A 57,671-nucleotide genomic window follows, 5' to 3' on the forward strand; every position below is an offset into this window, starting at 1 on the left:
AAGTTTTACTGCCTGATATGGCTGCTGGCTGTTCTTTATCATCATCAGTAACTGGTAAAGATGTAAGGTTATTAAAGGAAAAATATCCCGGTGTGCCTGTTGTATCTTATGTTAATACTTCTGCTGAGGTAAAAGCTGAAACAGATATTTGTTGTACCTCTGCTAACGCAGTTAAAATTGTAGAATCTCTTGGAGTTAAAAAAGTTATTTTTTTACCTGACGACTACCTGGCAAAATATGTTGCTTCTCAAACCAATGTTGAAATTATTGCTTGGAAGGGGATATGCATGGTACATGACCAATTTAATGAAAGAGAAATACATGATATCAGAGCAAAAAATCCTGGTATTAAGATAATAGCTCATCCAGAGTGTCCACCTGATGTAATTAAAGCTAGTGACTTTGCTGGATCGACTGGTGGAATGATTAAGTATGTAGAGGATAATCAACCTAAAAAAGTTATGATGGTTACTGAATGTTCAATGAGTGACAACATTCAAGTAGAAAACCCAAATGTAGAATTTATTAGACCGTGCAACCTCTGCCCTCATATGAAAAGAATTACATTGCCAAAAATTTTAGAATGCCTAGAAAATGAAACTGGTGAAATTATAATGGACAAAGAAACAATAAAAAAAGCAAGAATCCCAGTTGAGAGAATGATTACAATCGGCAGATAATAAAAGTGTCTCAAATAAAATTAAACAATTATTATATCAAAAATATTGTAAAGCGTGCTTTGAATGAAGATCTATATCCTTCTGGAGATATTACCTCAAACTTAATTAAAAATAATAAAATAATAAAAGTCAAATTAATTTCTAACCAACAAGCTGTAGTTGCTGGATTAGAGTTTGCAAAACAAACATTTAAATTAATAGATAATAAAATTAAATTTAATATTAAAAAAAAAGAAGGTTCATTAGTAAAAAAAAATGATCTTATTGCAACAATAAAGGGTAAAGCTGAAAATATTTTGATTGGTGAAAGGGTTGCTTTAAATTTTATGAGTCATATCTCTGGAATTGCTACTAAAACTAATCAATTTGTTAATTTAGTTAATAAAAGATGTAAGATTTGCTGTACTAGAAAAACAATTCCAACTTTAAGAGTAATACAAAAATATGCTGTTAAGTTAGGTGGGGGTACTAACCATAGATTTAACTTAAGTGATGAGTTTTTAATTAAAGACAATCACATAGCAAGTTCAGATATTAAAACTTTAGTATCTCTTGCAATTAAAACTAAAAAGGGAAGAAAAATTACAGTAGAGATAGATAATTTAAATCAACTAAGAGAAATAATGGGTTTAAAGTTTGATAGTGTCCTATTTGATAATATGAACAACAAAATACTTAAAACTGGTGTAAAAATGGCTAAAAAATATTATGAAACAGAAGCTTCTGGAAATGTAAACTTAAAATCAGTTAAAAAAATTGCAGCAACAGGTGTTGATAGAATTTCAATAGGTAGCATTACACATAGTGCTTCTGCAGTTGATTTTAAATTAGAAATTTAGTTTCTCTTGGAAAGCTCAGCTTGAGCAGCAGCTAGTCTTGCAACTGGGACTCTATAAGGTGAACAAGAAACATAATCCAAACCTACATTTGCACAAAAATGAATACTTTTTGGATCACCACCATGTTCTCCACAAATTCCAAGTTTAATTTTTTTGTTTTGCTTTCTTCCTTTTTCTACAGCAATTTCAACTAAATCACCTACTCCATCATCAATTGATATAAATGGATCGATAGAAAATATCTTATTTTCAATATAATCATTTAAAAACTTACCACTATCATCCCTGCTTAAACCAAATGTCGTTTGTGTTAGATCATTTGTACCAAAACTAAAGAATTCTGCATGTTTTGCTATATCATTTGCTTTAATAGCTGCTCTTGGTAATTCAATCATAGTCCCAACTAAAAAATCAAGTTTTACTTTTTTATCTTTTTGAACTTCTTTTGCAACTCTTACTACTAAATCCTTCATTATTCTGATCTCAGCCTCTGTTGAAACTAATGGAATCATAATTTCAGGAAATGCTGATTTAATCTTTTTTATTTTAAGTTCTGATAAAGCTTCAAAGATTGCTCTACATTGCATTTCATAAATTTCTGGAAATGAAATCCCCAATCTACATCCTCTGTGTCCCAGCATTGGGTTTTGCTCATGTAATTCATTAATTCTAGATTCAATTTCTTTTAAAGGAAGACCTACAACAGTCGCCACATCATTAATTTCTTTTTCAGTTTTAGGAAGAAACTCATGCAATGGTGGGTCTAATAATCTTACAGTAACGGGCAGACCATTCATAATTTTAAATATTTCAACAAAATCTTTTCTTTGATGTGGCAAAAGTTTTGCTAGAGCTTTATTTCTATCCTCCACAGTTTTTGATAAAATCATTTCTCTTACCGATAAAATTCTTTCTTCATCAAAAAACATATGTTCTGTTCTACAAAGACCAATACCTTCTGCTCCAAAGTCTCGTGCTGTTTTGGTATCCAGTGGTGTTTCTGAATTAGTTCTAACTTTTAATTTTCTAAAACTATCTGCCCAACTCATTAATTTTGAAAAGTCTCCAGAAATTTCAGGTTTGACTGTTGGTACTTCACCTAAAATAATTCTACCCGTTGAGCCATCAATTGTAATAATGTCACCTTCTTTGACTTCAGTAAAAGATGTTTTAAAAAGCTTTGCCTCATAATTAATATCAATTTCACTAGAGCCAGATACACAAGGTCTGCCCATTCCTCTAGCAACTACTGCTGCGTGACTTGTCATTCCACCTCTTGCAGTTAAAATTCCTTTTGCTGCATGCATTCCATGAATATCTTCTGGTGATGTTTCAACTCTTACTAAGATGGTGTCTTGCATCATATCATTTAATCTCTCAGCTTCTTCTGATGAAAAAACAACCTTACCACTAGCAGCTCCAGGTGAAGCAGGTAAACCACTTGCAATAATATTTACTGAACTCTTTTCATCCAACGTTGGGTGTAATAAAGTATCTAGAGAAGCTGGGTCTATTCTCATTACTGCTTCCTTTTTAGAAATCAGTTTTTCTTTAACCATATCAACAGCAATCCTAACTGCTGATTTTGAAGTTCTTTTGCCAGACCTTGTTTGTAACATCCATAATTTTTTACTCTCAACAGTAAATTCAACATCTTGCATATCTTTATAATGTTTTTCTAAAACTTTTAAAATTTTATCTAATTGTTTGAAAACTTTTGGCATAGACTCCTCCATTGAAGCTTCTTTTGCCTTTGCATCTTTTCTTGCTTTTTTTGTTATATACTGAGGAGTTCTTGTTCCTGCTACAACATCTTCTCCTTGAGCATTAATTAAATATTCTCCATACACCTCATTAACACCGTCTGATGGATTTCTTGTAAAGACAACACCGGTTGCACAATCATCACCCATATTACCAAATACCATAGACTGAACATTGACTGCGGTTCCCCATTCTGAAGGAATCTGGTTTAATTTTCTATAAACTTTTGCTCTGTTACTTTCCCAAGATAAAAATACAGCGCTAATTGCACCAAGTAATTGGTCATATACATTTTGAGGAAAATCTTTTTTAGCTTTATCTTTAACAACTTTTTTGAAATCATTAATTAAACCCTCCCAATCATTTTCATCTAAATCTGTATCTAAAAGGACTCCTTTGGTTAATTTGTAGTTTTCAATTAATTCTTCAAAAAGATAACCTTCAACTCCCATCACAACATTTCCATACATTTGAATAAATCTTCTGTAGCTATCTTTTGCAAATCTCTTATTAGAAGTTTTATTTGCAAGTGCAATTACTGTATTGTCATTCAAGCCTAAATTTAAAATTGTGTCCATCATACCAGGCATAGAAACTCTAGCACCAGATCTAACAGATAATAATAGTGGGTTTTTTAAATCACCAAATTTTTTTCCAACTTCTTTTTCAATAACTTTTAATTCTTTTTTTATAGTATTAATAATTTGTGAATTTAATTTTTTTTTATCTTTATAAAATAATTCACAAACTTTAGTGGATATTGTAAATCCAGGAGGAACAGGTAGCCCAATTCTTCCCATCTCTGAAAGATTGGCTCCCTTTCCACCCAAAAAATTTTTTGGATTTTTTATTTTTTTTGAATCTTTAGATTTAAAATTTAAAATTAGTTTATTCACTATTTTGTTTCTATATTTGAAAAATTTATATAATAATCGAAAGTTCTACATAACATTTGCAAAAGTTCCAATCTATTTTTTTTAATATTCTTATCTTCGTCGTTAACTTTTACATTGTCAAAAAACTCAAAAATTACTTTTTTGGCACCAGCTAAATTTGTAAGGGACTCTGTATAATTTTCATCTTTATTATTATTTTTAAAATATTTTCTTAATTCATTAATTTTTTTTAGTAAATTTTTCTCATAGTCATTTTTGAAAATACCAGGGTCAGTTGTATTTGATAGTTCAATATCATTATTTTTTAATTCACTTTCTAATATGCTAAATGCTCTTTTATAGCTTTCGATTATGTCCTCACCAACTTCATTCTTAATATGATCATTAAGAGTTAAGGCTTTTTTATATATTTTATTCATATGATCTATTCCATATGAACTAATGCTTGCTTCAATAATGTCATTTCTAATTTTTTTTTCCTTCATGTAATATTTTAATCTATCTATTAAAAATTCTGCTACCTCTTTTTGTGATAAATCATTTGATATTTCAAAACCCTGGTTTTTGTGCAAAGAAGTCGAATAACTAATTAGATCATTAATCTTAAACTCTTTGTTATTATCAATTAATAATTTAATAATACCTAATGCGGACCTTCTTAATGCAAAAGGATCTTTTGAGCTTGTTGGTTTTTTATTGATTCCAAAAAACCCTACTAACGTATCAATTTTATCAGTTAAAGCTAAGGCAATACTAAATGGTTTTTTTGGTGTTTTGCTATCAAGACCCATCGGTAGGTAATGTTCACTTACTGCTAAAGCTATTTCTTTATCAAAACCTTGCTCCATAGCAAAATATCCACCCATAATTCCTTGAAGCTCTGGAAATTCACCAACTAAGTCTGAAATCAAATCAACTTTACAAATTGATGCTGATAGTTCGACTTGATCTTTGCTAATTAATAACTCATCAGAGATCATTGCTCCAAGTTTTCTCATTCTTTGAATCTTATCAAAATAAGACCCTAAACCTTTAAAATAATTAATGGTTTTGAGTTTTGATACTTGTTTGACTAAATTTTGAGATTTATTTTTTTCCCAAAAAAATTGAGCATCACTTAACCTTGCTTCTACTACTCTTTCATTTCCTGCTTTTATAAAGCCTTCTCTATCTTTATTATTTGCTACTACCAAAAATTCATTCGTAATTTTTCCCTTTTTGTCAAAAGTTGGGAAATATTTTTGATGAAATTGCATTGTAATTATTAAAATTTCTTTTGGAATACTTAAAAATTTTTCATCAAAATTACATATTAAGATATTAGGTTGCTCAACTATATCTGAAACTTCATCTAGAAGTTTATTATTAGACTCAATAGTTAGGCTTTTATTATTAGATATTTTTTCAAATGCCTTAACAATAAATTCTTTTCTTAAATTATGATCTATAATTATACCTGATTGTTTGAAAAAAATTTTATAACTTTTAAAATTTTTAAATATTTTTTGCTTATCTTCAAATTCTTTATCAGTAAATGTTGTATTTGAGGATGTTAAATGATGAAATTTAAAGTTCAAACTTTTACCATCAAAAACTGCAAGAATGGACTTCAAAGGTCTCGCCCAATTAAGGCTATAACCTCCCCATTTCATTGATTTTTTCCATTGAAGTTTATCAAGAACTAAAGGTGCATGTTCTTTCAGTAAATTAATTGTACTAATCTTTTTGGAAGGCTTCTTGAAGAAATAAAACTCTCCTTTTTCGTTTTTTTTTTTTAGTAAGTTTTTTTTATCTATTTGGTTTGATCTTAAAAAACCTTCTAAAGCTTTTTCTGGAGCATTAACATTTGGCCCTTTTATTTCTTCAGCTTTTTGGGTTATTTCTTTAGACATCCCCTCGAAGAGAACTATTAAACGATTTGGCGTTGAAAAAGATGAACTTTTTTTAACCAAAATTTGTTTTTCTTCAAATAATTTCTGAAAGCTTTCAAGCAAAGCATTACGTGAATTACGTTGTAAACCAGCTGGTATCTCTTCACTGAATAGTTCTAAAAAAAATTCTGACATTAATCTATTTGACTACTCAACCAACTTTCAGCAACTGCTTTTGTAATATCCCTAATTCGTCCAATATATCCAGCTCTCTGAGCAACACTTATAACTCCTCTTGCATCTAAAATATTAAATACGTGACTTGCTTTTAGACATTGATCATACGCTGGTAGAGAAATTTTTTTATCTACTAATGATTTTGCTTCAAGTTCAAGCATATCAAATATTTTAAATAAGTTATCTGTATTAGCATGCTCGAAATTATATGCAGAAAATTCTTTTTCTGCTTGAAGGAATACATCTCCATATTTTACATCTTCATTATTCCATAACAAATCATAAACATTTTTTTTTTGCTGAGTGAACATGCAAATTCTTTCAAGACCATAAGTAATTTCAACTGAAACAGGCTTACATTCAATTCCTGCCATTTGCTGGAAGTATGTAAATTGAGTAATTTCCATTCCATCGCACCAAACTTCCCAGCCTAATCCTGCGGCTCCTAAAGTTGGACTTTCCCAATCATCTTCAATAAATCTAATATCATGCTCTTTATGATTGATACCAATTATAGATAAACTATTTAAATAAAGTTTTTTTATATTGTCAGGCGACGGTTTAATTAAAACTTGAAATTGATAATAATGTTGTAATCTATTAGGGTTATCTCCATACCTACCATCTGTAGGCCTTCTTGAAGGTTGTACATAAGCTGCTTTCCAAGGCCTAGATCCTAAAGATCTTAAAGTTGTGGCTGGATGAAAGGTTCCAGCACCCACTTCAATATCGTATGGTTGAAGAATAATACAGCCTTGTTTCCCCCAATACTTTTGAAGATTCAAAATAGTATCTTGAAATGATTGAAATTTATGTTTTTTAGTTTTTTCTTTAGAAGCCATATCTTTGCCAGATAGATCTTTCTTCTAAAATGTTTGTTAGTTGATCAATTTGATTATTAGAAGAAGAAAGTTTTTTACTTAACCAACCTTTAGATTTTTCAAATTTCTTTATAACAACATCTTCACCAAATTTTTGTTTTAATATTTCGTTTGCATTTCCCAACCCATCTACTAATCCTAGATTTTTTGCTTTACTTCCTGCCCAAAATTCACCTGAAAATAATTCGACTTCGTCTTTATTAAGCTTAGAACCTCTACTTTCTTCTACTACCTTAATAAAATCTTTATGCAGATCTAATTGAATGTTTTTTAGTCTTTCGATATCTTCTGTTTTTTCTTCCTGAAATGGATCAAGAGAACTTTTATTTTTTCCAGCTGTATGAACTCTTCTCTCAATACCAATTTTTTTTATTATTTCTGTGAATCCAAAAGATGAGTAGATAACACCTATGGAACCAATAATTGAACTTGAATTTGCATATATTTCATCACCTGCACAAGCTATTAAATATCCACCAGAAGCAGCAACATCTTCAGCAAATACTATAACTTTCATTTTATTTTTTTTTGCTTGAGCTCTAATGAATTGATAAATTAAGTGTGATTGAACTGGTGATCCACCTGGTGAATTTATAGTAATTGCTACTGCTTTTGCTTTTTTTAAAGAAAAAGCCTTCTCGATGGTCTCTTCTTGTCCTGCAAAATCTATGCCTTGTTTAAATTTTCCAGCGTTACCAATGATTCCATTCAATTTGATATGGGCTATTATTTTTTTCTTTTTAAAAAAGGAAATCATTGCTAATTCTTATAGAGTTTTTGATTTAATATAAAGCCTACTTATAGTTGAAGATTTAGGTGCGTCAATTGATAAGTAATAAATATAACTTAATTATACTAACTTATTTTTATGGGAACAGTTGTTCAGCTTAAAAACCAAATAAATAATTCTTATTTTCAACTAAAAGATTCGGTTGATGAAAAATTAGTTTTAGTTGAAGAAAAAATTAAATCTAAGCTTTTAAGTGAAGTTGATTTGGTTCAAATAATGACAGATTACCACATAGAAACGGGTGGTAAAAGATTACGAGCACTATTAACTCTTGGGTCCGCTAAGTTATGTGGATACAACAAGGGTGGTAGAGATATTAATTTAGCTGCATGTGTGGAAATGATACATGGTGCAACCTTAATGCATGATGATGTTATTGATCTTGGAAACATCAGAAGAGGCAAAAAAACATTAAATTCAATTTGGGGAAATCATTCTTCTGTATTAATTGGAGATTATCTTTTAAGCAGATGTTTTGAGATGATGGTAGAAGATGGTAACTTAGAAGTTCTAAAACTTTTATCATCTACTTCTGCAAAAATTGCTCAGGGAGAAGTATTACAACTTCAACACAAAGGTGAAGTTGATATGCTAGAAGAAACTTATTTCAAAATTATCACAGCTAAAACAGCTGAACTTTTTTCTGCTGCAACTAAGGTTGGTGCAGTTTTATCTAATAAAGAAACTAAAGAAAAAGAAGCGCTAGAGTTTTATGGAAAAAATTTAGGTTTAACATTTCAAATTGCTGACGACACTTTAGATTATAACTCTGATTTAAAATTTTTTGGTAAAAAAATTGGTAAAGATTTTCTCGAAGGTAAGATTACTTTACCTATAATTTTATTGTTTCAAAGTGTAACTTCTGTTGAAAAAGAAAAGTTAAGAAATATTTTTAAACAAGAAGTAAGATCAGATGATGATTTAAAATTTACCTTAGATCTTATTAAGAAATACAATATAATTAATAAATGTTATAAAAAAGCTGAACATTTTATAAATCTTGCATCAAATTCCTTAACAGTATTCAAAGATAGTGATGAAAAAAAAATTTTAGAAAATCTCACTTCTTTTAGCTTAGAAAGAACTTTCTAGGGACTCAATAAAGACTTGCTCCAGTTACCATCATCATCTTTAGTATACTTAAGCCTTTCATGAATTCTGCTATCACCATCTAGCCAAAATTCTATACTTGTGGGAATTAAGTTCCAGCCTGACCAATGATCTGGTCTTGGTACTTCATTTTTATTATTATATTTTTTTCTATATATCTCTATTGAATTTAAAAGTTCATCTCTATTAAATAATATAGAACTTTGCTTTGAGGCCCATGCACCAATTCTACTTTCATAGCCTCTGGTGTTGTAATATTCGTCTGCCACTTTATCAGAAACTTTTTGTACAACTCCATTAATCCTTATTTGTCTTAAAAGACTTTTCCAATGAAAACACATTGCAGCTTTTGGATTTTTTTTAAGATCATTTCCTTTTTGACTATTTAAATTTGTATAAAAAACAAATCCATCTTTATTAAAGTCTTTTAACAAAACCATCCTAATTGATGGTGAATTATTATGATCAGACGTTCCTAATGCTACTGCATTTGGATCATTTGGTTCTGTTTTTTTTGCTTCATTCATCCAAACTTCAAATAAGTCTATTGGATCATTTTTATCTAAAAAGCAGTTATTAAGGCCTAATAAGTTTTTTTGATTCATAATTATAACAAAATAATCTATATAATATAGATAATGTCATTTAATACTTTTGGAAAGCAATTTCGTTTCACAACTTGGGGAGAATCTCATGGTCCTGCATTAGGTTGTATTGTTGATGGCTGTCCACCCAATATAAAGTTGAAAGAACAAGATATTCAAGTCGAGTTAGACAAAAGAAAGCCTGGACAGTCAAAATTTACAACTCAAAGAAAAGAGGATGATAAAGTCCAAATTTTGTCAGGAGTTTTTGAAGGTAAAACAACTGGAACCCCCATTTCTCTAATTATTTACAATCAAGACATGAGGTCGAAAGATTACGGAAATATAAAAGATAAATTTCGACCTGGACATGCTGATTTTACATATTTTAAAAAATACGGAATAAGAGATTATAGGGGTGGTGGAAGATCTTCTGCAAGAGAAACGGCTGCAAGAGTTGCTGCAGGAGCAATTGCTAAAAAAGTTTTAGAAAATAAATTAGGTAAAAAATTTAAAGTTGTAGGTGCAGTTACTCAATTAGGAATATTAGGATGTGATACTGCTAAATGGAATGATCAAGTAATTAAAAAAAATCCATTTTTTTGCCCAGATAAAAGTATATTAAAACTATGGAAAAAATACCTGTTAGATGTAAGAAAATCTGGATCTTCTTGTGGTGCAGTTATAGAAGTAAGAGCCAGAGGAATTCCTATTGGGTTGGGTGCTCCAATTTATTCTAAATTAGATATGGATATTGCTTCCGCGATGATGAGTATCAATGCTGTTAAAGGAGTTAATATTGGCTCGGGTATGAACTCTGCACAATTAAGTGGAGAACAAAACTCAGATGAAATTTCGCAAAAAGGTAAAAAATTGAAATTTAATTCTAACAATGCTGGTGGAATACTTGGCGGAATTTCTTCAGGACAAGAAATTGTTGTTTCGTTTGCAGTTAAGCCAACATCATCCATATTAACTACTAGAAAAACTATAGATAAGTTTGGAAAAAATACCACAATCTCTGTTAAAGGTAGACATGATCCATGTGTTGGTATTCGTGCGGTCCCTGTAGGTGAAGCAATGATGAATTGTGTTTTATTAGATCATTACTTAATGAACAAAGCTCAGTGTAGCTAATATTTTAAATTTAATTTTTAACTGCTTTAATCGACTCTTTTGTAAATAAAATATCTAATATTTTTTTTGAAATTTGAGACGCATTAAGGCCAGCAATATCATACATTTTTTTTGGATTATCTTGTTCGATAAAAGTATCAGGCAATGTCATAGATCTAAATTTTAAACCTTTATCAAATATACCTTTTTCTGATAATAAATTTTCTACATGAGAACCAAAACCACCTATAGAGCCCTCTTCTACAGTAATCATTACCTCATGTTCTCTTGCACATTTTAAAATAAGTTCTTGGTCCAAAGGTTTAGCAAACCTTGCATCGACTATTGTTGATTGAATTCCTTTATTTTTTAATTCTTCAGATGCAATTTTACATTCTTCTAACCTTGTTCCTATACTTAAAATGCAAACTTGTTTTCCTTCTTGAATAATCCTTCCTTTTCCTATTTCTACTTTTTCATCTATGGATGGCAATTCCAATCCAATTCCACTGCCTCTTGGATATCTAATGGCACTTGGTTTATTATTAATATTCATCGAAGTGTTTATCATTTTAACTAATTCCGACTCATCACTTGGAGCCATTACTATAAAATTAGGAAGTGTAGAAAGATAAGTAATATCAAATGAACCTGCATGAGTTGATCCATCAGCACCAACCAAACCTGCTCTATCAATTATGAACCTCACGGGTAAGCTTTGAATAGCCACATCATGAACCACTTGATCATAAGCTCTTTGTAGAAAAGTCGAATAAATTGCAACATAGGGTTTATATCCTTCTGTTGCTATTCCTGCAGCAAAAGTAACTCCATGTTGTTCCGCTATCCCAACATCAAACATTCTTTTTGGAAACTTTTTAGCAAAAATATCCATGCCTGTTCCACCTGGCATTGCAGCTGTAACTCCTACAATTTTACTATCTCTTTCTGCATGTTTAACTAAAGTATTTGCAAAAACTTTTGTATAGGCTGGTAGATTAGTTCCACTTTTTAGCTGCTCTCCAGTTACAACGTCAAATTTTGAAACACCGTGATAATGATCAGTTGCTTTTTCAGCATACGAATAACCTTTTCCTTTTTGTGTTTTGATATGAATCATAATCGGACCTTGATGTTTAGAGTCTCTTGCATTTTTTAAAATTGGCAAAAGGGTTGTCAGATCATGTCCATCAATTGGACCCACATAATAAAATCCTAAAGAATTAAAAAGAGTACCACCGGTTACTGCTGAACGTAAAAAATCTTCAGCTTTTCCTGCTTTTGCACTAAATCTTTTAGAAAAAGCTGACATAATTAATTTAAATGTTTCTCTTAAATTAAAATAAACTTTTCCTGTTAAAAGTTTTGCTAAATAAGTTCTCATAGCACCTACAGGTTTAGCAATTGACATGTCATTATCATTTAAAATGACAATCATTTTAGTTTTTGAAGCACCTGCATTATTCATTGCCTCATAGGCCATCCCAGCGCTAATTGCACCATCTCCAATAACAGCTATTACATTATTTGATTTATTTGAAAGCTTGTTTGCTTCGGCTATTCCTAAGGCAGAAGATATAGATGTTGAACTATGCGCTGCACCGAATGGATCATATTCACTTTCAGATCTTTTGGTAAATCCAGACAAACCATTGCCCTGTCTTAAGGTTTTAATTTTTGATTTCCTGCCTGTTAAAATTTTGTGAGGATATGTTTGATGGCCCACATCCCAAATTAACTTATCATTAGGAGTATCAAATATGTAATGTAAGGCGACAGTCAGCTCAACAACACCTAAACCTGCACCTAGGTGTCCACCAGTTTCAGACACAGCATTAATCATTTCTGCTCTGACTTCATTAGACAACTCTTGAAGATTATTTTCAGATAACTTTCTTAGGTCAGAAGGAAAATTAATATCTTTTAAAAATTTATAATCTTGAATCATTTATTTCTTGTTAAGATATATTCTAAAGTTTCATTCAAATTATCAGATCTTAATTTACGCTTTTTTAAATCTTTAATTATTTTGAATCTAATTTTATCACCATATTTAATAGCATTTTGATGCCCCAGTAAACTGATTAAAGTTGCTTTACCTTTTTTCTTATCTTTCCCTGTTATTTTTCCAGCAGTTTTAGAAGAACCTTTAAAATCAATAAGGTCATCAGCTATTTGAAATAAAAGACCAATACTTGCACCAATATTTTCAAAAAACCTTATATCTTTTTTATTTTTCTTTTTAATAATGACTGGTGCTGTACAACAAAAACTAAATAGCTTTCCTGTTTTTTTTTTTTCCATATCTATAATTCTATTTTTAGATATTTTCTTCTTTTCAAAACTTAAATCTAAATATTGGCCTCCTGCAATCCCCAAGTGTCCAGAAGTTTCAGATAAATTTTGAACTAAATCTACTTTTGTTTTTTCACTAATCTTTAAGTTTGAACTGGTTAGAATTTCAAACGCCATTGTTAAAAGAGAGTTTCCAGCAAGGACAGCTGTAGACTCTCCAAATTTAATATGAGTAGAAAGTTTTCCTCTTCTTATCCTGTCATTATCCATGCAAGGTAAATCATCATGTATAAGAGAATATGCATGAATGCATTCTACTGCAGCACCTATAACAATTAAAGTTTTATATTCAATTTTAAACATAGTCCCTATGTCTAATAAAATTTTTGATCTAATCTTTTTTCCTCCTGGAAACAAACCATACTTCATAGCTGTTACTAACTCTGTTTTTTTTTGTTGATTAATAAATTTTTTTAAAAATAAATTTGTATCTTTTGCTACTTTAATAAGTTTATTTTTCATTTTTTTTGATTATATTTTTTATTTTACTTTTTGTTTCTTCATTAATTGTTTTTGAAGTTTTATAAAATTTTTTTTCAATAACACTATTTAATTTTAGTAATTCCTGATAAGATTCAATTGAATTCTGAAGGTCTTTTTCTGCTTCTAAAGACTCAATAATATTATTTGCTTCTTTTGTTAATTCTTCTAAAGATAGTGTATCATTATCAGGTGGTAAATTTTTATCATTCATATAATAATAATTATTAATATATGAAATTTAATCAATCAAATATTAAAAAAGCAAAAAAATACCTTGATAAAAATTGCTGTATAGGTGTTCCAACTGAAACTGTCTATGGTTTGGCTGCAAATGCGTACTCAAATGTAGCTGTTAAAAAAATATTTAAACTTAAAAATAGACCAAAAACTAACCCTTTAATTGTCCATTATTTAGATATCAATTCATTAAAAAAAGATTGCTTAATAAATGATAATTTTATTAAATTATATAAGAAGTTTTCCCCTGGGCCAATAACATATATTTTAAAGTTAAAAAAAGATTCTAAAATTTCAAGAAACATAACTAATCACTCAAAAAATTTAGCTGTGAGGTTTCCTAACCATAAAATGTTAAAAAATCTATTGAAGTTATTAGATTATCCTTTAGCTGCACCCAGTGCTAACATCTCTAATAGAGTAAGTGCAGTTAAAGCTACCGATGTTAGAGAAGAGTTTGGAAAAAATATCAAATATATTTTAGATGGTGGAAAATCTACTATAGGATTAGAATCAACAATAATTAATCTCACAGACAAACCTACTGTATTAAGGTTAGGTGGTCTGAATATTGAAAAAATTCAAAAAGTTTTAGGAAGTAAAATGAATATTAATATAACACCAAAAAAAATAATTACCTCTGGGCAAATGCGTATTCATTATTCACCAGGAATACCATTACAAATGAATATTGTTGAACCCAAAAAAGATCAAGCTTTTATTCTAATTAAAAAAAGAAAAATTAAATCAAATGATTATTTTTATATTAGTAAAAAAAATAATTTAAATGAGGCTGCAAAAAATCTATACTCTTGCTTGAGAAAAATTAAAAATGCAGGTTATAAATCTATTGCTGTTGAAAGAATTTCAAATAAAGGATTAGGAAAAGCAATAAATGACCGACTAAATAGAGCGTCAAATTTTTGAACCCTTAATTCAAATATTTAAATGTTTTTTATTTATTTACTGATATATCTTTATTTTGTTACCTATTTTTAAAAAAATTAGTTATTAATTAAAAAATAAAACTAAACTATGGCTAGTTCTCACGAAATTAACAGTTCTATATTAAAAAAAATTATAAAAAAAATTTTTTCTTTTTTTGGATTTGAAATTTTAAGAAAAAATAATTTTAATGACAGGTATGGTGAATATATTATTGAATGTAACGATGAGGATATGTCAAATATTAATAAAGCATTAAATTATGCACTTTGTAAAAAGCCAAATATCTGGTCATTAATACAATCTATTAGATATATATCCAACAACAAAATTCAAGGTGATTTCGTAGAATGTGGAGTTTTTAAAGGTGGAAGTTTAGGAATCATGGCTCAATACGCTGAAAAATATTTAATTGATTTAAAAATTTATGGATATGACACATTTGAAGATGGTTTTTTTGATGCGCCATTACATAATAAAGATGTTTCTATTAAAAATAAAAAAGTCACACCAGAAAAAAAAATAAACAACTTTTATCCAAATAAGAGTGAAGTAGAGAATATTTTAAAGACATTTATTACGAATGAAAAGTACCTACCTATTTTAATCAAAGGTGATGTTTTAAAAACTCTGAAAGACAAAAAAAATCTTCCTAGTAAAATATCCTTGTTAAGGATGGATACAGACCTGTATTTAACAACAAAATTACAACTCGAAATTTTATACCCCAAACTAGTTAAAGGTGGAATTTTACATATCGATGATTATGGATTTTGCCCAGGTGTAAAAGCTGCCGTAGATGAATATTTTGTAAATCAAAAAATATGGCTTCATAGAGTTGATTTTACCTGTCGGCTAATTATCAAAGACTAGTGTGGTGCGCCTGCTAGGAGTCGAACCTAGAACCTCCTGATTCGAAGTCAGGCACTCTATCCAGTTGAGCTACAAGCGCATATAGTATTAATATTACATTTTATGGAAAAAAACATTAATTTAATAGTTGAAGAAAATGAAAATAATCTAAGGCTTGATGTTTTTGTTAATAAAAGAGAAAAGTTACTTAGCAGAACTAGAATCAAAAATTTAATTCTAAAAGAAAAATTAAAATTAAATGATACAATTATTAATAATCCCTCAAAAAAAATCTATTTCGGAGACAAAATTAGCCTTGAAATTCCAGAGCCAAAAGAAGCTTCATTAAAACCCTATGATTTTAAATTAGAAATTATTTATGAGGATGAAGACTTGTTGGTAATAAATAAACCAGCTGGAATTATTATGCATCCTGGTGCTGGTAATTATGATGAAACGATTGTAAATGCTTTAATACATTACGACAAAGATTCACTATCTACTATTGGGGACGAATTAAGACCAGGCATCGTTCACAGAATAGATAAGGATACTTCTGGGTTAATAGTTGTTGCTAAAAATAATGTAGCTCATGAGAATTTATCCCATCAATTTAGTGAACATACAATTACAAGAACTTATCAACTTTTAATTTGGGGAAAACTTAGACCATCATCTGGAAAAATTGATACCTTCATAACAAGAAGTTCAAAAAATAGACAAATGATGGAAGTTAGTAGTTCTAAAGGCAAAAAAGCAATAACTAATTATAAAACTATAGAAGTTTTTGAAAATGATAAAACTCCTACACTAAGCTTAGTTGAATGTAGACTGGAAACAGGAAGAACTCATCAAATAAGAGTCCATATGACTCATATGGGTAATAGTATTATGGGTGATGGTAAGTATAAAAAAAAATACAAAAAACTAAAAAATATAGATACAAATTTAGAAAACTTAATTTATAAACTGAATAGACAATTTCTTCACGCACAAACGTTAGGTTTTATTCACCCTAAAACTAACAAAGAAATGGTTTTTACCTCAATTTTGCCACAAGAACTTGAAAATATTTTATTATTGCTTAGAAATACTAGCAAATAAATGCTTGAAATATTATTAAAGTTAATTAAATAAATACAACTTATGAGTACTACAATAAACAGTAATCTTCCTACACTTTCAAATGAGGGTGGCCTATCTGTTTACCTTGAACAAATTAAAAAGTTTCCAATGTTGGCAGCAGAAGAGGAATATATGCTAGCAAAAAATTGGAAAACAACAGGAAATGTTAAAGCCGCTGAAAAACTTGTTACGAGTCATCTTAGACTTGTTGCTAAAATTGCGATGGGTTATAGAGGGTATGGGCTTCCTGTTAATGAAATGATTTCAGAGGGAAATGTAGGTTTGATGCAAGCAGTTAAAAAATTTGAACCAGAAAAAGGTTTTAGATTAGCAACCTATGCAATGTGGTGGATTAGAGCTTCAATTCAAGAATATATATTAAGATCTTGGAGTTTAGTTAAAATAGGAACTACGACTGCGCAAAAAAAATTATTTTTTAATTTAAAAAAAATTAAAAATCAAATTGCACCTCAATCTGAAGGTGATTTAAGACCTGAACATGTAAATGAAATAGCTAATAAATTAGACGTTAGTGAACATGAAGTTGTTTCAATGAATAGAAGGCTTTCTGGTAAAGAGTTTTCTTTGAATGCTCAAGTTGGAGAAGATGGTGATGAATGGCAAGACTGGTTGGTGGATAAAGAACTAGATCATGATCTAAAATTTGCACACCAAGAAGAAATGGGACAAAGACAAAGTTTACTTAAAAATTCTATAAAGACTCTTAATGAAAGAGAGAGAGAAATTCTTTATTCTAGAAGATTAAATGACGAGCCTACAACGTTAGAAGATTTAAGCAAAAAATACAAAATTAGTAGAGAAAGAATTAGACAGATAGAAAATAAAGCGTTTGAAAAACTTCAAAAACATATGCTATTATCTGCTAAATCAAAAAATTTACTTCCAGTAAACTAAACGTCAAAAGGATTTACTAAAAGAATTGTATCTTCACGTTCCGGGCTTGTTGAAATACTAGAAATCTTCGTTCCTATAAAATCTTCTAAAGCATAAACATAATTTTTTGCATTGTCTGGCAAAGACTCAATATTTTTAATCCCTTGAGTAGAACTTTTCCAGCCAGGAAATGTTTTGTAAACTGGTTTTATCTTAAGTTGATCTTCAACTGCAGCTGGAAGATAATCCATTTTTTTTCCATCCAATTGATATTCGATACACACCTTAATTTCATCAAGTTCATCTAGGACGTCTAATTTAGTTAATGCAATTCCGTCTATTCCAGAAATTTTTATTGTTTGTCTCACTAGAACTCCATCAAACCAACCGCATCTTCTTTTTCTACTTGTTACTGTTCCAAATTCTTTTCCTCTTGAACCCAGCAATTCTCCCGTCTCATCTGTTAGTTCGGTAGGAAAAGGACCTTCCCCAACTCTTGTTGTATAAGCTTTGGTTATTCCAAGGACATAGTGAATGGAATTTGGTCCACATCCAGTTCCTGTGGCGGCACTTGAAGCAACTGTGTTAGAAGAAGTTACGTAAGGATATGTTCCATGGTCTACGTCTAATAAAATTCCTTGCGCACCTTCAAATAATATTTTTTTTCTTTGTTTTTTAAATTCATCAATTCGAAGCCATACAGGTTGAGAAAATTTTAATATTTCTGGTGCAATTTTTAACAGGTCTTTTTTTAATTTATCTTTTTCAAAAATTTTTTTACCTAATCCTTTTCTAATTGCATTATGATGAAGAAGCACAGTTTTTAACCTTTGGTCTAGATTTGTTTCAGACCTTAAATCCATAACTCGAATAGATCGTCTTCCAACTTTATCTTCATATGCAGGTCCAATTCCTCGTCTTGTGGTGCCAATTTTTCCTTTACCAGCTGCATCTTCTCTTATCTCATCCATTTCTCTGTGAAAAGGTAAAATAAGATTTGCAGATTCAGAAATAATAAAATTATCTACATTTACTTCAACACCTTTTGATTTAATTTCTTTAATTTCTTCTAATAGAGCCCAAGGATCAACCACAACACCATTACCAATAATAGATATTTTATTTTTTCTGACGATTCCAGAAGGTAGTAATCTTAATTTATAAGTAACTCCATTAATTACCAATGTGTGACCAGCATTATGACCTCCTTGAAAACGAATTACAACATCTGCTTGATCTGATAACCAATCAACTATTTTTCCTTTTCCTTCATCACCCCACTGTGAACCAACAACTACTACATTTTTCATTATCTAAATCTTCTATCTATAATAATTGAACTCAAATGATTTATAGGACCTTGGCCTTTACCATAATTAAGGTTAGATCTTATGGAATTGTTTACATATTTAGTAGCTAGCTCACAAGATCTCTTTAAGGTTTTTCCACAAGCGTAAAAAGAAGAGATAGCAGATGATAAAGTGCAACCCGTCCCATGTGTATTACTGGTTGCAATTCTTCTATTTTTTATGAAAAGAATTTCTTTTTTATTAACAAAAATATCTTGCACAATTTTAAAGTTTAAGTGGCCACCTTTAATAAAAACATTTTCTGCTCCTAATTCAATTAATTTACTAGAAGCAAAAATCATATCCTCTTTTGTTTTTATTTTAGTTCCAGTTAATATTTCAGCCTCTGGAATATTTGGAGTTATTAAACTAACTTTTTTTATTAACTTAGTTTTTAACAATTGAATTGCCTTGTCATCTATTAGCTTTGCACCTCCTTTAGCAACCATGACAGGGTCTAAAATTATTTTTTTAACATTAATAAGGTCTAGTGAATTAATTACTGCTTTTATTACACTTGAAGAGTGTAGCATTCCAATTTTTATTGCATCAGGTTTAATATCTTTTGAAGTAAATTCAATTTGATTTGATATTTCCTTTGGATCAATGGGCACTATTGATTTTACACCTGTTGTATTTTGAATTGTAACAGCAGTTATTGCTGTCATTGCATATGAGCCTAATGCAGTAATAGTTTTTATATCAGCTTGAATTCCAGCCCCACCAGATGAATCTGAACCAGCAATAATTAATATTTTAGACTTTGGTTTCAATCTATTTAATCTTTTTAATTATAGTTTTTAAGCATTTTTGAAGTAGTTTGATATTTTCACTCTCTCCCATTACTCTAATTTTTGATTCTGTTCCTGAACTTCTAACTAATATTCTTCCATATCCTTTTATTAATTTTTCTGAAGATTTAACAGATTTTTTAATATCAATTTTATTGATTATTGTTTTATCCTTTACCTCAATATTTTCCAATATTTGAGGAGTTTTTTTAAAAGTATCAAAAAAATTACTAGCTTTTTTTCCTTTTCTTAACGAAAATAAAACTTCTAAAGCAACTAACAGGCCATCTCCTGTGGTTGCATATTTACCTAAAATAATATGACCAGATTGTTCACCACCTAGATTAAAATTATTTTTTTTCATTTTTTCTTTTACAAAACGATCACCTACATCTGACCTTAAAAATTTTATATTTTGAGCTCTAAAAAATTTTTCTAGTCCATAATTAGACATCAAAGTGCCAATAACACCTCCCTTTAGCATTTTTTTTCTTTTCCATCTAATTGCCAAAGCAGCAATTATTTGATCTCCATCAATTATCATGCCACTTTCATCACACATAATAATTCTATCAGCATCTCCATCAAGTGAAATTCCTATATGTGCCTTGTATTTTTTTACTGCAAGTTTAATTTTACTTGGAAATGTAGAGCCACAATTTTTATTAATATTAATACCATTAGGTTCAACTCCAATTGAAAATACTTTAGCACCTAAAGATTTTAATAATTCTGGCCCTGCTTTGTAGGCAGCACCATTAGCACAATCAATAACTATTCTTAGACCTTTAAGGTTAAAGTTTTTTGGAAAATTTTTTTTTAGTATTTTGATGTAATCATCATTTGCGGACTCTAATCTTTTAACTCTTCCTAATGCCTTGGGTTTTGACAAAGAATTACTAATTTTTTTATCAATTAGAGTTTCAATTTTTTTTTCAATTTTATCTGACAGTTTCAAACCATCTGGACCAAATAGTTTTAGCCCATTATCATGATATGGATTATGAGAAGCTGTAATCATAATGCCCATGTTTGCCTTCATTACCTTTGTTAACATAGCAAGCCCATTTGTTGGCAATGGGCCTAAAGTATAAACGTGCATTCCAGCTGATGTAAGACCAGACACTAAAGCAGGCTCTAGTGTATATCCAGATAATCTAGTATCTTTTGCAATTATTGCTATTTGTTTTTTTTTTTTTTGAGTTTTAAAATAAGTTCCTGAAGCAAGGCCAAATTTAAAAAACATATCACCATTAATTTTACTACTATTTACAAGGCCTCTTATTCCATCTGTTCCAAAATATTTTTTTGTCATTAACCTCTTATCAGTTGTTTAAATATTTTTATACTTTGCATTAATTCGTTCACATCATGAATTCTTAAAACTTGAACTCCTTGCATCATTGAATACAAAGAAGAAGCAATTGTTCCACCCACCCTTTTCTTAGTATCATTTTTTTTAGATAACTCTTTAATAAATTTCTTTCTAGAAAGTCCAAGTAATACAGGAAAACCTAAGGTATGGAAAATAGAAATGTTTCTTATTAAATTCATATTATGTTTCAAATTTTTTCCAAAACCAATGCCTGGATCTAGTATAATATTATTGTGTTTTATACCTCTGGTCCTTAAAAATTTTATCTTTTCCTCGAAAAAATCATATATATCCAATAACTCATTTTTATACTTTGGGTTATTTTGCATATTCTCTGGAGTTCCTTGTGAATGCTGAATTACAAATGGAGATTTATTTTTTTTTAATATTTCTATCGTTTTAATATCATAACTTAATCCCGAAACATCATTAATAAGCTTGATCCCAAGTTTAATTCCTTTGTTCATAATATTAGATTTTCTTGTGTCTAAAGAAAGTGGAATTTTTTTGCTAATTCTTTTTATAATTTTTTCAATTCTTTTCCATTCTGTTTTTTCACTAATAGATTTAGATCCTGGTCTTGTAGACTCACCTCCAACATCAACTATATCAGCACCAAATTTGAACAAGTCAATTGCATGTTTTAAGCCTACTTTTTTTTTGTTAAACTTACCACCATCAGAAAAACTATCGGGTGTTAGATTTAATATCCCCATTATGTTTGGGATTTTTTTAAAATTTAAATTCGAAAAATTTTTATTTTTTTTAACAATTATTTGAATATCGTTTTCAATTTTTTTTTTTAACAATAAGGGTAATTTTTTTAAATTTTCAAGACCAATAATTTTTTTTGAATTTCTTGTGATAATCTCAATCTTATTAAATGAAATTTCTTTATTGCCTCTTAATGGAAGTGTTTTTTTTTGATTAACTAATTCTACTGATATTTTACCATAAAAAAAATTACACGCTCTTGTGTAATACTTTTTCATTTATCTTTAGTGAACTATTTTTGGCTTAAGACCCATTGAGCTTAAAGCTGAATTTTTATCTTCATCTTCAACTTTTAAATCTTCTTTATTGCTGGGGTATATGTTTTTATTTATTAAGTTTTCTATTTCTTCACCAGAAAGTGTTTCATATGTTAATAGAGCTTTTGCCAATTTATGCAAATCATCAATTTTTTCAGTTAAAACTTTTCTTGCCCTTTCATAGCCTTTGTCTACAATTTTTCTAATTTCAGAATCTACTTTTTTCGCAGTTTCTTCTGACATATTTTGAGTCCTCGCAACAGATCTACCTAAAAATACCTCTTCTTCATTTGAGCCATAAGCAACTGGTCCTAATTCTTTACTAAGACCTGCTTTCATTACCATAGCTTTTGCTCTTTGCGTCGCTTGTTCTATATCACTCGACGCACCAGTTGTAACCTTATCTTCACCAAATATAATTTCTTCTGCTACTCTTCCACCCATAGCTATAGCTAGCTGAGCATGTAATTGCTCCCGTGTTTGGGACAATTCATCTCTTTCTGGTAATTGCATCACCATTCCCAATGCTCTACCTCTTGGAATAATTGTTGCCTTATGAATAGGATGAGCTGCATCCTCATTAATAGTTACTATTGCATGTCCTGCCTCGTGATAAGCTGTTAAAGTTTTTTCTTCTTCCGTCATAACCATAGATCTTCTTTCTGATCCCATCATCACTTTATCTCTAGCTTCTTCAAACTCAGTTAGAGTAACTATCCTTTTATTTTTTCTCGCAGCAAGTAATGCTGCTTCATTAACAATATTTGCTAAGTCCGCACCTGAAAATCCTGGAGTTCCTCTTGCTACTGTTCTTAAATTTACATCTGGAGCCATCTTAATTTTTTTCACATGAACTTTTAATATTTTTTCTCTTCCTATAATATCTGGAAGTCCGACCACTACCTGTCTATCAAATCTGCCTGGTCTTAATAATGCTGGATCTAGTACATCAGGTCTGTTTGTGGCTGCAATTATTATTACACCTTCATTGGTTTCAAAACCATCCATTTCAACTAATAACTGATTTAAGGTTTGTTCTCTTTCATCATTACCACCTCCAAGACCAGCTCCTCTACTTCTTCCAACAGCATCTATCTCATCTATAAAAATAATACATGGTGAATTTTTTTTGCCTTGTTCAAACATATCTCTAACTCTTGACGCTCCGACACCTACAAACATTTCAACAAAATCTGAACCTGATATGGTAAAGAATGGAACTCCTGCTTCACCAGCTATAGCTCTAGCAAGTAAAGTTTTACCCGTTCCTGGTTGGCCAACTAACAGACATCCTCTTGGTATTTTTCCACCAAGTCTACTAAATTTTTTAGGATCTTTTAAAAATTGAACCACTTCTTCTACCTCTTCTTTAGCTTCTTCTACTCCAGCAACGTCATCAAAAGTAACTTTACCTTTTAGCTCATTCATCATTTTAGCCTTGGACTTGCCAAAACCCATAGCTCCACCTTTGCCTCCTTGCATTTGTCTCATAAAGAAAATCCAAACAGCAATTAATAGCAACATTGGAAACCATGATAATAGCACTCCAAATAAAGATGGCATTTTATCCTCTAAAGGGGCAGCTGAAATACTTACACCCTTACTAGACAATTTTTCAATTAAGTTTGGATAATTTGGTGAGTATGTAGAAAAAGAATTTCCATTTGCAAGTAATCCTCTTATGTTGTTTCCTTTTATCTCAACCTTCACAACTCCACCATTTTCAACTTCTGTTAAAAACTCTGAAAATATTATTGAATTACTTTTACCTGCGGTTGCTTGTGGGTTTTTAAACATATTGTAAAGACCAATTGTTAAAAAGACTATTACAGCCCACATTGCTAAATTTTTTATATTCATATACATAAGATAATAATTATTATCAATTAAACAAGTGTCAAATTGTTACAAAATTTAGACTTTATGCTAAATTTCTTTAGATATTAATATAGTATCGTTAACTCTTTCAACAAAGCACCCTCCTAGAGTAATCTTTTTAAAAGACCTCCCATTAATTTTTTTAACTAATTCGTTTATGCTTTTTCCTCTAACAGGATAATATTTTTTTCCAAGTTTTTGTATTAAATTTGATAAAGATCTAAAAATAACTTCATGTGATTGATTAAAAAAATCATAACTTAAAATATAATTATTTTTTGATTTTAAGAAAACAACATTATTTTTTAAATTTTTATTTACATAAAATTTAATTGACTCATTTGAATCTTTTAAGTGATCAATAGTTAATTTTAGTTTTTTTATATCCAAACCCTCTTTTTCTAAAGAATCTAACAAATTTCTAATTCTGGTTCTTTTATAATTTTCATTTGTATTTGAAGGATCTTTAACGAAAAAACTAAAAACTTCATTAGAGATGTGAAGTAGTTCTTTTTTTTCCAAATCTAGTAATGGCCTTAAAATACTTAAATCTTGATCTCTATATTTTATATTTTTATTTAATGAAATTAATCCATTTAATCCACTACCTCTAACTATTCTAATAAAAAAATTTTCAAACAAGTCATTTAAATGATGTCCCAATAATAGATATTTGATACTATTTTTTTTACACTCGTTTACTAATAAAGAATATCTCTTGTCTCTAGCTGTTGCTTGAATCTTTTTTAAGGGTTTTTTTCCGTTCCAATTCAAGATTGTACATTTAATATCAATCTTTTTTAAAACTTTTCTCACAGTCTCTGCTTCTAATGAGGATTCTTTCCGAAGTTTATGATTTACTATGTAATATTTAACTTTTATTTTATTTTTTAAAGAATAACATTTAGTTAAATATGCTAATGCCAAGCTATCTGGTCCACCTGAAACGGCTACTGCAAAGTCTTTTTTAAGGTTTAGTGAGCCTGAAAATTTATTATAGATTTTAGATATTTTTTTTTTATTTAACTTGCTAAGAATTTTTTTATGTTTTTGGTTTTGAACATTCAAATTTTTTAGATTCATACTTTGCTTTTTGTAACACTGATTGATTTGCTTTAGGATATTGTTTTTCTACTGCATCAATCATTTTGCACCCTTGATCCTTTTCTCCTATCTGGACCATTGATATACCCAGTTTTAGTAAATTTATAGGGGCTTTATTTCCTTTAGGGTATTTTTGATATCCTTCAAGATATGCTGTTGCAGCGTCAGTGTAAAGTTGTCTTATCCTGAATGTTTCTGCATACCAATATTGAGCATTACCGGCTAAATCATGATCTGGATTTGTTAACACAAATTCTCTAAATGCTCTCTCAGCTGTACTGTAATCACCTACCTTTAAAAAACTGGTTGCAAATTCATATTGTTTTTTGGGTTCACCAACTGGTAAAATATTTTCTTCAGTCTTAAAGTTTTCTGTAATAATTGTTGCAGTTGCGTCTACTGATTGTGTCTGTTGTGTTGTTTGAGAATTATCTGTGTTTTCATATGAAATTGAACCTAGGTCTTGTGGCTGTGAAGATCCTGGTAAATCTTTATCATTTTCCTTTTTTGTTTTAGTGGTTGTTTTTTTATCACTATTGACTGAGGGTAAAGCATTTTCTATTTCTTGAAATCTCATTTGATTATCTGCTTGAACTTTTGAAAGTCTACTAGCTAGCTTATCTAGTTTAAAATTTATTTCTTCAAATTTATTTGTTAATACCTGAAACTGACCCTCAATTTCTGATAATTTTAATAAATGCCGTGTAAGTACATCCTCTGAATTTTGATCAAGCACACTTTGTTTGTTTGAGTTTTTTGAATTATCACCTAAATTTAAAGAGCCTGAGTAAACTGCTTTTTCTAATGTTCTCAAATTTTTTTGAATTAATTCCAAAGTCTCATTTATATTATGATTATCAGCAAAGCTTAAGCTACTAAATAACAATATTATTGAAATTGATAATATTTTTAATCGAAATATTTTTTTATAACTAAACATTCAAATTGATTAGTAATTATAATGATGGCAAAAAAAAGACCCTGTACATTTAATAGTAGAAGGGTCTTTTAAAATTTTTGACTAATTTGTTTTTACAGTAACTGATCTTCTGTTTTTTGACCAAGATAGTGGGTTTGATCCTGAATCTACAGGTCTTTCTTTACCATAACTAAGAGTAGATATTCTGTTTGAAGAAATACCATAAGTCATTAAGTAGTCTTTTGCAGAATTGGCTCTTCTTTCACCTAATGCTAAATTGTATTCTCTTGTACCTCTTTCATCAGCGTGACCTTCTAATACAACATTAATATCTGAATTTTTTCTTAACCATGAAGCTTGTTTTCTTAAAGTTTCTCTTGAAGCAGTTGTAAGAACTGTTTCATTTGTTGCAAAGAAAACTCTGTCAGGAACACCTGAAGCTAAAAACTCAATCGTATCAGATCCAGTGTAAACATCTCCCTGAAGCTGTCCTGTTGTTTTTTTTGTTGCACAAGCTGTCAAAACTAAACTTGCAATTAATATTAAAAATCCGTTTTTTATAGTTTTACTCAAGTTCATTTTTTTGCTCCTTAAATCTAATTTGTATTACATACTTTTTCACAACTAAATAGATGTTTCAAGATAAAAAATCAAGCAATTTAGTAATCAATTACCTAATAAAGATGACCATGATGGGTCAGATGCGTCAGTTTCTGTCTCAACCATTTTTTCGTTGTATCCAGTGAGATCAATAGACCATAATTTGGCTGTAAACCCCTCTCCTTTCGAGTCAGTTTTTGTTTCTCTATAAAAAATTAAAACTCTTCCATTTGGAGACCAAGAGGGGGCTTCTTGATAAAAATTTTCTGTTAATAGTCGCTCACCAGTTCCATCTGTTCTCATTACTCCAATATAAAATTTTCCTTTATGGAGTTTGGTGAATGCGATTAAATCACCTCTAGGCGACCATACAGGCGTTCCATAGAGACCATTTCCAAATGAAATTCTTTTAACATTTTTTCCATTATTTTTCATTATGTAGATTTGTTGATAACCACTTCTGTCAGAATTAAAGGTAATAAATTTTCCATCTGGAGAATATGAGGGAGATGTATCAATCGATGGATGGTTAGTAATTCTTTCAACAATTCTATTTTCTAGATCCATGGTATAAATATCTGATCTTCCATCTTTAGCAAAACTCATTATAATTTTTTTTCCATCAGGTGAAAATCTGGGTGCATATGTCATGCCTGGAAAATCACCAACTACTTCTTGCATACCTGTTTCAACATCTAATAAATAAACCCTTGGTAAATTTTTAAAGTAAGAAAGATATGTGACCATTTGATTTGTTGGACTAAATCTTGGAGTTAAAACTAATTCATTACCTAATGTTAAAAATTTATTGTTAAAACCATCTTGATCCATGATTGCTAACTTTTTAATTCTTTTTGTTTTTGAGCCTTCTTCAGCAACATAAATAATTCTAGTATCAAAATAACCACTTTCACCTGTCAAACGTTCATAAACTTTATCTGTTATTATATGACCTACTCTTCTCCAGTTACTTGGGACCGTTGTAAATGCTAATGCCATCATTTCTTTTCCAGCTAAAACATCCCATAATCTAAATTCTACTCTTAACTTTTCATCTACAAAAGTCACCTTACCTGTTATTAATGCTTGGGCTTTTATTAAATTCCAATCCTCAAACCTTGGTTTTAAATTTGCAATATCTGGTTTCTGAAGAAATGAATCTTTATTAATAGGGTTGAACAAACCCGATTGTTTTAAATTATTTTCAACAATAATAGATATTTCAGATCCAAGGTTTTCTTTTTTTAAAATATCTTTAAAATTTTTTTTTGAATTTTCATCTATTGACAAAGGAGAGACAGCAATAGGAAGAGGGCTTAAATTTCCTCTAGTGATATCAACTTCAATTAAAGCAAAAGTTTTAATTGGTAACAAAATTAATATTATAATTAAATATCTTAAAATCATTTTATCCTTCTAGCATTTCTCGCGCATCAAAGTTTAGTTGTAATTCTTTCCACCTTTCATACCCCGTACTTGGTACTCTAAGAGGTTGGCAAAGTTTTATAGCTCTTAATGCGCTTTCAGCTAAAACTTTATAAAATCCTTGACCAGGTCTATTCATTCTGGCGTGATCAAGAATTTCAGATCTTATAATAGAGCCATCTGGTTTTAATTGTAACCTAATTCTAACTAATAAATCTTCATTATATGGCAAACCTAAAGGAATGCTCCAACATCCAAAAATTTGAGCTTTTAAAGCATCTTCCTCGCTTAGAGTTAATCCTCCAAAATCCATTTCTTTATCTTGGTTTTGAGTTACTTTATCTATCTTTCTATTTGTTTCAGCTTTTTCAATCTTAGATTTATCAATTAGTGCTGCAATATTGTTGGTATCAAAGAGTTCTTTTTTTTCAAATTCTGAAATCTGCTTAATTTCTGTTTCTACTTTTTCAGGATTCTGTTTTTCATCTTTGATTTTTTTTATTTTTTCAATCTTTTTATCAGGTAATGGAACTGCATCTGGTTTTATTTTTTTTACTTTCTTTGGAGGGGCTTGCTCAGATACTAACTTTTTTTCTTTTTCTTTAACTTTTTCTATTGTTTTTTTAGCCTTTGGCGCAAAGGGGATGTTGGTCTTGTCTGTGATTTGAATTAGCTCAACTGACACAATTGGTGGAAGATTAATTGGTTTTTTGGAAAGAAATGGGAGACTCATTGCTGTAATCATTACTAACAAAATATGAAGGCCAAAAGAAATAACGATATTTCTATTCATTCATTTACCTCTCTTTATATGGCTCAGAAATTAATGCTACTTTGGTAAAGCCAGAACCAGACAACATTCCCATTATTTCTAAAACTCTACCATAATTTATTGACTTATCTCCTCGAACATAAATTCTTGTATCTGTTCTATTTTTAGACACAGCTAAAATTTTTGCTATTATTTTATCGTACTCAACTTTTGACTCTTGGATAAATATTTCACCTTTTGAATTGATAGATAAAGTTAGTGGTTCTAATTCTTCTGGTAATGAGTCTGCAGAACTTTCTGGTAAGTCAACTTGTACTCCAACGGTTAAGAGTGGTGCTGTTACCATAAAAATAATTAATAATACTAACATCACGTCTACGAAAGGTGTGACATTAATTTCACTCATGGGTTCTTTGGATGAACGGTTGAGTTTGAAAGCCATTTTATATTATTGATAAAAATCTTTTAGAAAAGTTTTCTAATTTTTGAGAATACTTTTTTGTGTCATTATTAAATTTATTATATGCAACAACTGCTGGGATTGCGGCCAATAAACCAAGTGCAGTTGCAAATAAAGCTTCTGCAATACCAGGTGCTACTATTGCTAAGCTTGTATTTCTTGAAATTGCAATAGACTGAAATGAGTTCATTATTCCCCAGACTGTTCCAAATAAGCCAATGAAAGGAGCCGTAGATCCTACTGTTGCCAGAAAGGTAAAACCTTTTTCAAGATTTGATATTTGCTTTTCAATATTAACTTCAAGCACACTACTAATTCTGTCACTAAGATTAGATTTACTCTTCGCTTTTAGCAAAGTTTGCATGGAGTCTTTAAATAATAAAGCCATAGGGTTTTCTAAATTAACAGGCAAATTATTATAAAAAGTTTCTGCTGATTTTGATTTCCAAAACTTTTGCTCAAACTCTTCAGATTCTATGTTGATTTTTTTAAATAATCTAAACTTTTCAATAATGACTGCCCATGAATAAATTGAACAACCAATAAGTATAAGTATTACAGCTTTTACAATGAAATCAGCTCGAATAAATAAGCTCCATAATGAAAAATCTGTGTTCGATGCTAGTCCTACCGCTTGAGATGTTATATCAGCTTCCATAATTAAGATTTCACACTTAAATGTGTCATGAATTTGACCTTATTAAATTTAATTTACTCTTCTATTTTATAGGTTTCATAAAAAAAACTAGCAATTAGGATTGCATCTGCTTTATTTGAGTCTTTTTTTCTTGATAATTGTGATGAAAAATATGGAAATACTTCTATTGCTTTAGTTCTACTTGCATCTTTTTCTGAATTTATAAGATTAAAATACTTTTTCCATTTGGTAGGTCTAACAAAATACATTGGCAACTGCATCGCCGAACACAAGCCTTTTAAAATTCCGAAGGATTGACCAAAATTAAACATGCTGGTTACACCTTGCCCGGGCATTGCCGAAACTTGCTCTATTACAACTTTAATTTCTTCTTTTTTAAGGTTTTTAATTCTTAAAGAAATTTCGTGATAAATTTGTGCTCCATTAACCTGTTTCTTATTTTTTTTGCCCTCTGCCATATTTGGCATTTCGACTACATCAATTATTTTTCCATTTTCAAAAAAACAAATGGAGCCTGTGATACCTGGATCAATTCCAATTATAAGCATTAGTTATTTCCAAAATTTATATTTGAATAAACACTTTGAACATCATCATCATCTTCCAGAGTCTCTAAAAACTCTAATGCTGTTTCTGATCTGTCTTTTGATACATTCACATTATTTAATGGTACCCATTCGATTTCAGTTGAAATAAAGTTTACAATTATTTTTTCTAATTTTTTTTTAATATTATAAATTTCATTCATAGCACATTGAACCTCATGATAGTCATCATGTGAGATACATTCGTTTGCCCCTGAGTCAATTGCTAATTCAAAAATTTGCTCATCTGAAATTTCTTTTTTATCAATTTTAATAATACCCATTTGATTAAAATTATGTGATGCTGAGCCTTGTGTTCCCAAGCTTCCACCGCTCTTTACAAATATAGATCTAATATTAGAGGCTGTTCTATTTTTATTATCCGTTAAAGCCTCTACAATCACAGCTATCTTATCTGGTCCAAATCCTTCATATCTTAAATTTTCATAATTAGTTTCAGAATTTATAGATGATTTAGCAACAGCTCTTTCTATATTGTCTTTTGGCATGTTGGCTGATTTTGCAGCTTGAATTGCAGATCTAAGTCTTGGATTCATGTCAGGATCTTTGTCACCTAATTTTGCAGCTACACTAATTTCTTTTGAAAGTTTAGAAAAGATTTTAGATCTTTGTTTATCCGCCTTACCTTTAGAATGTTTTATACTTGCCCACTTTGAATGACCTGACATAATAATTAATGAGAATTTTTTAGTTCTCCCCCATATATAAAGTTTTCTGCTTTTTTTGCTAATCCTGTTTCTACATCACATTCAACAATCAAACCACACAAACTGGCTTCTCCAATTGCTGGAAAATGTTTAATTGATTTTTTTTTTAAAAATCTATTAATTGAATTTTCTTTATTCATGCCAATAACAGAATCATAGTCTCCACACATTCCTGTATCTGTTTGATAGGCTGTTCCTCCTTTTAATACTCTAGTATCATTAGTTGGAATGTGTGTGTGAGTGCCAACAACTAATGTTGCTTGATTATCAAAAAAATGTCCCATGGCTGTTTTTTCACTCGTTATTTCGCCATGAAAATCAACCAACAAAAAATCATAGTCACTTTTAAGTTTATATTTTTTTAAAAATTTTTCAGCAGTTTCAAAAACATCTTCACATTTTTTCATAAAAACATTTCCCATTAAGTTAAGTACACCAACTTTCATGCCATTTTTAGCTTTAAATATTCCAAATCCCTTTCCTGGGGCAGGTTCAAATAAATTTATAGGTCTAAGAAGTCTGCTTTCTTTTTCAATATAAGACATTATTTCTTTTTGATCCCATATGTGATTTCCGGTTGTAATTACATCAACACCACAGTTAAAAAAATCTTTACATATCTCTTGTGTGAGACCCACACCTTGGTCAGCTGCATTTTCACCGTTAACGACTACAAAATCAATTTGTTTATCTTTTATTTGTGAAAGTAAATTATTCAAAATCATCGACCGTCCTGAAATACCAACTACGTCACCTAAAAAAAGTATTTTCATTTTATAATATATTTATTTGTTACAATATAATCTAATTTTTGATCATAAGTATTAATTGGAACGTTATCTATTTTTTGACTCGAAATAGCCAGACCTATCTTTATAATATTTTTTTTTTTAGATAATTTTTTAATAAATCTGTCATAATATCCACCACCATACCCAAGTCTGTTTAAATTTTTATCAAATGCTACCAAGGGAATTAATAAAATATCTGGATAAACCATATTTTTGGTTTCTGGCTCAGGTATTCCATATTTACTTAATTTTAATGGATCAGCAAATGACCATTTATAAAAATCCATCTCAAAATTTTTTTTTATAACTGGTAAAGAAATAATGAATTTATTTTTTTCAAATCTTTCTAATAAGTCCAAATCGTTTATTTCAAAGTTGACAGGATAATACCCACCAATAATTCTTTTCTTTTTTTCTTTTCTAAAAATTTTGATAAGTTGTTCAAAATTAATCTTGGTATTTCTTTTGTTGGTTTTTTCTCTTATTTTAAGAATTTTTTTTCTTAATCTAGATTTAGACACAAATTTACTGAATGGGATTTTCTAAGTTTGCTTTTTCAACGAAATTTTCGATTTCATCTGTAGCTTCTTCTATTATTTTTTCATAATCTTCTTTATTTTTTTTTATTTCTTTTTTAAAATCTTCATGATCTTGTGACAAATTTTTCATCTCTTCTTCTTTTTTTTCTTTATAATTATAAACTAAAGATTTTAATTCTCTAAATTTATTAGACAAATTTTGTAGCTCCTTTTTTTTTTGTTCTACTTTTTTTTTAGTCTCAAAATACTCATCCATTATTTTAACTGAAGTGATTAACAAAAGTTTATTTTCTCCAATGTTTCCTAAATCCTTCTTTAAGTTGCTGAATTTTTCATTAATATGGTTTAACAATTCTTCTAAATGCTCTTCTTGTCCATCGTCACAAGATAAGAGAAATTCTTTTCCATTAAATTTAATATTTACATTTGCCATTTGTCTATTTCCTCTAATAACGTATCTGTTTCTTGATTTAATTCATCTATTTTTTCTGAAAATTCTGTCTCTTTTCTTTTTTCATTTGTTTTTTTTTGATTAATATCCTCCAATTTTTGATTAAGGGCTTTGTGTTCACTCATCAAGTTTTGATATTTGTCCTCTATTAATTTTTTTTCAATTTCTAATTGATTTTTTTGGTCACTTAAATTCTTTAGGTTATTCTTTAAAGTTGGGTTTTGTAAACTTAAACTCTTTAACCTATTGAGTGCATAACCAAGTTTTTTTTCTTTTTCACTGTCTGTTTTCATATATATATATTTATAATATTAAATTGAGTCTTCTAAGTCTAGATAGGATATTTTTGAGCAAGCTACATAAAGATTTATCAAACGCAATAAGGTTTTTATCTATAGATGCTGTGCAAAAAGCAAATTCGGGGCATCCTGGAATGCCAATGGGTATGGCAGATGTTGTAACGGTTTTATTTAAAAACTTCCTTAAATTTAACCCAAAAAATCCTAACTGGTTAAATAGAGATAGATTTGTTCTTTCTGCAGGCCACGGATCAATGCTCCTTTACTCCTTGCTGCATTTGACTGGGTACAAAAGCATCTCTTTAAAAAATATTAAAAATTTTAGACAATTAAAATCAATTTGCGCAGGCCACCCTGAGTATCACCCTGGCACTGGAATTGAGACTACAACAGGTCCTCTTGGACAGGGGATTGCTAATTCAGTTGGGCTTGCTATTGCAGAGGAAATTTTAAAAAAAAAACTAGGTAAGGAGATAATAAATCACAAAACTTATGTTTTAGCTGGAGATGGGTGTTTAATGGAAGGCATTAGTCATGAAGCGATGAGCTTAGCTGGACATTTAAAATTAAAAAACTTAGTAATGCTTTTTGATAATAATGCAATTTCAATAGATGGACCAACTAGTTTAGCGGTTTCAGATAATTATAAAAAAAGATTTGAGAGTTATGGCTGGGATTACATTCTAATTAATGGTCACAATGAAAAAGAAATTTTTGCCGCATTAAAAAAAGTACAAAATACAAAGAAACCTACTGTCATTTCTTGTAAAACAAAAATTGGTTATGGTTCACCTAATAAATCAGGAAAAGCTTCTTCTCATGGTAGCCCTCTTGGTCAAGATGAGGTTAAACTTGTCCGAAAAATATTGGATTGGAAATACAAGCCTTTTGATATTCCAAAGAACATTTTAAGTGAATGGAAAAAAATTGGTAATAAGGGTGTGAAGCTTGAAGCGAAATGGAACAAATTTTATAAAAGAAAAAAACAAGAAATAAATAAAATATTAAAAAACAGTTTCTATAAAACATTAAAATCTGAGAAACTAGTTTCTATTAAAGAAACTAAAAGTATTGCTACGCGAAAGTCCTCTGAATTAGTATTAAATGCCCTTACTAAAAAAACTAATACTTTAATAGGTGGTTCAGCTGATTTGGCCGGATCAAACAATACAAAAACAAAATACCATAATATTATTAAACCTGGTGATTTTAATGGAGATTATATTCATTACGGAGTGAGAGAACATGCTATGTGTGGAATAATGAATGGTATCGCTCTGCATAGTAAATTTATTCCTTATGGTGGAACTTTCTTAATATTTACAGATTACTGTAAGCCTTCAATTCGGTTATCAGCATTAATGGAACAAAGGGTTATTTATGTAATGACACATGATTCAATTGGACTAGGTGAAGATGGTCCAACCCATCAACCAATAGAACAATTATCTGGATTAAGATCTATTCCAAATTTAAATGTTTTTAGACCTGCAGATAGAATGGAAACTATTGAATGTTGGGAACTATCACTAAAAAATTCAAAAACACCAAGTGTATTATCTTTAACCAGACAAAACCTTGACCCTATCCGAAAAAAATATTCAAATATAAATAAATGCTCTTTTGGGGCTTATGAGGTTTTGAGAACTGATAAAAAGATTTCCTTAACTATACTTGCTAGTGGTTCAGAGGTTAATTTAGCAATTGAAACTAGCCATAAATTGGCCAAAGATAAGATATACTCTAAGGTTATATCAGTACCATGCCAAGACCTTTTTGACTCACAATCAAAATTTTATAAGAAAAAGATTCTTGATGAAACAAAGTTTAAAATATCAATTGAAGCAGCATCGACAGATTGCTGGAAAAAATATGTTGGAACAGAAGGTTTGACTTTTGGAATTGACACATTTGGTAAAAGTGCACCATACAAGGAAATTTATGAATATTTTGGATTAACAGCTGAAAATATTTCCAAAAAATCTAAGAATCTAATAAAGAGTTAAATATGAAAATAAAAGTTGGAATTAATGGAATGGGAAGAATTGGTAGAATGGTTATTAGAGCTATCATTGAAAGCCAAAATAAAGATATAGAAATTAAACATATTAATAACCGGTCCAATTCTGAGGCAAGCTGCACTTTAATTAAATATGACTCTATTCATGGAAAATTTAATGCAAACTTAGATTTTGATGAAAATCACCTTATTATTAACCAAAAAAAAATAACTTTTTCACAGGATACAAAAATTGAAAACATAAACTGGAAAAAATTTGATGTTGATTATGTTTTTGAGTGTACAGGAAAATTTAATTCAAAAGAAAAATTATTAGCACATATTAAAAATGGAGCCAAAAAAGTTATTGTCTCTGCACCATGTAAAGATGCGGATAAAACAATTGTGTATGGTGTTAATGAAAATATACTTTCTAAAGAAGATCAAATAGTTTCAGCAGCCTCATGTACAACTAATTGCCTAGCTCCAGTTGCAAATGTATTAAATGAAAGTTTTGAAATTGAAAAAGGTTTTATGACTACAATTCATGCATTTACTAGTGACCAGAGAATTTTAGATAACTCACACAAAGATCCTAGAAGAGCAAGATCTGCTAGTCAATCTATTGTGCCAACATCAACGGGGGCATCAAAAGCAATTGGTGAAATTATACCATCCCTAAAAGGGAAACTTGAAGGTGTAGCCATGAGAGTTCCAACTCCAAATGTTTCACTTATAGAGCTCGTCTTTTGTACCAAAAAAGAAATAGATAAAGAAAAAATTAATGAAGCTTTTGCTCAAGCAACTAAGAAACAATCAAAAAGAGTTTTAGAAATCACAGAAGAAAAGTTGGTATCAATTGATTTTAATCATAATTCTGCTTCAGCGATTGTGGACTCTTCCTTGACAAGCGTTGTGGGTAAAAATATGGGAAAAATTTCAGCTTGGTATGATAATGAGTGGGGTTTTTCAAATAGAATGTGTGATATTGCAGAATATCTTCATAAGATCTCCTAATGAGAAATATAAAGGATGTAGCTAACCTTAATCAAAAAAAAGTCCTGCTACGCCTTGACCTAAATGTTCCGTTAGATAGTGGAAAAATTACTGATACTACAAGAATAGACAAAATACTTCCTACTATTAAATTTTTACTAAAAAATAAATCAAAGATAATAATATTATCTCACGTCGGAAGACCAAAGGGGAAGATTATAAATGAACTGTCTCTTAAGCCCATATGCGAGGATCTGAAAAAAAAATTAAAAGAAAACATAACTCTTGTTACAAAAAATTTGAAAGAAATAAATTCCAAAGAACTATTTAACAATGAAGATGAAAAAATTGTAATGCTTGAAAATCTTAGATTTAATAAAGAAGAAGAAGAAAATAATAGTGAATTTGCAGAAAATTTAGCAAGTCTAGCTGATATTTACGTTAATGATGCTTTTTCATGCTCTCACAGAACTCATGCTTCAATTTTCGAAATTACAAAATTTCTTCCTTCATATGCAGGTCTTCAATTAAATTTAGAAATTGATGCCTTAACTAAAATTACGTCTGAAATCAAAAAACCTGTAACTTGCATAATTGGAGGCTCAAAAATATCAACTAAAATTAATATTATTAAAAATTTAATCTCAAAATTTGATTACATTGTGATTTTGGGAGGCATGGCTAACAATATACTAAAATATAAAGGCCATAATATTGGAAAATCATTACAGGAAGTAAATTGTGATAAAATTATTGAAGAAATATTTTTTCTCTCAAAGAATAAAAATTGTAAAATAATTTATCCTGAAGATGTCATAGTAGGAAAAGATTTAAATGGATCACCTAAAATAAAAGAAGTGAATAAAGTTTCTGAAGATGAATTAATTTTAGACATAGGTCCTAAAACAATACAAATAGTTAATAAACTTATTGAAAAAAGTAAAACTATTTTATGGAATGGGCCAGCTGGTTATTTTGAAAATCCAAATTTTGCTAAAGGAAGTTTGGAAATTGCAAAAAAAATTGTTGAAAAAAATAAAGCTAATACAATTTATTCAGTGGCAGGTGGTGGAGATACTGTAGCTCTGTTAAATAGTATAGGTGTTATTAATAATTTTAATTTTGTTTCAACTGCAGGTGGAGCCTTCTTAGAATATCTTGAAGGAAAAGAACTTCCTGGTATAAGTGCGCTAAATTGATATGTCAGAATTAAATAAAATTGCTTTAAAAATCCTATCAAATGGAAAAGGCATCCTAGCTGCGGATGAAAGCACTGGGACTATGACCAAAAGATTAGAAAGCGTAAATGTGCTATCATCTGCAGAAAATAGACTTTTATTTAGAGAAACACTTTTCTCATCTGAAAGTATGAAAAATTGTATCGGTGGGGTAATTTTATATGATGAAACAATCAAACAATTAACCAATTCAAATAAATCTATACCTGATTTAATATCTTCTGCTGGTGCTGTACCTGGTATAAAAGTAGATACTGGTGCAAAAGTTTTGGCCGGTTCACCTGAAGAAAAAATCACTGAAGGTCTTGATGGATTGAGAGAAAGATTAAAAGAGTATTACCAACTTGGAGCACAATTCACAAAGTGGAGAGGCGTATACAGTATTTCAAATAAGTATCCGAGTAAATTATCAATTTATTCAAATGCACATGCACTTGCTAGATATTCTGCTCTTGTGCAAGAATGTAAGATGGTGCCAATAGTTGAGCCAGAAGTTTTAATGGATGGAAATCATTCAGCAGAGGACTGTTTTAATATAACTTCAGAAGTTATTAAGAAATGTTTCGAAGAATTAATACTTCATAAAGTTGATTTAAGTGGAATAATTTTAAAACCAAATATGATTTTAGCTGGAGCTAACTCAGAAAAAAAAACATCTAATGAAGAAATTGCTAAACTTACTTTGAAATGCCTTAGAGAAAATGTTCCATCAGATGTACCTGGGATTGCATTTTTATCAGGTGGCCAATCAGAAGTAGAAGCAACTGAAAATTTAAATTTAATAAATAAAAATAATGATACAAATTTTATTATGACGTATTCATATGGAAGAGCACTACAGCAAAGTGCCCTTAAATTTTGGTCAAAAGATATTGAAAATACTGAAGGTACTCAAAAAGTTTTTAACCACCGAGCCAATATGTGTACACTTGCAGCTCAGGGAAAATGGTCAGCAGAACTTGAAACAAAATAAGACTAATAAAAAATTTATTTATCTAATTTCTCCAAATAAAATTAAAAATGAAGATTTCTATGTCAATCTTTCATTAGTATTGAGCTCAAAAAAAGTAAGTTTTTTTCAATTAAGAATTAAAAAAGAAACAAATAAAAATAAATTAATAATTGGGAAAAAAATTCACAAAATTTGTAAAAGATACAAAGTTAAATTTTTAATTAACGATGATCCAAGACTTGCTAAAAAACTTAATGCTGATGGTTGTCACTTGGGTCAAAAAGATATGGACATTTTAAAAGCTAGAAAAATATTAAAAAATAAAATTATTGGAATTACTTGTCATAATTCGATTAATTTAGCAAAAAAGGCAATTAATAATGGTGCTGACTATTTAGCATTTGGTGCCTTCTATTCATCTCAAACAAAAAAAATTAAATATAAGGCGAGCTTAAAAATATTAAGACTAGCTAAAAAAATAACAAATACGTCAATTGTAGCAATAGGAGGTATAAAGCTAAGTAATTATAAAAGACTCTTATTGAATAAAGCTAACTTTTTGGCTATTTCAGGCTACATTTGGAATAATAAAAAATACAAACCATTAGAAGCTATTAAAAGATTAAAATGAAAATATACGCAAGTGAAATCAGAGTCGGAATGCTAGTTGAATATAAAGACGACCTTTGGCAAGTACTTAAAACACAACATGTAAAACCAGGGAAAGGTGGTGCATTTGCTCAGGTTGAAATGAAAAGTGTTAATAAAAATACAAAATTAAATGAAAGGTTTAGATCAAGCGAGTCTATAGAAAAAGCTTCTTTGGATGAAACAAAGTTTAATTATCTCTATGATGATGAAACAGATTATTTCTTTATGGATCCTAAATCTTTTGAACAAATTAATATAAAAAAAGATTCAGTTGGTGAAAAAGGAAAATTGCTTACAGAAAATCTAGAAGTTAATATCAGTTTCTACAATGAGAAACCATTAACTGTAGATTTACCAAATCAGGTCACTTGCACAATCCAGTCAACAGATGTGGCACTTAAAGGGCAAACAGTTTCTTCCTCTTATAAACCTGCAACTTTAGATAATGGAATAAATATTCAAGTTCCTCCTTTTATTGAAAGTGGAGACAAAATTATAGTTGATACCAGAACTATAGAATATATTAAAAAAATATAAATTATATGCAATCAATATCAGCTAATCTAAATATTATGATAAAGGCTGCTGAAAAAGCATCTAGAGCTTTAATTAGAGATTTTGGTGAAGTAGAAAAACTTCAGGTTTCAACAAAAGGACCTACCGATTTTGTTTCAAATGCTGATTTAAAAGCAGAAAAAATAATTATTGACGAATTAAAAAAAGCAAGACCCTTTTATTCTATTATAAGTGAAGAAGACGGTTCTGAAATGAACAAAGATAAAAACAATATATGGATTATAGACCCTATTGATGGTACTACAAATTTTTTACACGGCATTCCTCATTTTGCGATATCTATTGCCCTGAAATCTGGAAATGAAATAGTTTCTGGCTTAATTTATGATCCAATAAAAGATGAGATGTTTTATGCTGAAAAAGAAAATGGTGCTTTTTTTAACAACCAAAGAATTAGAGTCTCTAAAAAAAAAGAGCTTAATAGCTGTTTATTTGTTACGGGAGGATTATCAAAAAATGAAATTGATCTTCCTCTAAGAAAATCTGGAAGTGCGGCACTTGATATAGCGTACGTCGCTGCAGGTAGATATGATGGGTATTTTCAAAATGATCTAAATTTATGGGATATTGCAGCAGGTATCATAATTTTAAAAGAAGCTGGTGGAATGATTAATGAGATAGATCTGTCTCAAAACAAAAATATTCAAATAAGAGCATCTAGCACGGCGATTAACGATAAAATGCTTGAAAAATTGAAGAACTTTTAATTGTTTTATAAAATTCTTTTGCTATAAGTCTCGATATGAAAAAAGACATACATCCAGACTACCATACTATCAAAGTAGAGATGACTGATGGAACTCAATTTGAGACTAGATCAACTTGGGGAAAAGAAGGAGAAGTTTTAAAATTGGAGATTGATCCAAAATCTCATGCTGCTTGGACAGGTGGAAAGCAAAAACTAATGGACAAAGGTCGTGTTAGTAAGTTTAATAAGAAATTTCAAAACTTCAGATCAGAAAAAAAGGATTAAATGTCAAACGTACCATTAATGCCTATGGCAACTGCTGTTTGGCTAGTAGAGAATACAACTCTAACATTTAAGCAAATTTCAAAATTTTGCAATTTACATGAGGTAGAAGTGCAAGGCATTGCAGATGGTGAAGTCGCAAAAGGAATAATGGCTTATAATCCAATTATATCTGGTCAGCTTACAAGAGAAGAAATTGAGTTGTCTTCACAAGATCAAAATCGTAACTTACAAATCAAAACTATAGATATTGAAATATCTAATTCTGATAAAAAAATAAAAAAATATATCCCTCTATCTAAAAGACAGGATAAGCCAGACTCTGCTTTATGGTTAATCAAGCATCATTCATTTTTAAAAGATTCTCAAATAGCAAAATTGGTTGGTATAACTAAAAATTCTGTTACATCGATTAAGAATAAGAGCTATTGGAATTATAATAATTTAAACTCAAAAGATCCAGTTGCTTTAGGGCTTTTTTCTCAAAAAGATTTAATTGATGCTATTGAAAAAGCTGAAAGAAGAATAAAGAGAGAAAAAAAAGAAAAAGAGAAAGCAAAGAGAATACAAGAAGTTTCAATTAATGAATAAATTTAATAGACATCAAAATTATATAGTGATAATTACTCACCTCTTTAGATAAATTTATGAAAATAGAAGTTAAAGACAATAATATTGAACAAGCACTTAGAGTTCTTAAAAGAAAACTACAACGTGATGGTTTTTTTAAAGTGATTAAACTTAAAAGTGTTTATGAAAAACCGTCTGAAAAGAAAAAAAGAATTTTACAAGAAAATGTAAAAAGAGTTAAAAAGTTAAATAAACTTAAGAATAGAATATAAATATACCGCGGGGTGGAGCAGTCTGGTAGCTCGTCAGGCTCATAACCTGAAGGTCGGCGGTTCAAATCCGTCCCCCGCAACCAATCCCAGCAACACTTTTTTGATTTAGATAACGTTCAAAAAATAATTTGTCCACACTATATACTCACTCGGAGTCAAAAATCTGTTTTAGTTAGTTGCAAAGTGGTAGATGAAATACATAATTTCAAATATTATTACTATTTTAAGTATCGACATATAATTTTATTTGACAATGTAAATAAGGTCATAGTATGGCTAGAAATTATCTTTAAATATATAAATAAAAGTTAAAACTATAAGAACTATGATAATCCAAATAGTAAGATAAGTTAATAGTTGTTTTAATTTTGAATTAGATTGTAAAAAAGCAGGAAGAACCAATAAGAGAACTCCTATCATATAAACTACAGGTATTATCTGATCCATAATCCAAGATTAACAAATCTAAAATCAAGTGTCTAGATGGTTGGGGTGGTATTAGCTTACAGTTTTAACCTTTTAAAACTATAGCAATATAACTACACAAGAAAAAAGCTGACAAACCAGCAAGATATTTTGTTTCCCTAGTTTTTCCAAATTTCTTATACTGAATTACACTTAATAAAATAAATGATATCGAGGTAATCAAAAAATATATTGGTTCAATAATTCCATCTAATGGAGTCATAAATGAATTATACGATATTTTTAATTGGGAATCTAGATGCAGGATCGTCGCTAGTTACTCTTATAAAATTTTTATTTTGAAAAGACCTTAAAGATTTTTAGTTATATCCTCTGTCATTTTTTTTGCATCTGCAAACAGCATCAAAGTATTTTCTCTATAAAAAAGATCATTATCAATGCCAGCATATCCGGGAGATAAACTTCTTTTCACAAATAATACAGATTTACATTTTTCTACATCTAAAACGGGCATGCCATAAATCGGACTTTGTGGATCAGTTTTTGCTACTGGGTTTGTTACATCGTTTGCACCTATAACAAAAGCAACATCTGCATTAGCAAAATCATTGTTAATTTCTTCTAGCTCAAAAACTTCATCGTAAGGCACGTTTGCTTCAGCCAATAACACATTCATATGTCCTGGCATTCTTCCTGCAACTGGGTGAATTGCATATGAAACTTTAATATCATTTTTTTTTAGTGTATCCACCATTTCTCTTAGAGCGTGCTGCGCCTGTGCTACCGCCATTCCATAACCTGGTACAATTATAACTGATGATGCATTTTTCATCAAAAATGCAGCGTCTTCAGCATTGCCACTTTTGACTGGTTTTTGTTCTTTATTCCCAGCTGAAGCAGATTGTTCTGTGGCCCCAAATCCTCCTAAAATTACATTGAAGAAAGAACGGTTCATGCCTTTACACATAATATATGATAAAATTGCACCTGAAGAACCTACTAAAGCTCCTGTAATTATTAATGCAGTATTTTCTAAAGTAAATCCAATTCCTGCAGCAGCCCAACCAGAATATGAATTTAACATTGAGATAACTACCGGCATATCTGCTCCTCCAATTGGAATTATTAATAAAAAACCAATTAAAAAAGAAATAGCTATTAAAATCCAGAATAGATCTGAAGATTGTGTTGAACATAAAAGATAAGTTATGACTATGATAGATGTTAATAACAACGCGTTAAGAGGGTGCTGTCCTTTAAATGTAATTGGCGATCCAGACATTATTCCTTGAAGTTTTAAAAAAGCAATTACAGAACCTGAAAATGTTATTGCTCCAACAGCTGCACCAATCGACATTTCGATTAAACTTCCAAGCTTAATATTGCCAGGAGTCCCAAGATTAAATGCATCTGGATTTAAAAAAGCTGCTATTGCAACAAACACTGCCGCAAGACCCACAAGACTATGAAATCCAGCTACAAGTTCAGGCATAGCCGTCATTGGTATTTTGTATGCTATGAAAGCACCAATTAAACCACCTATTAAAAGAAAAATTAAAACGTAAACAAAACCACTAGAAAAATTTCCTATAGATAGAAATGTAGCTGTTATTGCAATCACCATTCCTATAATACCAAAGAAATTACCTTGCCTTGAAGTTTCAGGTGATGAAAGACCTCTTAATGCTAAAATAAATAATACACCTGAAATTAAATAAAAAATCGCTGATATGTTTGGTGATATCATTATTTATCTCTCTTTTTTTTTTTATACATGGCAAGCATTCTTTGAGTAACTAAAAAGCCTCCAAAAATATTTATTGCTGCTAAGGATATAGCTAAAAATCCAAAAATACTTGATGTGTTAAAAATAGTTTCAGAATTCCCAGCCAAACCAGCAATAATAGCTCCAACAATTATTACTGATGAGATAGCATTTGTAACTGACATTAATGGTGTATGTAATGATGGAGTGACACTCCAAACAACATAATATCCAATAAAAATCGATAGGATAAAAATACTTAGTCTAAATATAAAGGGATCTATTTCCATAATCTTATTTAATTAAAGTTTTCTCTATTATTTCATCTTCTAAATTAATATTAATTTTTTTATTTTCTTTATCATATAGATTTGTAACAAAATTAAATAAATTTTTGGCATACAAACTTGAAGCAGAGATCGGAAGTTTGTTTAATATGTTTGTTTCACCCATAATTCTTACACCATCTTTATTAATTATTTTGTCTACTTCAGAATAAGCTGTATTGCCCCCCTGGACTGCTGCTAAATCATAAATAACTGATCCTGTTTGCATATTTGTAATCATATTATCTTTAATAATTACTGGTGCTTTTTTTCCTGGTATCAAAGCAGTGCATATTACAATATCAATTTTTTTTAGTGTTTCTCTCAAAAGTTCTTCTTGTTTTTTTTTGAAATCTTCTGAGGTTTCTTTTGCATATCCTCCCTCTGTTTCAAGATTTTCTGAACCTTCTACTGTTAGGAATTTTCCACCTAAACTTTCAACTTGTTCTTTAGATGCCATTCTAACATCTGTTGCAAAAACTATTGCTCCCATTCTTTTTGCTGTTGCAATTGCTTGTAATCCAGCAACTCCTGCTCCAACAACTAAAACTTTTGCTGCAGGAACAGTTCCTGCTGCTGTCATCATCATTGGAATGGCCTTTTCAAAATTTGCAAATGATTCAATAACTGCTTTATAACCAGCAAGGTTAGCTTGTGATGAAAGTATATCCATAGATTGTGCTCTTGTTATTCTTGGTAATAATTCTAAAGAAAAGATGTTAATTTTATTTTTGACTAAATTTTCTATTTTTTCTTTATTTTTGTAAGGGTTTAAAACACCTATTAATATTTGATTTTTTTTGATTAAAGAAATCTTATCATCTGATGGGAGTCCTAATTGAACAATGATATCACCACTATTTATAATTTCTTTTTCATCTTTATATATTTTTACACCTAATTCTTTGTATTCATCATCTCTAAAACCTAAGTGCTCACCATAGTTTTCAGATATAGATAATTCAAAACCAAGAGCTATATATTTTTTGGCAATTTCAGGAGTAATTGCTATTCTTCTTTCAAATTTTATATCTTCTGAAACTGAGACGATTTTCATTATTAGATCTTATAACAAGAATACTGCCATTAGAACTAAAACAGCTATTACCGCGACAGTTCCCCACAATACGAATTTAGTGAAATTATTCCAAGTGCTTTTATGGTTTTCATTATCCATAAAAATTACTTCTGTCTTGCTTTAAACTTTGGGTTTGTTTTATTAATTATATACACTCTTCCTCTTCTTCTAACTAATTTAGAGTTAAGGTCTCTTTTTTTTAGTGATTTTAATGAGCTTTTAATTTTCATAATTTTTCTTTATAGCCGGCAATGTCCTACTCTTCCGTGTCTTAAGACAAAGTACCATTGGCGCTGAAGGGCTTGACTTCCGAGTTCGGAATGGGATCGGGTATTACCCCTTCGCAATAATCACCGGCGAGAGAGTTATACCTAATTAAAACATATTGTAAACAGTGAAATATTCTAATTTTTAAGGTTTTTTTTGAATTTTTCTACATATTCTTTAAGACTTATTCTACCAAAAATTTTATAAACTTTATTGGAAAGATTCATATTTGTCAAAGCTGAGGCATATCTCTCTCCACTTCTGGGGGATAACATTTTAACTTTACTACCAAATAGTTTAGCGACTTCTAAAATTGTATAATCTTTTTTGCTAGAAATACTGTAATGACGACATCTATTTTTTTTCCAAGCATCAAAACAAACTTTAACTGTATCATTAATATGTGTAAATTTTCTGGATTGTGTTCCAGGTTTTACTACGGTCAAAGGTTTTTTTTTTATATAAGCTTCTTCGAATATTCCTATGACTGTTGCCATTTTACCTTTAGAAATTTGATTTAATCCATAGACATTATAAAAATATATTATTTCATATTTCATTTTAAACCACTTTTTTAAGTTTTCTAATAATTCTAGGTTAATGGATTTTGTAAATGCATATGGTGATAGATCTTTATCTCTTCCTTTGTTTCCCAAACTTGCAGATGTTGCTGAATATATTAATTTAATTTTATTTTTCAAACAAAAGTTAAAAACAGCATGAGATCCTACAGTATTAGAGTCTATACACTTATCCATATTTAAAAAACTTTGATATATTCTTGAGAATTCACCGAAATGAAAAATTACAGAAATTTTTCTTATTTTTGAATTAAGTATTAGAGAAATATTTTTAGTATTCCCTTTTATATATTTTACTCTTTTGTGCTTGATTTGATTTTTTTTTAACCCTGACGAATAATTATCTAAACTTATTATATTTTGCTTCGTATTTCTCAATAAAAAAATAACAAGATTTGAACCAACAAAACCTGCACCACCAGTAACTACTATAGTATTTTTCATTATTTGTATTTGTTTATATAAGATTCGTAAGTTTTTAAAATTTGTTTTGGCAAATTAAACTCTGGCTTCCAGCCATATTTCTTAGCCAAAGAAATATCTAAAACTTTTCTAGGTGTACCATTAGGTTTTGAAAGATCATATTTAATTCCAATTTTTCTATTTGGAGCAATAATGCTTATAAACATTTTAGCATATTCTTTTATTGAGTAATCCTTTCCACTACCAATGTTTAATACAGGGACTTTTGTTTTTTTATTCATAAAATAAATACATGCTTTGGCTAATTCATCTACATATAAAATTTCTCTCTTAGCTTTTCCGTTTCCCCACAACACAATAAATTTTTTTTTCTTTATTTTTGCTTCGTGGATTTTTTTAATTAAAGAGGGTACAAAATGTGAATTTAGCGTGTGATAATTATCGTTAGGGCCAAATGTATTTGTAGGCATCAAACATCTGTAATTAGTTTTATATTGTTCATTATAACTATCGCACATTTTTATGCCTGCTATTTTTGCAATAGCATAAGCATCATTGGTTTTTTCTAACTTTCCATCTAATAAATACTCTTCTTTGATTGGCTGTTTACTTTTTTTTGGATAAATACAACTTGAACCTAAAAAAATTAAATTTTTTATTCCACATAAAAACGCTGAATGTATTAAATTTGATTGAATCATCAAATTTTCATAAATATATTGACCTTTATATTTACTGTTTGAATATATACCTCCAACCTTTGCTGCTGCTATAATAATAAAATCTGGTTTTTTTTTTTTTAAAAAATTTAAAACTTTTTTTTGATCTACTAAATCTAATTGGACACGTGTTGCTTTTATAATATTTTTAAAACCTTTTTTTTTTAATTCTCTTATAATTGCACTTCCAACTAAGCCATTATGACCTGCTACATAAATCTTTGACTTATAATGCATTTTTATCTAGACTTCTAAGTTCAGAACTCACCATATCACTAACTAGATTTTGGATATTTGTTTTTGCCTTCCAATTTAATTCTTTTTTAGCTTTATTTGGGTTGCCTAACAAAGTATCTACTTCTAACGGTCTATAATATTCTTTATCACACGCAACAATACATTTGCCACTCTCTGTGTAGCATTTTGAGCTTATTCCTTTACCCTTCCATTTAAATTTGATGTTGAGCTCTTTCAAAACTAAATTTACAAATTGTTTTACAGAAAATTGTTTTCCTGTAGCAATCACATAATCATCTGGTGTTTTTTTTTGTAACATTCTCCACATTGCATCAACATAATCTTTAGCGTGACCCCAGTCTCGTTTTGCTTCTAAATTTCCCAAATATAATTTATCTTGCAGGCCCAGCTTGATTTTACATAAAGCAATTACTATTTTTCTAGTAACAAATGTTTCTCCTCTTCTTGGGCTCTCATGATTAAATAAAATTCCATTGCAGGCAAAAATATTATATGCCTCTCTGTAGTTTATTGTTATCCAATGAGCATATACCTTTGCAACTCCATATGGGCTTCTTGGATAAAATGCTGTTTTTTCTGTTTGCGGTACCTCCTGAACCTTTCCAAACATTTCTGATGTTCCTGCTTGATAAAATTTAGTTAATTTTTCAAAACCATGAAACTTTATAGCTTCCAGAATTCTGAGAGCACCGACAGCATCTGCATTTGCAGTGTATTCTGGCACTTCAAAAGATACTGAAACATGAGATTGTGCAGCTAAATTATATATTTCTGCAGGTTTAATTTTTTTTATTAAAGATGATACAGATATTGCATCAGTAACATCTCCATAATGTAAAAAAAAATTTTTTTTATTTGCAAAAGGGTCTTGATAGATATGATCTATTCTGCCTGTATTAAAAGATGAAGACCTTCTTTTTACTCCATGAACTAGATAGCCTTTCTTAATTAAAAATTCAGCCAAGTATGAACCATCTTGTCCTGTGACACCAAAAATAAGAGCAGTTTTTTTTTTCATTATTAATAAGTTTTATATAGTTTTTTTGTAATATATATAGTCAAAAGATTTTCTAAGTGGCATCTTAATTTTAAAAACTTGATGAAATCCATTTACATTTAAATGATCATGTATTTCTGAAAATTTGTAGCTTTTTTTTATCATATTATCATAATGGTGTTCGAAATAAATATAATTTACCAGATTAATACTATCTTCAAGTCCTTTTAAAACTTCAAGCTCATAGCCCTCTGTATCAATTTTAAGTATATCAATTTTCAATAAATTTTTTTCTTTAATAAAGTTATTGAGTTTGATTTGAGGAACAAAAATTTTCTTAATAAAAAAGTTTTTTTTAGTAAATAAAGAAAGTATTTTATTTTTTCTCTTAAAATATGAAGAGTCCTGATCTATAAAATTAAATGTGGAAGAATTACTCTCAGATAGCTCATTAAATAACTTTTTTTCATTGGAGTTTCCTACTCCAGTATTAAAAATCTCTATATTGGTTTGGTTGTATTGTTTTCTTATTTTATCTATTTTGATTTCGAGTGTTGTGTAGGTATTTTTACTTGCTTCAAAAGAATAAATATTTTTGATTTTAAAATTTTTTAAGAAACTATCTATTGTCTCACCTTTGTGAGCCCCAACATCAATCAATGTGTCATATTCTATATTTTGATTACCTTTAAAAAAGGTAATTATTTTTCTTTGGTAAAAAAAATCAATACCTTTTAATAGTAGATTAAATATAATTTTCATTTTTCATCTCTATAATAAACATATTTATTATATAACAATTTTACTTTTAAATAATCCTCTGAACATGCTTTGGATTTTTTTTTTATATAACATTCATTTAAATTATGTATTCTTTGAAAAATTTTAAAATTTTGCTCTACTTTTCTTGGATAGGCACTTTCTAAAATATTATAATTATAGAGAACATATTCATTACTTAGTCTTGATGTATTTCTACCAAGAAAAATAATAACTGACAATAATAAAACAAGATAAACTTTTTTTTTTAATAATTTTCGCTCAAGAAAAAATTTACTTAAAAATATCGAAGTGGGTATAAATGTTAACAAAGCAATTAAATGATATCCACCATACCTTAAAGTTGGTAATGTACAAAACCAAACTAATGTTAAAAAAATCAATATAATGTAAGTAAGTGAAAATTTAGGTCTTTGAAATTTTTTAATTTTTTTTGAAAAAAAAATTAAAAAAATAAATAAGTTTAAAAAAACAACTGCTAATAAAAAATCGGAAACTTTATTAAAAAAATATCTATCAATCCAATTACTAATCCAGTTGAAATTTTGAATATAAAGTTCTGGGTTATCAACACGATAATTTGGATTAGCACCTGCTTTAGCCCATTGTTGATACCATAAATTCATTTTATCAACTTCACTTATGGGTATCGACCAAATAAAATTTTCAAAACATAAAACTTTGACAGGATATAACAAACATCCCGTATTAAAAAAATTTACACTTATTAATGCAACTAATACAAATAAACAAAGGTACATCACTATGTTTTTGAAAAAAAAAGTTATGGAAATATTTCTACTTAAAAAATATAAGATTAACGGAAGCAACAATAATCCATATAAAATATAAAAAGTTTTTAAAGAAATAATAAGTGTTATTAGTACTAAAAATTTCAAAAATAAATATTTGTTAGTATCCTTTTTTTTGTTTGTTAAAAAAAACAATTCAACAATTGTTACAATAATCAAAATCATTGCAGAACGATCTGTTCCATGTTCAGCAAGTCGATAAAAAAATATGTTAATAAAGATTAAAGAGAAGAGCGATAAATACAATAAGTATGAAGAGCTTCCATTCTTTAGTTGGTCTTTAATTTTATTATACAAAATAATATTTGAAAATCCCATAAAATATACTGGTGATAAATGAAACAAAGAATAATTTGAAAAAGGTAGGTTAAATAAAGATGATAAATAAAAAATTGATGAATGTGTTCTAAACCCATGTACAAAATTTCCCAAACCAATCATATTTGAAAATTCAGTTAAAAGATGAGTATACGGAAAATGATAAGCAGGGAAATCATCATGATTTTTACTTACAAATATAAAAATCATTAAAATTAAAAAAATAATTAATAATTTTTTAATATTTTTTTGAATTATGATGTTACTCCAATTAATACAAAAATTTACAAATCCAATTACAAGTAATATGGAATTAAATATTTCAGTATGTGATAAAAAAAAACTTGAAAGATATGAAATAAATATAAGGATAAAAATTCCATATATTCCTATAAATCCTATGTCTTTGTCGTGTGATTTTAAAAAGTATTGATTAAATAATATGCCATAACCAACTATAGAAAATGTAATTATCCAGTAATAAAATGATAAAGTTATAAATTCAAACATTATTTAATTAATTGTTTTGTTTGTTTAATAAATAAACAATTGCTTTAGTTATATAAAAATCATAATTTTTTTTATATGGAATCTTGTATTTTTTAAAAATATCGCAGATAAAATAATGTGCATCTAATCTTTTTATCCACCATTTATTAGAAAATTTTTTAATTTGAGACATAATACCATCTGAAACTTTTCTATACACAGTAATTATTTCCTCGGTAACAAAAAAATTTTTATAAATAATTTTAGATAAGCTTGTAATTCTAAAATCAATTTCTAAAAGGGGGTAATTATCAAATAACTGTTTTTCTAAAATAGTTTTAAAGAATGATCTTTTAATGCTAATTGAGCTGGTTGGATGTGTTGTTGGCCAAATATATTTAGAATATTTGTTTTTTATTTTAAAGTAATTAATATTACTGTTAATTAAAATTTTAGGTTTGTCAAAAACTACCTCGATTTCCTTTTTTTTAGAAAAAATTGTCTTTAGCTTTTCTAATTTATTATTCTCAAAATAGTCATCTGCATCAAGTAAACAAGCAACCTCACCCTTGGATATTTGAAATGCTTTTTTTAATAGATCTATTTGATTTACTGAAGAATAGTCACTACTTTTGAACACTTTTTTAATAATTATATTTTTTTCATATTTTTTTAGAATTGTATCAGTGCCATCGTTTGAATGATTATCAATTAAAATAATTTCAAAATTTTTATATGTTTGTTCCAAACATGATTGTATGCATTTTTCTATATAATTGACTTTGTTATAACTACTTATAAGAATTGAAAATTTCATAATTATTATAATAATATTTAATTATGACTTTTTTTGTTTAAAACTATGAAACTTTTAGCCATAATAATTTTGTATAAATTTAGTAATAATATAATAATGATCTAAATCAATGAACAATACAGTAAATATAAAGAAAATCTTTAATAATTTAACGCTTGTTGTCCCTGCAAAAGAAGACACAGATTGTTTATTACATGTACTAAGGGAACTTGAAGATTTTGATATTGAAAAAATTATAATCATACCAGAAAACGACAAATTATCTGTTGATTGGAAATTTGATAAAATGAAGATTATTAATCAAAGTGGTGAAGGCTATGGTAACGCTTTGATAGACGGTATTAAAGAGGTAAAAACAGATTTTTTTTGTATATTTAACGCAGATGGCTCATTTCAACCAATGGAGCTAGAGGGAATGTTAAACTTAACAAAAAAATTTGATTTTGTTTTTGGATCTAGATATTTAAAAAATGCTAAAAGTGATGATGATACAATAATAACCTATTTGGGAAATTTTATTTTTTCAATGCTGGGAAGAATTTTTTTTAATATTAAGTTATCAGATATTTTATACACCTTTGTATTGTGCAATACAGAAAAAACAAAAGTACTAAATTTAGCAAGTAATGATTTTGGTTTTTGCATTGAACTTCCAATAAAAATCAATAGAAAAAAATTTACCTATATTGATGTTGCTTCACATGAGAGAAAAAGAATTTCAGGTGAAAAAAATGTAAATGAATTTATTGATGGCTTTAAGATACTATTTAAAATGATTAAGTTTTTTTTTAATAATAAAATATAAAAACATATAAATAATAATATTAAGAAATATGGCTAAAACTAAAAATTTAGTAAATGAGTAGTAATTATAGAAAATTGCAAATATCAAAAATATAAATAAATTTATCAAAGTTCCTGTTATCGTATTTAAATATTTTTTCTCAAAGAATTTGTTATGAACAAAAAATTGATAAATTAATTGATGTAAGTGGCCCTGATCTGCTTTGGCCAAATCACTTTTAAAAAAAACTCTTCTTAGTATAGAGAATAAATTTTCAAATGCTGGGTACCATAATAACAAACAAATAAAATAAGGAGAAACAGTTAAATTCATTGAAAAAAAATCTAAGATAAAAAATGCAGTAAAAAAAGATATTAAGTATGAACCTGCATCTCCTAGATAAATCTTATTAAAAAAATTAAACATATATACAGTGCATAAAAAAATTAATAAATAAAAAATATTTGGGTTCAAGTTTAAATTAAATTGAATTGATGTTGTTATGATGACTCCCATAACTAAAATATAATAACCTAAAATTAAAGTATTAACTCCATCTAAAAAGTTGCTTCCATTAATCAATATTAAAATACAAAATATAGTAAATAATATAGAAAAAAATTTAATTTCCAAAATATCTCTAATAAAATTAATTCTTAGATCCGTGATAGCTAAATTTTGGTTTAATACCAATAAAAGCAAAACAATAAGAAACTGAATAATAAATCTAAACTTAGGAGAATTAAATTTATTAGTATCAGAAAGTATACCTACGATTAACATGCAGCCTCCAAGTATTTTTAAAACATAGAGCTCATGGTCTAAAAAAACTACAGAACATATAAAGATAATAATTCCTCCACACAAAACTGTTTTAGATGAAGAAAAAATACTTGTTAGTCTCTTGTGCGATGAAGTATTAACTTTGTCTATTAACCAATTTTTTTTTTTGAGAAAATGCAACATGACAAATGATAAAAGTATAGAAAAAATAAAAGCATATGAAAAACTATTTATTAAATTCATAGATATCGTTTTTTTAAAAAATTAAGAGACAAAATAAATACACAATATAAAGATTTAATATAATTAAATTTTAAGTGTTTATTATAGATTAATAAAGCATCATGTATTTTTTGGAACGTTGAGCTTGAAAGAGAATTTTCTGTTTTTCTCCATTTCATCAATACTTTATTAATTCCCATCATTTTAATTTTTTTTTTAGATAAATTTAACCATAATAAATAATCTTCTTTAGTTTTTAAGGAAGAAAAATTACATATTTTTAAAACATCAGATTTTAACATAACTGACGACAATCCAATATCACATGAAAATAAAAGCTCTTTAAACTTAACTTGTTTGGGTGATTTTATTTCTTTTAATATTTTCATTTCTTCATTGATAATCAAATAATTTGTGTATGAAAAGTCGACTTTTTTTTTTTTCATGAATTCAATTTGATTTTTAATTTTATCTTTATGCCAAATATCATCTGCATCAAGAAATGCTATAAATTTTCCACTAGATTTTGATATACCTTTATTTCTTGACATACCGGCGCCCAGATTCCTCTTATTGATAATAATTTTTTTACTTCTAATTTTTTTAAGTTCAAAATTTATAAAATTGAGGTCTGATCTATCTACATCATCATAAATTAAAACTATTTCTAATTTTTTATAAGTCTGTTTTTTAATTGAGTCGATAGTTTTTCTAAAAAATCTACTTTTTTTAAAATATGGTACTATAACTGAAACTAAATCATTCATATTTTTTAAATATAGTAATAAATAAAAGAACCACAATATAAACAAAAAAAATATAAATATAAATATTTTATATCATCTTTTAAATTTTTTATTAAATTTTTTATCATATCACTTTTAAAAATACAGAAGAGCAGAATAAAACTTAATGGATCTAAATATTTTTGGTAAATATAATTAACTTGAAACATCATAATTAGTATCAAGTATATAAACATATTTTCTTTAAAGTTTTCCATAATAAAATAAAAATTTATTAAAAAAGAAACAAATAAAACTAAATAAAAAAATAACAAAAAATTTTCATAATAAGAAATTTTAAATAACACACCACCACCTACACCAGTGGAATAATCGAAAAATTGCATTAAAAAAAAAGTGAGAAAAATAATTACTAATGAGTATTTAAAATTTTTTTTATAGAAAGAAAATATTTTTTTAATATTTTCTTTATTAAAATATAATGGTAATAAATAAATTGTAAATATAGTTGGAATTATAATTAAATTATTAAATAAATTCTTACTTAAAAAATTTGTAGAATAACTTAAATTTTCAGTATTAAAAACTGCGTTAATAGCTGGTAAACTTAAGATTAAAGAAATTATCAAATAAATTAAAATTATTTTTTTTTCAAATAAAATAAAAATTTTGTATGCAAAGAATAACCAAAAAACTGCATAATATTGTCTAGTGTATGATGCTAAAATTAATGCAAACAAGTTGAGTAAAGAAAAAATTAAAATCCTTTTTTCAGGTTTTTCATTTAATACCTTTAAATAAAAATAAATTGCCAATGAAAAAAAAATTAGTGCAATATTGTCATTTAAAGCCCAAATCGCATTGCTCCTAAAATAAACAGATAAAAATAGGATACCAGGTAAATATATTAAATAAGGGTTTTTTTGATCAAATCTTATCGAAATAATTTTGTAAAATATAATTGGTAAGAGTAACGACAAATGTAGAACTAAAAATTTTAAAGCAAGTACGTTTCCAAAAAAGGTGAAGATATAAGATAAAAAAATATAATAATATGGAAAATGGCTAATATTAAAATCATTAAAATTTTCAAATGTTGCATCAAAGTTAATTGAAAAAGCTATTATCGCTTTTGATATAATTTGAAAATCATGAATTGCACCTCCTGATGAGTTTTCATTCAAAAAAAAACCAATAAGCAAAGTTAAATAAAGAAAAAAAAAGAATAAAATTTTTTTATTAAAAGTTTTCATTGCTCAATATTTGATTAAATTTTTTAAAATGGCTAAATAAGGTAAAATTATTTGACATCTTTAGACTATTTATGATTATTTTATTTTTACTTTTTTTTAAATCCATAAATTCTGAAAATTTATATTTAAAACTTTCTAAATTATTAGATTCAAAAACCACTCCATTAACTTTATCCTGAATTAGTTCTTTTGGTCCATTTCCACAGTTGCTAGATAATATAGGTGTTTTACAAAATGCAGCTTCTATCAATACAAAACCTGGGTCTTCCCACAACGAGGATAAAATAAAGCCCTCAGAACTTCTTAAATATGAAAAAATATTTTCTACATGACCAATTAAAAAAATTTTATCTTCTAAATTTTTTTTTAAAATATAATTATTAATTTCTCTTTTTTCTTCACCTTCACCTGCTATTAATAAATTTATATTTGGATATTTTTTAATTAAACTATAAAAAGCTTTGCATAAAAACAGGAAATTTTTTTGTTTGGTTAGTCTTCCAGCAGCAAGAAAATATTTTTTTCCCTTAAATCTTAAAATTTCATCTTTCAAGAATTTTTTTTCATTTATCTTTTTTATATCTAATACTGGGTCATACAATAATTTTACTTTTTCTGGTGGAACAATTTTTAAACTCTTTATGTATATCATTGTATTTTTTGTTGGACATGTAATTAGATATATTTTTTTACATGCTATGGTCCATAAAAATTTTCTAAAAATTCCTAATTTTGGTAAACCCGAAATTCTTAAAATAAACTTTGTCTCAAACTTAAAAATCAAAAGAAGAAATAGTGGTAATGACGTGATCAATTGAATTATTAAATAATCAGGCTTTTCTTTTCTTAATAGGTTTTTTAAGGGAAAAAAAGATAATATAAAAATTAAAATGAAAGAAAAGCGACTTTTTATTTTTCCATATTTTGGAAAAAAATTAATCAAAGAACTTTTGTAAAAATTAATTGTATTTATTTTTTTTTTTTTTAATTCTTCATTAAAAGTATTAAATTCTCCAAAAAAATTTATTATAGAACAATGATTATCTTTAGAAAATTTTTGTAACGCAAAAGCTGAATTTACAACTGCTTTGGGTGTAGCAATTGGAGTTAAAAAAGGAGACCAATAAAAATATTTATTTTTCAATTTTAAATCTTTAATTTAAGTGTATTTTTTTCTTTTAATAATGTGTTTTAACAATATATCTCCTATAATATTTTATATAAATATATTATTAAATAAGAATATGAATGATTATAGTTACAAATTGGACAAATTTTTGTTTCCATTAATATCAAGTGTTGATAAGCCAAATATTTTAGAATTTGGTGTGCAAAACGGAACTTCAACGCTTAAATTTTTAGATATTTGTAATAAAAATGATGGACACTTATATTCAGCAGATGTGATTGATTGTTCTCATATTTCTAATAACCCTAGATGGCTTTTTATTAAAAGCAGAGACGATGAATTCGATTTAATTAAAGAAAAGATACCCAAGGAAATTGATGTTGTCTATTTAGATAGCCTACATGAGGCCTCTCATGTTAATAAAATATTTTATGCCTACTATAACATGCTTAAAGTTGGAGGTTATTTCTTTATTGATGACATCTCGCACCTTCCTTATTTAAAAAATAATGAGAGAAATAGTTTTTATTGTGAAATTAATAATAGGGAAACATTTCAAGAAATTTTAGCAATTTTTAATAAAAATTCTGATCTTTTTGAATTAAATTTTTCTTTTTATTCCTCAGGTCTGGCAATTATAAAAAAGGTAAGTGATCAAAAATTAAATACTAAAGTCAATATACTGTCGCGTGAAAAATCTCTTAAAAATATTTTTAGATTGATATGGAAAAACCTCAAAAAAGGTTAGTTATTTTTATGCCTTCAATGGATGGAGGGGGCGTTGAAAAAAATTTAATCATAATCACAAATTATTTATCAAAACATATTAAAAACTTAACTTTAATTACTTTTGATGACGGATTTAAAAAAAAATTTTCAAAAAAAATTAATATTATAAATTTTAAAAAAAAATCAAAGATAAATTTTACTAAGTATTTTAAATATTTAGTTTGCTTAATAATTTTGTCTAAAGAAATACTAAAAAATAGAAATACATCTGTTATTTCTTTTCAAGCTAACATTTATGCAATTATTCTATCAACTATCTTGAGATTTGAACT

Annotated in this window: 62 protein-coding genes, 2 tRNA genes, 1 rRNA gene and 1 pseudogene (1 of these 66 cut by a window edge); 22 read left to right on the plus strand and 44 right to left on the minus strand. The window is 28.4% G+C overall.

Going from position 1 to position 57,671, the window contains the following annotated elements:
- Both VP91_RS00660 and nadC read left to right on the plus strand, forming a co-directional pair.
- Nucleotides 1–680: pseudogene (locus VP91_RS00660) on the plus strand (quinolinate synthase); the annotation flags it as partial.
- 5 nt (nucleotides 681–685) lie between these two features.
- Entirely contained in the window at nucleotides 686–1,519 is an 834-nt protein-coding gene (nadC, locus tag VP91_RS00665; RefSeq protein ID WP_169035527.1) for a carboxylating nicotinate-nucleotide diphosphorylase, read from the plus strand.
- Here nadC and ppdK read toward each other — a convergent pair.
- From ppdK to VP91_RS00685, 4 genes are read right to left on the minus strand one after another with little or no spacing between them, the layout of a single operon-like run.
- Nucleotides 1,516–4,179 carry a pyruvate, phosphate dikinase gene (gene ppdK / locus VP91_RS00670; RefSeq protein WP_169035528.1) on the minus strand — a complete coding sequence of 888 codons (2,664 nt, stop codon included), beginning with the start codon at nucleotides 4,177–4,179 and terminating at the stop codon, nucleotides 1,516–1,518. The two genes, nadC and ppdK, sit on opposite strands and share 4 nt — an antisense overlap.
- Nucleotides 4,179–6,245 (minus strand): glycine--tRNA ligase subunit beta, encoded by a 2,067-nt coding sequence (glyS, locus tag VP91_RS00675; protein WP_169035529.1) that lies wholly within the window; start codon nucleotides 6,243–6,245, stop codon nucleotides 4,179–4,181. The genes ppdK and glyS overlap by 1 nt, the downstream gene beginning before the upstream one ends.
- Nucleotides 6,245–7,129, minus strand: a complete 885-nt coding sequence (locus VP91_RS00680) for a glycine--tRNA ligase subunit alpha (protein ID WP_169035530.1) — start codon at nucleotides 7,127–7,129, stop codon at nucleotides 6,245–6,247. Before VP91_RS00680 ends, glyS begins: the two co-directional genes overlap by 1 nt.
- Nucleotides 7,119–7,925 carry a S49 family peptidase gene (locus tag VP91_RS00685; protein WP_169035531.1) on the minus strand — a complete coding sequence of 269 codons (807 nt, stop codon included), beginning with the start codon at nucleotides 7,923–7,925 and terminating at the stop codon, nucleotides 7,119–7,121. The genes VP91_RS00680 and VP91_RS00685 overlap by 11 nt, the downstream gene beginning before the upstream one ends.
- A 111-nt stretch (nucleotides 7,926–8,036) precedes the next feature.
- Here VP91_RS00685 and VP91_RS00690 point away from each other — a divergent pair, with 111 nt between their 5' ends.
- The gene (locus VP91_RS00690; protein ID WP_169035532.1) at nucleotides 8,037–9,050 is read left to right on the plus strand and encodes a polyprenyl synthetase family protein; all 1,014 of its coding nucleotides are present in this window, start codon (nucleotides 8,037–8,039) and stop codon (nucleotides 9,048–9,050) included.
- On the opposite strand, the gene pdxH is transcribed toward VP91_RS00690, so the two are convergent.
- Nucleotides 9,047–9,673, minus strand: a complete 627-nt coding sequence (gene pdxH / locus VP91_RS00695; RefSeq protein WP_169035533.1) for a pyridoxamine 5'-phosphate oxidase — start codon at nucleotides 9,671–9,673, stop codon at nucleotides 9,047–9,049. The two genes, VP91_RS00690 and pdxH, sit on opposite strands and share 4 nt — an antisense overlap.
- A 33-nt stretch (nucleotides 9,674–9,706) precedes the next feature.
- Here pdxH and aroC point away from each other — a divergent pair, with 33 nt between their 5' ends.
- Nucleotides 9,707–10,789, plus strand: a complete 1,083-nt coding sequence (gene aroC / locus VP91_RS00700) for a chorismate synthase (protein WP_169035534.1) — start codon at nucleotides 9,707–9,709, stop codon at nucleotides 10,787–10,789.
- A 10-nt stretch (nucleotides 10,790–10,799) separates the two neighbouring features.
- Here the strand turns inward: aroC and dxs are convergent, their stop codons facing one another.
- From dxs to VP91_RS00715, 3 genes are read right to left on the minus strand one after another with little or no spacing between them, the layout of a single operon-like run.
- A complete protein-coding gene (dxs, locus tag VP91_RS00705; RefSeq protein WP_211181488.1) occupies nucleotides 10,800–12,716 on the minus strand; it encodes a 1-deoxy-D-xylulose-5-phosphate synthase in 1,917 nt (638 codons plus the stop codon).
- Nucleotides 12,713–13,585, minus strand: a complete 873-nt coding sequence (locus VP91_RS00710; protein WP_169035535.1) for a polyprenyl synthetase family protein — start codon at nucleotides 13,583–13,585, stop codon at nucleotides 12,713–12,715. The genes dxs and VP91_RS00710 overlap by 4 nt, the downstream gene beginning before the upstream one ends.
- Nucleotides 13,575–13,817, minus strand: coding sequence for an exonuclease VII small subunit (locus VP91_RS00715; RefSeq protein ID WP_169035536.1), 243 nt, complete (start codon nucleotides 13,815–13,817; stop codon nucleotides 13,575–13,577). Before VP91_RS00715 ends, VP91_RS00710 begins: the two co-directional genes overlap by 11 nt.
- Before the next feature lie 20 nt (nucleotides 13,818–13,837).
- On the opposite strand from VP91_RS00715, the gene VP91_RS00720 reads away from it, so the two are divergent.
- Together VP91_RS00720 and VP91_RS00725 are read left to right on the plus strand one after the other, a co-directional pair.
- Nucleotides 13,838–14,770: an L-threonylcarbamoyladenylate synthase gene (locus tag VP91_RS00720; protein ID WP_169035537.1), complete on the plus strand. Its 933-nt coding sequence runs from the start codon at nucleotides 13,838–13,840 to the stop codon at nucleotides 14,768–14,770.
- 108 nt (nucleotides 14,771–14,878) lie between these two features.
- Nucleotides 14,879–15,661: a TylF/MycF/NovP-related O-methyltransferase gene (locus tag VP91_RS00725; protein WP_169035538.1), complete on the plus strand. Its 783-nt coding sequence runs from the start codon at nucleotides 14,879–14,881 to the stop codon at nucleotides 15,659–15,661.
- Nucleotides 15,662–15,663: 2 nt separating this feature from the next.
- Here the strand turns inward: VP91_RS00725 and VP91_RS00730 are convergent.
- A tRNA-Arg gene (locus VP91_RS00730) sits at nucleotides 15,664–15,740 on the minus strand.
- A 23-nt stretch (nucleotides 15,741–15,763) separates the two neighbouring features.
- On the opposite strand from VP91_RS00730, the gene VP91_RS00735 reads away from it, so the two are divergent.
- Together VP91_RS00735 and rpoH are read left to right on the plus strand one after the other, a co-directional pair.
- Nucleotides 15,764–16,744, plus strand: a complete 981-nt coding sequence (locus VP91_RS00735) for an RluA family pseudouridine synthase (protein ID WP_169035539.1) — start codon at nucleotides 15,764–15,766, stop codon at nucleotides 16,742–16,744.
- Nucleotides 16,745–16,786: 42 nt separating this feature from the next.
- Nucleotides 16,787–17,680 (plus strand): RNA polymerase sigma factor RpoH, encoded by an 894-nt coding sequence (gene rpoH / locus VP91_RS00740; protein ID WP_169035540.1) that lies wholly within the window; start codon nucleotides 16,787–16,789, stop codon nucleotides 17,678–17,680.
- On the opposite strand, the gene VP91_RS00745 is transcribed toward rpoH, so the two are convergent.
- From VP91_RS00745 to VP91_RS00830, 18 genes are all read right to left on the minus strand, one after another.
- Nucleotides 17,677–18,969: an adenylosuccinate synthase gene (locus tag VP91_RS00745; RefSeq protein ID WP_169035541.1), complete on the minus strand. Its 1,293-nt coding sequence runs from the start codon at nucleotides 18,967–18,969 to the stop codon at nucleotides 17,677–17,679. The genes rpoH and VP91_RS00745 overlap by 4 nt on opposite strands.
- Nucleotides 18,969–19,781 (minus strand): bifunctional hydroxymethylpyrimidine kinase/phosphomethylpyrimidine kinase, encoded by an 813-nt coding sequence (thiD, locus tag VP91_RS00750; protein WP_169035542.1) that lies wholly within the window; start codon nucleotides 19,779–19,781, stop codon nucleotides 18,969–18,971. Before thiD ends, VP91_RS00745 begins: the two co-directional genes overlap by 1 nt.
- Nucleotide 19,782: 1 nt before the next feature.
- Nucleotides 19,783–21,114 (minus strand): phosphoglucosamine mutase, encoded by a 1,332-nt coding sequence (gene glmM, locus VP91_RS00755; protein ID WP_169035543.1) that lies wholly within the window; start codon nucleotides 21,112–21,114, stop codon nucleotides 19,783–19,785.
- Nucleotides 21,114–22,166, minus strand: coding sequence for a dihydropteroate synthase (folP, locus tag VP91_RS00760; protein ID WP_169035544.1), 1,053 nt, complete (start codon nucleotides 22,164–22,166; stop codon nucleotides 21,114–21,116). Before folP ends, glmM begins: the two co-directional genes overlap by 1 nt.
- Nucleotides 22,167–22,172: 6 nt before the next feature.
- Nucleotides 22,173–24,065, minus strand: a complete 1,893-nt coding sequence (ftsH, locus tag VP91_RS00765; RefSeq protein WP_211181489.1) for an ATP-dependent zinc metalloprotease FtsH — start codon at nucleotides 24,063–24,065, stop codon at nucleotides 22,173–22,175.
- A 66-nt stretch (nucleotides 24,066–24,131) separates the two neighbouring features.
- Nucleotides 24,132–25,166: a tRNA lysidine(34) synthetase TilS gene (gene tilS, locus VP91_RS00770; RefSeq protein WP_169035545.1), complete on the minus strand. Its 1,035-nt coding sequence runs from the start codon at nucleotides 25,164–25,166 to the stop codon at nucleotides 24,132–24,134.
- A complete protein-coding gene (gene ybgF, locus VP91_RS00775) occupies nucleotides 25,126–26,127 on the minus strand; it encodes a tol-pal system protein YbgF (RefSeq protein ID WP_169035546.1) in 1,002 nt (333 codons plus the stop codon). Before ybgF ends, tilS begins: the two co-directional genes overlap by 41 nt.
- Nucleotides 26,128–26,208: 81 nt before the next feature.
- The gene (gene pal, locus VP91_RS00780; protein ID WP_169035547.1) at nucleotides 26,209–26,685 is read right to left on the minus strand and encodes a peptidoglycan-associated lipoprotein Pal; all 477 of its coding nucleotides are present in this window, start codon (nucleotides 26,683–26,685) and stop codon (nucleotides 26,209–26,211) included.
- 87 nt (nucleotides 26,686–26,772) lie between these two features.
- Nucleotides 26,773–28,113, minus strand: coding sequence for a Tol-Pal system beta propeller repeat protein TolB (tolB, locus tag VP91_RS00785; RefSeq protein ID WP_169035548.1), 1,341 nt, complete (start codon nucleotides 28,111–28,113; stop codon nucleotides 26,773–26,775).
- A gap of 1 nt (nucleotide 28,114) precedes the next feature.
- A complete protein-coding gene (locus VP91_RS00790) occupies nucleotides 28,115–28,924 on the minus strand; it encodes a cell envelope biogenesis protein TolA (protein WP_169035549.1) in 810 nt (269 codons plus the stop codon).
- A 4-nt stretch (nucleotides 28,925–28,928) separates the two neighbouring features.
- Entirely contained in the window at nucleotides 28,929–29,345 is a 417-nt protein-coding gene (gene tolR / locus VP91_RS00795; protein ID WP_169035550.1) for a protein TolR, read from the minus strand.
- 1 nt (nucleotide 29,346) lies between these two features.
- On the minus strand, nucleotides 29,347–30,021 hold the full coding sequence (tolQ, locus tag VP91_RS00800; protein ID WP_169035551.1) for a protein TolQ: 675 nt from the start codon (nucleotides 30,019–30,021) through the stop codon (nucleotides 29,347–29,349).
- Nucleotides 30,022–30,074: 53 nt separating this feature from the next.
- Nucleotides 30,075–30,569, minus strand: a complete 495-nt coding sequence (locus VP91_RS00805) for a crossover junction endodeoxyribonuclease (protein WP_169035552.1) — start codon at nucleotides 30,567–30,569, stop codon at nucleotides 30,075–30,077.
- Nucleotides 30,569–31,294 (minus strand): YebC/PmpR family DNA-binding transcriptional regulator, encoded by a 726-nt coding sequence (locus VP91_RS00810; protein ID WP_169035553.1) that lies wholly within the window; start codon nucleotides 31,292–31,294, stop codon nucleotides 30,569–30,571. Before VP91_RS00810 ends, VP91_RS00805 begins: the two co-directional genes overlap by 1 nt.
- 5 nt (nucleotides 31,295–31,299) lie before the next feature.
- Complete coding sequence (locus VP91_RS00815; protein ID WP_169035554.1) at nucleotides 31,300–32,106, minus strand: TIGR00282 family metallophosphoesterase; 807 nt, start codon at nucleotides 32,104–32,106, stop codon at nucleotides 31,300–31,302.
- Complete coding sequence (locus VP91_RS00820) at nucleotides 32,103–32,645, minus strand: 5-formyltetrahydrofolate cyclo-ligase (protein ID WP_169035555.1); 543 nt, start codon at nucleotides 32,643–32,645, stop codon at nucleotides 32,103–32,105. The genes VP91_RS00815 and VP91_RS00820 overlap by 4 nt, the downstream gene beginning before the upstream one ends.
- A gap of 4 nt (nucleotides 32,646–32,649) precedes the next feature.
- On the minus strand, nucleotides 32,650–33,096 hold the full coding sequence (locus tag VP91_RS00825; RefSeq protein WP_169035556.1) for a cell division protein ZapA: 447 nt from the start codon (nucleotides 33,094–33,096) through the stop codon (nucleotides 32,650–32,652).
- On the minus strand, nucleotides 33,084–33,407 hold the full coding sequence (locus tag VP91_RS00830) for a 5-formyltetrahydrofolate cyclo-ligase (protein ID WP_169035557.1): 324 nt from the start codon (nucleotides 33,405–33,407) through the stop codon (nucleotides 33,084–33,086). Before VP91_RS00830 ends, VP91_RS00825 begins: the two co-directional genes overlap by 13 nt.
- A 53-nt stretch (nucleotides 33,408–33,460) precedes the next feature.
- Between VP91_RS00830 and tkt the strand changes: the two genes are divergently transcribed.
- The 11 genes from tkt (at nucleotide 33,461) to VP91_RS00885 (ending at nucleotide 41,720) form a co-directional block, all read left to right on the plus strand.
- The gene (tkt, locus tag VP91_RS00835; RefSeq protein WP_169035558.1) at nucleotides 33,461–35,419 is read left to right on the plus strand and encodes a transketolase; all 1,959 of its coding nucleotides are present in this window, start codon (nucleotides 33,461–33,463) and stop codon (nucleotides 35,417–35,419) included.
- A 2-nt stretch (nucleotides 35,420–35,421) separates the two neighbouring features.
- Entirely contained in the window at nucleotides 35,422–36,429 is a 1,008-nt protein-coding gene (gene gap, locus VP91_RS00840) for a type I glyceraldehyde-3-phosphate dehydrogenase (RefSeq protein WP_169035559.1), read from the plus strand.
- Nucleotides 36,429–37,607 (plus strand): phosphoglycerate kinase, encoded by a 1,179-nt coding sequence (locus VP91_RS00845; protein WP_169035560.1) that lies wholly within the window; start codon nucleotides 36,429–36,431, stop codon nucleotides 37,605–37,607. Before gap ends, VP91_RS00845 begins: the two co-directional genes overlap by 1 nt.
- 1 nt (nucleotide 37,608) lies before the next feature.
- Nucleotides 37,609–38,619: a class I fructose-bisphosphate aldolase gene (locus VP91_RS00850; protein ID WP_169035561.1), complete on the plus strand. Its 1,011-nt coding sequence runs from the start codon at nucleotides 37,609–37,611 to the stop codon at nucleotides 38,617–38,619.
- Nucleotides 38,606–39,229, plus strand: a complete 624-nt coding sequence (gene thiE / locus VP91_RS00855) for a thiamine phosphate synthase (RefSeq protein ID WP_169035562.1) — start codon at nucleotides 38,606–38,608, stop codon at nucleotides 39,227–39,229. The genes VP91_RS00850 and thiE overlap by 14 nt, the downstream gene beginning before the upstream one ends.
- On the plus strand, nucleotides 39,226–39,786 hold the full coding sequence (gene efp / locus VP91_RS00860) for an elongation factor P (protein WP_169035563.1): 561 nt from the start codon (nucleotides 39,226–39,228) through the stop codon (nucleotides 39,784–39,786). Before thiE ends, efp begins: the two co-directional genes overlap by 4 nt.
- A gap of 5 nt (nucleotides 39,787–39,791) precedes the next feature.
- Nucleotides 39,792–40,532, plus strand: a complete 741-nt coding sequence (locus VP91_RS00865; protein ID WP_169035564.1) for an inositol monophosphatase family protein — start codon at nucleotides 39,792–39,794, stop codon at nucleotides 40,530–40,532.
- A gap of 35 nt (nucleotides 40,533–40,567) precedes the next feature.
- Nucleotides 40,568–40,798 (plus strand): 50S ribosomal protein L31, encoded by a 231-nt coding sequence (rpmE, locus tag VP91_RS00870; protein WP_006997324.1) that lies wholly within the window; start codon nucleotides 40,568–40,570, stop codon nucleotides 40,796–40,798.
- Nucleotides 40,799–41,386 carry a DUF1013 domain-containing protein gene (locus VP91_RS00875; RefSeq protein WP_169035565.1) on the plus strand — a complete coding sequence of 196 codons (588 nt, stop codon included), beginning with the start codon at nucleotides 40,799–40,801 and terminating at the stop codon, nucleotides 41,384–41,386.
- 56 nt (nucleotides 41,387–41,442) lie between these two features.
- The gene (gene rpsU, locus VP91_RS00880; RefSeq protein WP_169035566.1) at nucleotides 41,443–41,637 is read left to right on the plus strand and encodes a 30S ribosomal protein S21; all 195 of its coding nucleotides are present in this window, start codon (nucleotides 41,443–41,445) and stop codon (nucleotides 41,635–41,637) included.
- Between the two features lie 6 nt (nucleotides 41,638–41,643).
- Nucleotides 41,644–41,720, plus strand: a tRNA-Met gene (locus VP91_RS00885).
- Nucleotides 41,721–42,148: 428 nt separating this feature from the next.
- On the opposite strand, the gene VP91_RS00890 is transcribed toward VP91_RS00885, so the two are convergent.
- The 13 genes from VP91_RS00890 to VP91_RS00950 form a co-directional block, all read right to left on the minus strand.
- Nucleotides 42,149–42,325 carry a hypothetical protein gene (locus VP91_RS00890; RefSeq protein WP_169035567.1) on the minus strand — a complete coding sequence of 59 codons (177 nt, stop codon included), beginning with the start codon at nucleotides 42,323–42,325 and terminating at the stop codon, nucleotides 42,149–42,151.
- Nucleotides 42,326–42,412: 87 nt separating this feature from the next.
- Nucleotides 42,413–43,810, minus strand: coding sequence for an NAD(P)(+) transhydrogenase (Re/Si-specific) subunit beta (locus tag VP91_RS00895; protein ID WP_211181490.1), 1,398 nt, complete (start codon nucleotides 43,808–43,810; stop codon nucleotides 42,413–42,415).
- The gene (locus tag VP91_RS00900; RefSeq protein WP_169035568.1) at nucleotides 43,810–44,118 is read right to left on the minus strand and encodes a proton-translocating transhydrogenase family protein; all 309 of its coding nucleotides are present in this window, start codon (nucleotides 44,116–44,118) and stop codon (nucleotides 43,810–43,812) included. The genes VP91_RS00895 and VP91_RS00900 overlap by 1 nt, the downstream gene beginning before the upstream one ends.
- 4 nt (nucleotides 44,119–44,122) lie before the next feature.
- Nucleotides 44,123–45,211: a Re/Si-specific NAD(P)(+) transhydrogenase subunit alpha gene (locus VP91_RS00905; RefSeq protein ID WP_169035569.1), complete on the minus strand. Its 1,089-nt coding sequence runs from the start codon at nucleotides 45,209–45,211 to the stop codon at nucleotides 44,123–44,125.
- 9 nt (nucleotides 45,212–45,220) lie between these two features.
- Entirely contained in the window at nucleotides 45,221–45,331 is a 111-nt protein-coding gene (locus VP91_RS06950) for an aa3-type cytochrome c oxidase subunit IV (protein WP_169035570.1), read from the minus strand.
- Between the two features lie 5 nt (nucleotides 45,332–45,336).
- Nucleotides 45,337–45,462: a type B 50S ribosomal protein L36 gene (gene ykgO / locus VP91_RS00915; RefSeq protein ID WP_006997331.1), complete on the minus strand. Its 126-nt coding sequence runs from the start codon at nucleotides 45,460–45,462 to the stop codon at nucleotides 45,337–45,339.
- 13 nt (nucleotides 45,463–45,475) lie between these two features.
- A 5S ribosomal RNA gene (gene rrf / locus VP91_RS00920) occupies nucleotides 45,476–45,590 on the minus strand.
- Nucleotides 45,591–45,636: 46 nt separating this feature from the next.
- Nucleotides 45,637–46,524 (minus strand): NAD-dependent epimerase/dehydratase family protein, encoded by an 888-nt coding sequence (locus VP91_RS00925; RefSeq protein WP_169035571.1) that lies wholly within the window; start codon nucleotides 46,522–46,524, stop codon nucleotides 45,637–45,639.
- Nucleotides 46,524–47,459, minus strand: coding sequence for a GDP-L-fucose synthase family protein (locus tag VP91_RS00930; protein WP_169035572.1), 936 nt, complete (start codon nucleotides 47,457–47,459; stop codon nucleotides 46,524–46,526). Before VP91_RS00930 ends, VP91_RS00925 begins: the two co-directional genes overlap by 1 nt.
- Nucleotides 47,449–48,498 carry a GDP-mannose 4,6-dehydratase gene (gene gmd / locus VP91_RS00935; protein ID WP_169035573.1) on the minus strand — a complete coding sequence of 350 codons (1,050 nt, stop codon included), beginning with the start codon at nucleotides 48,496–48,498 and terminating at the stop codon, nucleotides 47,449–47,451. The genes VP91_RS00930 and gmd overlap by 11 nt, the downstream gene beginning before the upstream one ends.
- 12 nt (nucleotides 48,499–48,510) lie before the next feature.
- Nucleotides 48,511–49,239: an FkbM family methyltransferase gene (locus tag VP91_RS00940; protein WP_169035574.1), complete on the minus strand. Its 729-nt coding sequence runs from the start codon at nucleotides 49,237–49,239 to the stop codon at nucleotides 48,511–48,513.
- On the minus strand, nucleotides 49,236–50,897 hold the full coding sequence (locus VP91_RS00945; RefSeq protein WP_169035575.1) for an LIC_10190 family membrane protein: 1,662 nt from the start codon (nucleotides 50,895–50,897) through the stop codon (nucleotides 49,236–49,238). The genes VP91_RS00940 and VP91_RS00945 overlap by 4 nt, the downstream gene beginning before the upstream one ends.
- 7 nt (nucleotides 50,898–50,904) lie before the next feature.
- Entirely contained in the window at nucleotides 50,905–51,693 is a 789-nt protein-coding gene (locus tag VP91_RS00950; protein ID WP_169035576.1) for a glycosyltransferase, read from the minus strand.
- A 109-nt stretch (nucleotides 51,694–51,802) separates the two neighbouring features.
- Between VP91_RS00950 and VP91_RS00955 the strand changes: the two genes are divergently transcribed.
- A complete protein-coding gene (locus tag VP91_RS00955; RefSeq protein ID WP_169035577.1) occupies nucleotides 51,803–52,498 on the plus strand; it encodes a glycosyltransferase in 696 nt (231 codons plus the stop codon).
- On the opposite strand, the gene VP91_RS00960 is transcribed toward VP91_RS00955, so the two are convergent.
- From VP91_RS00960 to VP91_RS00975, 4 genes are read right to left on the minus strand one after another with little or no spacing between them, the layout of a single operon-like run.
- On the minus strand, nucleotides 52,457–53,503 hold the full coding sequence (locus tag VP91_RS00960; protein ID WP_169035578.1) for a hypothetical protein: 1,047 nt from the start codon (nucleotides 53,501–53,503) through the stop codon (nucleotides 52,457–52,459). The two genes, VP91_RS00955 and VP91_RS00960, sit on opposite strands and share 42 nt — an antisense overlap.
- Complete coding sequence (locus VP91_RS00965; RefSeq protein ID WP_169035579.1) at nucleotides 53,500–54,249, minus strand: glycosyltransferase family 2 protein; 750 nt, start codon at nucleotides 54,247–54,249, stop codon at nucleotides 53,500–53,502. The genes VP91_RS00960 and VP91_RS00965 overlap by 4 nt, the downstream gene beginning before the upstream one ends.
- Nucleotides 54,250–54,254: 5 nt before the next feature.
- Complete coding sequence (locus VP91_RS00970) at nucleotides 54,255–55,481, minus strand: hypothetical protein (RefSeq protein WP_169035580.1); 1,227 nt, start codon at nucleotides 55,479–55,481, stop codon at nucleotides 54,255–54,257.
- On the minus strand, nucleotides 55,468–56,625 hold the full coding sequence (locus tag VP91_RS00975; RefSeq protein ID WP_169035581.1) for a glycosyltransferase: 1,158 nt from the start codon (nucleotides 56,623–56,625) through the stop codon (nucleotides 55,468–55,470). Before VP91_RS00975 ends, VP91_RS00970 begins: the two co-directional genes overlap by 14 nt.
- Before the next feature lie 100 nt (nucleotides 56,626–56,725).
- On the opposite strand from VP91_RS00975, the gene VP91_RS00980 reads away from it, so the two are divergent.
- Both VP91_RS00980 and VP91_RS00985 read left to right on the plus strand, forming a co-directional pair.
- Entirely contained in the window at nucleotides 56,726–57,358 is a 633-nt protein-coding gene (locus VP91_RS00980) for a class I SAM-dependent methyltransferase (RefSeq protein ID WP_169035582.1), read from the plus strand.
- Nucleotides 57,334–57,671 carry the start of a glycosyltransferase gene (locus VP91_RS00985; protein WP_169035583.1) on the plus strand. 769 nt of this gene lie beyond the right edge of the window, so 338 of the gene's 1,107 nt are visible here — the first part of the coding sequence; it begins with the start codon at nucleotides 57,334–57,336; the stop codon falls past the right edge of the window. The genes VP91_RS00980 and VP91_RS00985 overlap by 25 nt, the downstream gene beginning before the upstream one ends.

The sequence above is a fragment of the Candidatus Pelagibacter communis genome (assembly GCF_012932795.1).
GTDB classification, from domain to species: domain Bacteria; phylum Pseudomonadota; class Alphaproteobacteria; order Pelagibacterales; family Pelagibacteraceae; genus Pelagibacter; species Pelagibacter ubique_S.

Bases quoted from the DNA above. Each gene is read 5' to 3' on its own strand.
- glyS (WP_169035529.1), bottom strand. From the start codon at position 6,245: ATGTCAGAATTTTTTTTAGAACTATTCAGTGAAGAGATACCAGCTGGT.
- VP91_RS00680 (WP_169035530.1), bottom strand. From the start codon at position 7,129: ATGGCTTCTAAAGAAAAAACTAAAAAACATAAATTTCAATCATTTCAA.
- VP91_RS00685 (WP_169035531.1), bottom strand. From the start codon at position 7,925: ATGATTTCCTTTTTTAAAAAGAAAAAAATAATAGCCCATATCAAATTG.
- VP91_RS00690 (WP_169035532.1), top strand. From the start codon at position 8,037: ATGGGAACAGTTGTTCAGCTTAAAAACCAAATAAATAATTCTTATTTT.
- pdxH (WP_169035533.1), bottom strand. From the start codon at position 9,673: ATGAATCAAAAAAACTTATTAGGCCTTAATAACTGCTTTTTAGATAAA.
- aroC (WP_169035534.1), top strand. From the start codon at position 9,707: ATGTCATTTAATACTTTTGGAAAGCAATTTCGTTTCACAACTTGGGGA.
- dxs (WP_211181488.1), bottom strand. From the start codon at position 12,716: ATGATTCAAGATTATAAATTTTTAAAAGATATTAATTTTCCTTCTGAC.
- VP91_RS00710 (WP_169035535.1), bottom strand. From the start codon at position 13,585: ATGAAAAATAAACTTATTAAAGTAGCAAAAGATACAAATTTATTTTTA.
- VP91_RS00715 (WP_169035536.1), bottom strand. From the start codon at position 13,817: ATGAATGATAAAAATTTACCACCTGATAATGATACACTATCTTTAGAA.
- VP91_RS00720 (WP_169035537.1), top strand. From the start codon at position 13,838: ATGAAATTTAATCAATCAAATATTAAAAAAGCAAAAAAATACCTTGAT.
- VP91_RS00725 (WP_169035538.1), top strand. From the start codon at position 14,879: ATGGCTAGTTCTCACGAAATTAACAGTTCTATATTAAAAAAAATTATA.
- VP91_RS00735 (WP_169035539.1), top strand. From the start codon at position 15,764: ATGGAAAAAAACATTAATTTAATAGTTGAAGAAAATGAAAATAATCTA.
- rpoH (WP_169035540.1), top strand. From the start codon at position 16,787: ATGAGTACTACAATAAACAGTAATCTTCCTACACTTTCAAATGAGGGT.
- VP91_RS00745 (WP_169035541.1), bottom strand. From the start codon at position 18,969: ATGAAAAATGTAGTAGTTGTTGGTTCACAGTGGGGTGATGAAGGAAAA.
- glmM (WP_169035543.1), bottom strand. From the start codon at position 21,114: ATGACAAAAAAATATTTTGGAACAGATGGAATAAGAGGCCTTGTAAAT.
- folP (WP_169035544.1), bottom strand. From the start codon at position 22,166: ATGAAAAAGTATTACACAAGAGCGTGTAATTTTTTTTATGGTAAAATA.
- ftsH (WP_211181489.1), bottom strand. From the start codon at position 24,065: ATGAATATAAAAAATTTAGCAATGTGGGCTGTAATAGTCTTTTTAACA.
- tilS (WP_169035545.1), bottom strand. From the start codon at position 25,166: ATGAATCTAAAAAATTTGAATGTTCAAAACCAAAAACATAAAAAAATT.
- ybgF (WP_169035546.1), bottom strand. From the start codon at position 26,127: ATGTTTAGTTATAAAAAAATATTTCGATTAAAAATATTATCAATTTCA.
- pal (WP_169035547.1), bottom strand. From the start codon at position 26,685: ATGAACTTGAGTAAAACTATAAAAAACGGATTTTTAATATTAATTGCA.
- tolB (WP_169035548.1), bottom strand. From the start codon at position 28,113: ATGATTTTAAGATATTTAATTATAATATTAATTTTGTTACCAATTAAA.
- VP91_RS00790 (WP_169035549.1), bottom strand. From the start codon at position 28,924: ATGAATAGAAATATCGTTATTTCTTTTGGCCTTCATATTTTGTTAGTA.
- tolR (WP_169035550.1), bottom strand. From the start codon at position 29,345: ATGGCTTTCAAACTCAACCGTTCATCCAAAGAACCCATGAGTGAAATT.
- tolQ (WP_169035551.1), bottom strand. From the start codon at position 30,021: ATGGAAGCTGATATAACATCTCAAGCGGTAGGACTAGCATCGAACACA.
- VP91_RS00805 (WP_169035552.1), bottom strand. From the start codon at position 30,569: ATGCTTATAATTGGAATTGATCCAGGTATCACAGGCTCCATTTGTTTT.
- VP91_RS00810 (WP_169035553.1), bottom strand. From the start codon at position 31,294: ATGTCAGGTCATTCAAAGTGGGCAAGTATAAAACATTCTAAAGGTAAG.
- VP91_RS00815 (WP_169035554.1), bottom strand. From the start codon at position 32,106: ATGAAAATACTTTTTTTAGGTGACGTAGTTGGTATTTCAGGACGGTCG.
- VP91_RS00825 (WP_169035556.1), bottom strand. From the start codon at position 33,096: ATGGCAAATGTAAATATTAAATTTAATGGAAAAGAATTTCTCTTATCT.
- VP91_RS00830 (WP_169035557.1), bottom strand. From the start codon at position 33,407: ATGAAAACAGACAGTGAAAAAGAAAAAAAACTTGGTTATGCACTCAAT.
- gap (WP_169035559.1), top strand. From the start codon at position 35,422: ATGAAAATAAAAGTTGGAATTAATGGAATGGGAAGAATTGGTAGAATG.
- VP91_RS00845 (WP_169035560.1), top strand. From the start codon at position 36,429: ATGAGAAATATAAAGGATGTAGCTAACCTTAATCAAAAAAAAGTCCTG.
- VP91_RS00850 (WP_169035561.1), top strand. From the start codon at position 37,609: ATGTCAGAATTAAATAAAATTGCTTTAAAAATCCTATCAAATGGAAAA.
- efp (WP_169035563.1), top strand. From the start codon at position 39,226: ATGAAAATATACGCAAGTGAAATCAGAGTCGGAATGCTAGTTGAATAT.
- VP91_RS00865 (WP_169035564.1), top strand. From the start codon at position 39,792: ATGCAATCAATATCAGCTAATCTAAATATTATGATAAAGGCTGCTGAA.
- rpmE (WP_006997324.1), top strand. From the start codon at position 40,568: ATGAAAAAAGACATACATCCAGACTACCATACTATCAAAGTAGAGATG.
- VP91_RS00875 (WP_169035565.1), top strand. From the start codon at position 40,799: ATGTCAAACGTACCATTAATGCCTATGGCAACTGCTGTTTGGCTAGTA.
- rpsU (WP_169035566.1), top strand. From the start codon at position 41,443: ATGAAAATAGAAGTTAAAGACAATAATATTGAACAAGCACTTAGAGTT.
- VP91_RS00890 (WP_169035567.1), bottom strand. From the start codon at position 42,325: ATGACTCCATTAGATGGAATTATTGAACCAATATATTTTTTGATTACC.
- VP91_RS00895 (WP_211181490.1), bottom strand. From the start codon at position 43,810: ATGATATCACCAAACATATCAGCGATTTTTTATTTAATTTCAGGTGTA.
- VP91_RS00900 (WP_169035568.1), bottom strand. From the start codon at position 44,118: ATGGAAATAGATCCCTTTATATTTAGACTAAGTATTTTTATCCTATCG.
- VP91_RS00905 (WP_169035569.1), bottom strand. From the start codon at position 45,211: ATGAAAATCGTCTCAGTTTCAGAAGATATAAAATTTGAAAGAAGAATA.
- VP91_RS06950 (WP_169035570.1), bottom strand. From the start codon at position 45,331: ATGGATAATGAAAACCATAAAAGCACTTGGAATAATTTCACTAAATTC.
- ykgO (WP_006997331.1), bottom strand. From the start codon at position 45,462: ATGAAAATTAAAAGCTCATTAAAATCACTAAAAAAAAGAGACCTTAAC.
- VP91_RS00925 (WP_169035571.1), bottom strand. From the start codon at position 46,524: ATGAAAAATACTATAGTAGTTACTGGTGGTGCAGGTTTTGTTGGTTCA.
- VP91_RS00930 (WP_169035572.1), bottom strand. From the start codon at position 47,459: ATGCATTATAAGTCAAAGATTTATGTAGCAGGTCATAATGGCTTAGTT.
- gmd (WP_169035573.1), bottom strand. From the start codon at position 48,498: ATGAAAAAAAAAACTGCTCTTATTTTTGGTGTCACAGGACAAGATGGT.
- VP91_RS00940 (WP_169035574.1), bottom strand. From the start codon at position 49,239: ATGAAAATTATATTTAATCTACTATTAAAAGGTATTGATTTTTTTTAC.
- VP91_RS00945 (WP_169035575.1), bottom strand. From the start codon at position 50,897: ATGTTTGAATTTATAACTTTATCATTTTATTACTGGATAATTACATTT.
- VP91_RS00950 (WP_169035576.1), bottom strand. From the start codon at position 51,693: ATGAAATTTTCAATTCTTATAAGTAGTTATAACAAAGTCAATTATATA.
- VP91_RS00955 (WP_169035577.1), top strand. From the start codon at position 51,803: ATGAACAATACAGTAAATATAAAGAAAATCTTTAATAATTTAACGCTT.
- VP91_RS00960 (WP_169035578.1), bottom strand. From the start codon at position 53,503: ATGAATTTAATAAATAGTTTTTCATATGCTTTTATTTTTTCTATACTT.
- VP91_RS00965 (WP_169035579.1), bottom strand. From the start codon at position 54,249: ATGAATGATTTAGTTTCAGTTATAGTACCATATTTTAAAAAAAGTAGA.
- VP91_RS00970 (WP_169035580.1), bottom strand. From the start codon at position 55,481: ATGAAAACTTTTAATAAAAAAATTTTATTCTTTTTTTTTCTTTATTTA.
- VP91_RS00980 (WP_169035582.1), top strand. From the start codon at position 56,726: ATGAATGATTATAGTTACAAATTGGACAAATTTTTGTTTCCATTAATA.